Raw genomic sequence first — 57,671 nt, 5'->3', positions numbered from 1 at the left:
GAAAAGGCATATGAAATTGGATATGTTAAAGCTGGAGGTGCAGGAGTTTGTTTAAAATAGCGGTTTTAATATCTGGAGGGGGGAGTAACCTTCAGTCTATTATAGATAGTATTAATGCTGGATATTTAAATTGCAAAATAGAATATGTAATATCTGACAACAAAAACGCTTATGGAATTAAAAGAGCTGAAAATAATAATATAAAAACCTTAATTTTTAATAAAAAAGAATATGGAGAAAAATTATCTGATAAAATTTTAGAAGTTTTACATGGAAAAGTAGATTTAATAGTTCTTGCAGGATTTTTATCTATATTAAAAGGAGAGATTATTCAAAAATTTCAGCAGAGAATTATAAATATTCATCCTTCCTTAATTCCGAGTTTTTGTGGGAATGGAATGTATGGAATAAGAGTTCATGAAAAGGCTCTAGAGTATGGGGTTAAAGTATCAGGATGCACAGTGCATTTTGTAGATGAAGGAACTGATACTGGGAATATTATAATCCAAAGAGTTGTACCAGTGTATGCAGAGGACACTAGGGAAGAACTTCAAAAAAGAGTATTAGTGGAAGAACATAAGGCGCTTCCAGAAGCCATTAAATATATTAGTGAAGGTAAGATTGAAATAAAAGAGGGGAAAGTATTTTTAAAAAAACATACCCTTAACTAGTTATAAATTAATAAGGAGGGAAAGTTTATGAAAAGAGCTTTAATTAGTGTTTTTTATAAAGAAGGAATAGTAGAACTTGCTAAGTTTTTAGAACATAGAGGAGTTGAGATTGTATCAACAGGGGGAACCTTTAAACATTTAAAGGAAAATGGTATAAAGGTTATAGATGTTTCAGAGGTTACAGGGTTTAAAGAGATATTAGATGGTAGAGTTAAAACTCTTCATCCTAAAATACATGGGGGAATTTTAGCTATAAGAGAAAACAATAATCATATGGATACCATAAAGGAAACTGAAATTACACCAATAGATATGGTTATTGTAAATCTTTATCCTTTCTTTGAAAAGGTAAGAGAGGATTTAAACTTTGAAGAAAAAATTGAATTTATAGACATTGGAGGACCTACTATGCTTAGGTCTGCGGCTAAAAACTTTAGAGATGTAGTTGTAGTATCTGATACCAAGGATTATAAAAAGGTTATGGAAGAAATTGAACAAAATGAAGAGGTTTCCATGGAGACTAAAAGATACCTAGCTGGAAAGGTATTTAATTTAACCTCTGCATATGATGCTGCAATTAGTAACTTTTTATTAGAAGAAGAGTACCCAAATTATTTATCTTTATCTTATGAAAAAGCTATGGATTTAAGATATGGAGAAAATCCTCATCAAAGTGCAGCTCTATATAGAGATACAACAGGGGAAGGTTTAATAAATAATTACACTCAACTTAATGGAAAAGAATTATCCTATAATAATATAAAGGATATGGATATTGCTTTTAAAGTAGTTTCAGAATTTCAGGAAGGGGCTTGTTGTGCACTAAAACACAATACTCCTTGTGGAGTTGCTGTAGAAAGATGCGGGGATTCTGTAAAAGATATATATACAAAAGCTTTTCAATGTGATCCTGTTTCAATTTTTGGTGGTATAGTTGCTTTAAATAGAACTGTAGACAAAGCTTGTGCGGAGGAAATGGTTAAAATATTTTTAGAAATTGTAATGGCACCAGACTTTACAGAGGAAGCTTTAGAAGTATTAAAAAGTAAGAAGAACCTAAGAGTTATTAAATGTGATATAAAGAAAGAAAATAAAAATGAAATTGTAAAAGTAGATGGTGGAATATTAGTACAAAGCCCTGATAACAAATTAATTGAGGATATAAAAGTAGTTACAGAAAAAGCACCAACAGAAGAAGAAATGAAGGATTTAATCTTTGGTATGAAGGTTGTAAAATATGTTAAGTCCAATGCCATAGTAGTAGTTAAAGATGGTATGGCAAAGGGAATTGGAGGAGGCCAAGTTAATAGAATTTGGGCTACAATGGAGGCTTTAGACAGAGCAGGAGATGGAGTTGTACTTGCATCCGATGCATTCTTCCCATTTAGAGATTGTGTAGATGAAGCTAATAAATATAATATTAAAGCTATAATTCAACCAGGGGGTTCTCGTGGAGATGAGGAATCAATAAAAGCATGTAATGAGCATGAAATTTCCATGGTATTTACAGGTATAAGACATTTTAAACATTAAGGTGTAGAATGAAATTATACTAATAGTTTGGGGGAATTTATATGAAAATTTTATTAATAGGCTCTGGTGGAAGAGAACATGCTCTTTTATGGAAACTTGCACAAAGCAGTAAGATAGAAAAAATCTTTGTATCACCAGGAAACCCAGGCATGCTAAGTGAAGAAAAATGTGAACTTATAGATTTAAATAATAATGAAGAGATTAAAAACTTTGCAAAGAATAATAATATAGATTTTACTGTAGTAGGACCAGAAGCACCCCTTTGTGAAGGAATAGTGGATTTATTTAAAAATGAGGGACTTAAAATTTTTGGACCTTCAAAACTAGGTGCAAGGCTTGAGGGAAGCAAGGTATATGCAAAGGATTTCATGAAAAAGTACGGAATAAAAACTGCTGAATATGCAACCTTTACAAATAAGGATGAAGCTCTTAAATACATAGAAAAAGCAACCTATCCTCTAGTTATAAAGGCAGATGGATTAGCAGCAGGAAAAGGTGTTGTTATATGTGAAGACAAAAAAGAAGCAGAGCTAACTCTTGTAGATTTTATGGAAAAAGACATATTTAAAGGTGCAGCAAAGGAGATTGTAATAGAAGAGTTTTTAGAAGGTGTAGAAGCTTCAATTTTATCTATTACTGATGGAGAAACCATAATTCCATTTATATCATCAAAGGATCATAAGCAACTTTTAGATGGAAATAAGGGTCCAAATACAGGGGGCATGGGAGTTATAGCACCAAATCCTTATTGCACAAAAGCGGTTTTAGAAGATTTTAGGGAAAACATAATGATGCCTACTTTAAAAGGAATAAGAGAAGAATCCCTAGACTTTACAGGAGTAATTTTCTTTGGAATTATGATAACTAAAAAAGGGACGTATCTTTTAGAATACAATGTAAGAATGGGAGACCCTGAGACAGAATGTGTGCTTCCACTTATGGAAAGTGACCTTGTAGAACTAATAGAAGCTGCCTTAGAAAAACAACTTAAAAATAAAAAAATACTATGGAAAAATGCTAATGCATGCACTATAATAGCTGCATCAAAAGGATATCCAAAAGCCTATAAAAAAGGATTACCTATAAAAATAGAAAATAATTTAGAAGGAAAGATTTTTCATGCAGGAGTTAAGGGGTCAAAAGAAGAGCTTTTAACTAATGGGGGAAGAGTTTTAGCCTTAGTTGCAATGGGAGATACCATAGAGGAAGCTAGGAAAAAAGCATATAATGAGATTTCTAAAATAGACTTTGAAGGAATTTATTATAGAAATGATATAGGTAAAATATAAATATACAATAAATAACAATTTAAGATTAGACAAAAAACAGAGGTAAAGCTAATTAAGGTATTATCTCTGTTTTTCTTTATACTATATAAGCTTGAAAATAAGTGTATGTTTATTCCAAAAGGCTTATATCTGTTTTTCATATATTTAAAGTGATTAGATTGATAAAATATAAGAAGGGTTTTGTTACTTAATGAAGAATATATGAATAGACATAATAATTTGAATAATCTGAATAAGTTACCTAAGATGTGGTACTAATAAAATAAAAAAATAGATTGGGGGAGTAAAAATGAATGATAAAACATTATTGGAAAATGTTAGAAAAGATTTAGAAATGATTTGTAAAGAAAATTGTATTGGAAAGGTAAACAAACTTCAAATAAGCGTAGATGCAGATAGTCATGTAGATAAAGAAAATCTTAAAAAACATTTAACTACTAGTAATAAAACATTAGTTGGAGATTGGACTGAGATAATAATAGATAGAAAACAAAATTTAGAAGGTGAAACTGCTATTATTGAAAGTGTATCAGGGAAATTCTTAGAACAATAATTATGGTAAGGTGTTTAAATCATTAATAAATATTTACAACTAATAGAATATTTTAAAGAGATATTATACTATTAAAAAGTATAGGTATAATACATGGACTAATGGCATTTACTACGGATTCTTTTGTGGTAAAGCCTATTTTTTTTAGGGTAAGTTATCCCATGTCTATACAATCTAATACTCCTATGGCACACTATGAAAGTGATTCCTACAAAATCGAAGATTTGGACTCTCTGCTTTTCTTTAAATTGGGATAAAAGAGTAGATTATTTGTATTTGAGAATTCATAAGAATATTTATAGTAATGCTTCATATAAATTAATTGGGAGAATTATATTTTATATATAAATTTTATTATGTATCTTATGTAAAAAATTCATATAAAAACGAAATTAGTAGCTACATCAATAAACTTGGGGGAATTTTATTGCCATATAAAAATTATTACGAAGATGAAAATAATTGTAAAGATAAAAGGAGTTATAAATATTTAAATTGTGGTGGAGGTGGATGTCCTCTTACTAAGGAAAAAGATTATACTGTACAAATACTTTGCAAGGAAGCAATGAATTTAATGCGATACGAAAATAAGAAAAAATTAAATGCTATGTGGTTAGAGGTTACTGGGTGTTCGGGGAATATAATATCACTTCTAAATAGTGAGAATCCAGGACTTATTTATATATTAAAAAATATAGTTAATTTAACTTTTAATAATAGTCTTATGAGTTCTGAGGGAGAGAGGGCTTATGAAGAATTTTTAAGAACCTTAGATACTGAATTTATACTTTTAGTGGATGGGGCAGTATCCACAAAGGAAAATGGAATGTATAACATTATTGCAAATTACAAAGGAAAGCCTATTACTGCCTTGGAGGCAATAAAAATTGCAGGAGAGAAGGCGAAATATGTAATAACTGTAGGTACCTGTGCTTCTTATGGAGGAATTTCAGCTGCAAAACCTAATCCTTCAGAGAGCAAAAGTGTGGATAAGGTGATAAATAGAGATGTTATAAAACTTCCTGGATGTCCATGTCATCCAGATTGGGTAGTTGGAACCTTAGCCTATTTAACTGCTTTTGGTATGCCTAATTTAGATGAAGAAAGAAGACCACTTCTTTTTTATGGAGTTACTATTCATGATAGATGTTCAAGAAGAAGTCTTTTTAATAAGGGCATATTTGCAGAAAAATTTGGGAAAGAAGGTTGTATGTTTAAGCTAGGATGCAGGGGGCCTGTTACTAAAACAGATTGTCCTGTTAGAAAATGGAACGGATATGTAAATTGGCCTGTAGAGGACAATACAAATTGTATAGGATGTGCCCAAGCCTATTTTCCAGATGGCATGGAGCCTTTTGTTAGATACTAGTTTAAAAAAATTAATTAATGGAGGAATTTATGGGAAAGACAATTACTATAGACCCTGTAACTAGAATAAGTGGATTCCTTGAAATACAGGTTCAAGTGCAAGATAACACAATTATAGATGCCAAAACTAGTGGGCTTTTATTTAGAGGATTTGAAACTATGTTAGAAGGAAGAGCCCCTTTAGATTCTATTTTTTTTACAGAACGAATTTGTGGTATATGTTCTACAGCACATGCCATGGCATCTACTATGGCATTAGAAAATGTATTAGGAGTTACACCTACACTTAATGATTCTTATATAAGGGATATAATGCATGGCTTTGAATTTTTACAAAATCATATAAGACAATTTTATTATTATACAATACCAAGTTATGTGAAAATGCCAGATGTAAATCCCCTTCAACCACAAGAATATAAAGATTATAGATTACCTCAGAAATTAAATGCAAGGCTCATAGAAAGTTATGAAAAAAGTGTATTAATTAGTAGGTTAGCTCATGAAGGACTTGCAGTTTTAGGAGGTAAAATTCCTCATAGTCATGGAATATTTGTAGGTGGAGTTACTGTAAATATAGATCCTTATAAATTAACTAAAATTAAATCAATAATTTCTGAAATTTATAGTTTTATAGATAATCGTATGATAGAAGATGTAAATATATTAGCACAATACTATGCAGATTATTTTGAAAAGGGAAATTCATATGAAAATTTTATGAGTTATGGAGTTTTTAATAAATATGAAGATGAGGATATTACTTATGTAAAGCCATCAGTACTTATAAATGGAAAAAGATATGCTTTTAAGGAAGAAGAAATTACGCAAAATATACAACATGCTTGGTATATAAGTGATAATAACATGCAAAATCCTAGATTAGATGAAGAAGAAAAGGTTGATATAAATAAAAAGGATGCGTATACCTTTGTAAAGGCACCTAGATATAAAAATCTGCCTATGGAAGTAGGACCTTTAGCACGTCTAAAATTAACTTCTGAATATGATGGTGGAAATTCTTGTATGGATAGAAATATAGCAAGAGTTTTAGAAGCTAGGAAAATATCAAAAATAATGCTTAATTTAGCTAATAGAGTAGAATTAAAAAGGAATAATCAGAGCAAATATACTATACCAGAAGAGGGGTTTGGGGTAGGACTTATAGATACCACAAGAGGTTCCTTAGGTCATTGGATAAAAATAGAAAACAAAATCATAAAATACTATAATATAATAACTCCAACAGCTTGGAATATGTCTCCTTTAGATAATAATGGGGTTCATGGTGTAGGGGAAAAATCCCTAATTGGATCTAAAATAAGCAATATAAATGAACCTGTTGAAATAGGAAGAATAATTAGATCTTACGACCCTTGTATTTCATGTGCTACACATGTAACTGGGGATAAATTTGAGCCTATTAAAATTAAAGTATTAGTATAAAAAGGTGGAAAGCTATATGAAAGTTATTGCCATAGGAAACAGATTAATGCGGGATGATGCTATTGCTCTATCAGTGGGGGAAAAAATTGAAGAGGAACTAAAAAAACATAGAATAGAACTTATTTTTGGAGAAACTGACTTTATATATTGTATATCAAATATAAAAGAAGAAGATTTTATTGTTATTTTAGATTCTTCCTTTTATGGAGTAGAGCCAGGAGAGATTACTATAACTTCAATTAATAGCTCTAAGAAAAATACAAAAAGTTATACTCAACATAGCTTTTCTATAGTAGATCTAATAAGATTACATTACCCTAAAATTAAGGGATACATTATAACTATTGAAATAGCAGAGATAGAAATGAGTTTAGGTATAAGTGAAACTTTAAATGAAGAATTAGACACTATAAGTAAGAAGGTTTTAGAGGAAATTTTAAAACTAAAAATCTTATCATAATTAAAATGAAATTTTCATATATTTAAATAAATCATTTAGTTTATAGGGTGAGTAAATGAGAAGGGAAAGGGAACTAGAAGAAATTATATATAATTTCCAATGGAAAAATTGTTATTATGCTCAAAGAATTCTTTTAAGTGTAGACCATAAAGAGTGGAGTCGTTATAAAACTTTAATGAGAACAAATATGGAAAGGATTATAGAATTTTTAGATGAATTAGATGAGGGGGATTTTTTCAGGGAAAGTCCTAAGCAGTTTACATTGAATGAACTTGCGAAGTTTGATGGAGCAGAGGGGAGACCTGCATATATAGCTATAAATGGAGTTGTATATGATGTGAGTTTTAATCCAGCATGGGGTGGAGGAACTCATTTTGGAGTAAAAGCAGGACAAGATTTAACAACACAATTTATGTCTTGTCATGGAGGAGATATGACTATTTTAAATAAATTGCCTAAAGTGGGTGTATTAATAAAATAGTAAGGCTTGTTTATATGGGATGTTATAACCATCATATGAACAAAAATGCCTATACGATTTTAAAATAAAAATAAATGGGGGAATATGTAATGCATGATACTATGTTATTGGATAATATTAGAAAAAACTTAGAGCAAATTTGTAAGAAGAACTGTATTGAAAGGGTAAATAAGCTTAAAGTAAGTGTAAGTTTAGATAGTCATGTAAATTCAGAAAATCTCTACAAACATTTAAATAATACAAATAAAACTTTGGTTGGAGAGTGGAGTGAGATATTAATAGAGAAAAGAGAAAATCTAGAGAGTCAAACTGCTATTATAGAAAGCATACAAGGAGAATTTAAGGAATAACAAGGATGGTAAATTAGAAAATGAAAAACGTAGAAAAGAATTCTTTTAACAATGTATTTTTAAAAGATGTGCAAGGGAATTATATGGATGTTAAAAGCCCTATAGATTATGCTATAAATCTTATAAAAAAAGGAAGCATAATAGGAGTAAAGGGACTTGGAGGATTTCATCTTGTATGTAATGGAAGGGATTATAAAGCGGTTAAAAGACTTAGAACATTAAAAAACCGTCCACATAAGCCCTTTGCTATGATGGGAAGAGATATAGATATAGTAAAAGATGTTTGTAGTTTAACTAAGGAAGAAGAAAAAATTCTAATAAGCAATAAAAAACCTATAGTTATATTAAAAAATAGATCTCTTAGTAGTGAACTTATGGATATTATTGCGCCAAAACTAAGTACCTTAGGAATAATGCTACCCTATACCGAACTTCATAGAGCCTTATTTGGAGAAGACTTAGATTTATTAATTGTAACCAGTGGAAATATCAGTGGGGGACTTATTGAGCATAAAGACGTAGAGGCCATTGAAAGTTTAAAAAATATAGTGGATTATTTTTTAGTTCATGATATTAATATAGAGTTTCCTATAGATGATTCCTTAGTAAAGGTATTTATGAAAGATGTGTGTATTCTTAGAATAGGAAGGGAATATGCTCCAAAAGTATTTAAAAAGCCTGTAAAACATAGAATTCTAGCTTTAGGATCAGAAGAAAAAAATACTTTTTCACTTTCAAATCCACAAGAAGTTTATGTAAGTCAGCACCTTGGAGATTTAAAAAATCTTAAATCATATAATAACTATGTACAATTAATAGAATATTTTAAAGAGAGTTTTTATGCTAATCCTAAAATTATTGCTTATGATATGCATCCTAATTATGTAACACAGGATTATGTTTCTAAATTTAAAGGAATAAAAGTACCTATTCAACATCATCATGCTCATATGGCAAGTTGTCTTATGGAAAATTCTATTTATGAGAAGGTCATAGGTGTAATATACGACGGTACTGGATATGGACTAGATGGAGCAATATGGGGAGGAGAATTTTTTATAGGGGATATGATTTCTTTTAGAAGAATTGGGCATTTTAAGTATGTATCCATTCAAGGAGGAGATAAATCTATAAAAGAACCTTGGAGGATTGCTGCCTCATATTTATATAATATAGGATATGAAATAGAGGATGTTTTAGAGGGCATAGAAAAAGAAAAAATAGTTCTAATTAAGGAAGCTTTAAAAAATAATATAAATTGTTATAAGACTTCTAGTGTTGGGAGATTTTTTGATGCTATTGCCTCTCTACTAGGACTTAGAAATTATATCACATATGATGGACAGGCTGCTATAGAATTAGAAAGTTTAATAGGAGAATATAGGAATACAGAATATGAGTATTATAATTATTTTATTCATAGAGAAGATAAAATTTTTCAAATTCAATATGAAGAAATAATAAGAGGAATATTAAAAGATATGATCAAGGGAATTTCAAAGGAAAAAATAGCTCTTAAATTCCATAATACTATTTCAGAAATTACTATATTCTTAGTTTCAAAATTAAGAGAAGTTTATGGAATAAATAAGGTTATTTTAAGTGGAGGAGTTTTTCAAAATGATTACTTATTAAATTCTGTTTATAAAGGTTTAAATAAAAAAGGATTTGAAGTCTTTTTTAATAGGGAAATACCTATAAATGATGGTGGTATATCCTTTGGGCAAATAGCTATTGCAAATGCACAAATTAATAGTAGAGAGGGCAAAAATTAATTAAGATATGTTTTATAAAAAGGAGTAATAATATGTGTATTGCAGTACCGGGCAAAATTTTAGCTCTAGAAAATAACTATGCTACAGTTTTTATCATGGGCATTGAAACAAAAGTTAATATACAACTTATAGAAAATATTAAAGTAGGTGAATATGTATTGATTCACGGGGGATGTGCTATTGAAAAAATTAGAGAAGAATACTTTAATTATTTAAGTTCCTTTTATAAGGAGTTATTAGAAAAAGAAAATATAACAAAGGGGTAATAAAAGGTAAGCAATATGAATCTAAATTCAATTTTAGTAGAAAAAATAAAAGAATCAGATATTGAGAGAATAAATATAATGGAAGTCTGTGGTACACACACTTCTACAATAGAAAGTAATGGTATAAGAAAACTTTTATATCCTAAAGTAAGGTTAATTTCAGGGCCAGGATGTCCAGTTTGTGTTACATCTATTGCTTACATAGATAGTGCTATAGATATTGTAGATAAGCACAATGCTATATTATGTACTTTTGGAGATCTTATAAGGGTTAAAGGAAGTTCAAAGAGTTTAATGGATAAAAAAGAAGAGGGAAAAAACATAAAAATATTATACTCTCCTTTAGATGTAATTAAAATTGCTGAGGAATACAAAGATAGTGAGGTAGTTTTTTTAGCTGTTGGCTTTGAAACTACAGCCCCTATAATAGGATTAGTCATCAATGAATGTTATAAGAGAAAAATTAAAAATATCTCATTTTTATGTGAATTAAAGTCCATGGAACCCATTATTAGAATGATTTTAAATAAGAAAAATCACAATATAAATGGCATTATATGTCCAGGACATGTAGCTTCTATTGTGGGAAGTGAATATTTTAAATTTATAACAGAAGAATACAATATTCCTGCAGCTGTAGTAGGATTTGAAGCACTAGATATTTTAGGTGCTATAGATTTTTTAATAGATTGCAATCTTAAAGATGTAAGATTTAATAACTTATATAAGTCCTGTGTAACTCTCGAAGGAAATTTAAGGGCACAATCCATTATAAAAGAGATTTTCACAAGGGGAGAAACTTATTGGAGAGGTATTGGTAAAATAGAGAATTCAGGATTTTTTATCAAAGAAAAATATAGGAGTTATGATGCAGTAAAAAAGTTTAATCTTAGTATAGATTATAAAAACCTTAAGGAAACTTGCATTTGTAGTGAAATTATATTGGGAAATAAGGAACCAAATCAATGTAATATGTTTAAAAAATACTGTACTCCTGAAAATCCACTAGGGCCTTGTATGGTTTCAAGAGAAGGATCTTGTCTAATTTCTTATAAATATAGTTAGGCTATAAAGTAAGATAGATTTAATACTTTATAAATGGAGTGGTTATTATGGATAATAAAATTAAATTGCAACATGGTGATGGGGGAAAACTTACTAATGAATTAATAGAAAATTTATTTTATAAAAGCTTTGGAAATAATATACTATTAAAAGGTTTAGATTCAGGAATATTTCCCATAGAAAAAGGAAAAATGGCATTTACTACGGATTCTTTTGTGGTAAAGCCGATTTTTTTTAGAGGAGGGGATATTGGGAAATTAGCTATTTGTGGAACTATAAATGATTTAGTGGTTTCAGGAGCTAAACCTTTATATTTAAGTACTGCATTTATTATAGAAGAGGGTTTTTCCATGGAAAGTTTAAAAGAAATAGTAAACTCTATGGTGGATACTTGCAATAATACAGGAGTAAAAATAATTACAGGAGATACGAAGGTAGTACCAAAGGGCAGCGTAGATGGACTTTATATAAATACTTCTGGTATTGGCATAGTAGATGAAGAATTTAATATGGGTGGTATAGAAGAGGATGATGAAATTTTAATAACAGGTTCCATAGGAGATCATGGAACTTCTATAGCTATAGATAGATATGAACTTTCAGTACAGGGAAACCTTGAAAGTGATTGTGCTCCCTTAAATAAAGTTTTAGAAAACTTAGAAGAATATTTTCCTTATATTAAACTTATGAAAGATCCTACAAGAGGGGGATTAGGGACTATATTAAACGAAATTTCTAAATTTACTTCTTTAAGTATTCATATTTTTGAGGATAAAATTCCTATAAGAAGAGAGGTTAAAGGTGTTTGTGATATTTTAGGGCTAGATCCAATGTATATGGCTTGTGAGGGGAGAATGGTCATAGTTGTAAAAAAAGAATATGCAAAAAAAGTTTTAGAAAAACTAAGGATATTAGAGGAAGGGAAAGAGGCAGAAATCATAGGGAATTTTACTTTTGAAAAGACTAGAACTGTATATATGGAAAATTCCTTTGGAGGATTAAAAATAATCAATACCTTAGAAAATGCTATGATTCCAAGAATATGTTAAGTTTTAATTGATATTAAAAAGAATTTTGGTTAAAATATTAATTAAACGGGGTAATATAGGTGATGAAAGGAATTAGATATAACATGAAAAATACTATTAAAAAACCAAGGGTTGTAGTAAGTAGGTGCTTAGGTTTTAGTGCCTGCAGATATAATGGGGAAATGGAGAATTTTAAATTTCTGGAAAGCTTAAACCCTTTTGTGGAGTTTATAACTGTGTGTCCAGAAGTTGATATTGGACTTCCAACACCTAGAAATACCATAAGGCTAGTACAACATAAGGATAGTGAAGAAGTGCTTTTAATTCAACCATATACTAAGAAGGATCTTACAAAGTCTATGAATGAATTTTCCGAGGAGTTTTTAAAAAATCTACAGGACGTGGACGGATTTATATTAAAAAGCAGATCACCTTCCTGTGGTATAAAGGAGGTTAAAATTTATAATGGCATTGAAAAAGCTATGTGTATTAAAAAGGGAAAAGGAGTTTTTGGAGAAGCTGTTATAGATAACTTTCCTTATTTACCTATAGAAGATGAGGGTAGACTTAAGAATTATAATATAAGACAACATTTTTTGACAAAGATATTTTTAATGAGAGATTTTAGGGAGATAGAAAAGGAAAAATCTATAGAAGCTTTAATAGATTTTCATAGCAGAAATAAACTATTACTTATGTCTTATAATCAAAAAGGTTTAAAGAATTTAGGAAAGATTCTAGGAAACCAGAAAGAGCATGAAGTAGAAGAGACCTTTAATTTGTATAGGGAAACCTTAGGAGCTTCATTAATTAGGGCACCAAGATATACATCTAATATAAACGTACTTATGAAAGCTATGGGATATTTTAAAGATAAAATAAGTAGCACAGAGAAATCATTTATATTAGAGACTATTGAAAGATATAGGAATGGAAAGGTTCCATTTAGTGCACCACTATATTTAATTCGTTCCAATGCCATTAGATTTAACGAGGAAAACCTACTAAAACAGACTTTCTTTCAACCTTACCCTATAGAACTAGAAGAACTTACGGATTCGGGAAAGGGAGCAGTTAAGTAATGGGTAAGGGCTGTTACATTAAGAATAAATACTACAATATATTGTGCTAATTTTCAAATTAACATATTGTATATAAAATTCTTGTTGAAACAGCCCTTTAAATATTATTCAGCTTCTAGTTAGTTGAAACATTTTAAAAAAGTCTACTTATAAATGGAAGTAACAATTTAATACCGACTGCAAGGGACATTACTATGAAAATAGGTTTTATAAACTTTGCTCCATTTTCTATAGCAAGTTTTGTTCCGAGCTTTGCACCTATTATCATAAATACAGCTATGGGAATTGCATAGGTATAAATAATTTGTCCTTTTATAGCAAACATTATAAAGGCAGATATGTTACTAACAAAGTTTAAAAATTTTGCATTTCCAGTGGCTTTAGTAAAGTCATAACCAAAAATCTTTATAAAACCAAAAATTAAAAAAGAGCCTGTACCAGGTCCAAAAAAACCATCATAAAATCCTAGACTAAAAGCAAATATCATGCCATATACAATACTTTTTTTAGTTAAATCCATATGCTTATCTTCCATACCTAGACTCTTAGAAAATATAGTATATATTCCTATAAATAATACAAGTATAAGTACAATGCCTTGAAGAAAATTAGAAGGAATAAAGCCAACTACTATAACCCCAAGTACAGAGCCTAATAAAGTAAAGGGAATCAAGTATTTTATAAGGTTAAAATTAACTTTTTTGCTTTTTGCAAATTTTATAGAGCTAGTTAATGAGCCAGAAGTTGCACAGAATTTATTGGTTCCTAAGGTTAGATGTGGCGGAACACCTGCCATTAAAAAGGCTGGAACACTTATTAAGCCGCCTCCACCAGCAATAGAATCTACAAAGGAAGCTAGAAATCCAGCAATACATAAAAATATAAGTTTAAACATAAATTGCACCACCTAAATGTTAATTAAAATTAAAGTCTTTAGAGTCTCTTATTAATTATAATCTAAAAATATTTAAATAAAAAGATAGAATAATAAATTAATGTTTTATATATTGAAATTTATTATATAAAGTGATAACGTTATGGTATAAGAATGGTAATTATTTAAAGTGGGGGGAATTATAATGAATAAAGAATTTTTTATTAAAAACAGAAAAAGACTTGCAGAAAAATTAGAAGATAATTCTATAGTTGTATTATTTGCTGGAGATGCACCTTATAAATCAGCAGACTATAAATATTCTTGGGTACAAAATAGAAACTTCTATTATATAACTGGTTTTCCAAGAGAAAAAGCTATATTTATGTTATTAAAAATAGGTGGAAAGACTTATGAAAGCCTTTACATTGAGAGACAAGACCCAGTAATGGCAAGATGGGTAGGAGAGAGATTATCTGATGTAGAAGCTAAAGAATTAACAGGTATAGAAGATGTTAAATATTTAGATCAATTCCAAGATGGATTTGGAAGAGCTACAGGAAGATTAGAACTTGAAAATTTATATTTAGACCTTGAAAGACAAGAATATGGAATTAGAAAAACAGAATCACAAGAATTTGCAACAGAAATTTTAACAAGATACCCACATTTAAAAATCAATAATGTATTTAGCAAAATTGCAGATTTAAGATTAGTTAAAACTGAAGAGGAAATAGAATTAATTAAAAAAGCAATTGAAATCACAAAAGAAGGTATTTATAATATGTGGTCTCATGCAAAGCCAGGTATGATGGAATATGAACTTGAAGCTTTCTTTGATTATTCTTTAAAGAAAAATGGTGTTAAATTTACAGCATTCAATACTATAGTAGGTTCAGGACATAATGGAACAGTTCTTCACTATGAAGATAACTGTTGTAAGGCAGAGGATAATACCCTAGTTCTTTTAGACTTAGGTGCCCAACATAAACTTTATAATGGAGATATTTCTCGTACCTTCCCAATAAACGGAAAGTTTACAGAGAGACAAAAGGCAGTATACAATGCAGTTTTAAGAGCACAAAAAGCTATAGAAGCTGCAGTTAAACCAGGAGTTTTATGGAGAGATATTAACGAATTATCTAAAAAAGAACTTGCAAAAGGATGCATGGAACTTGGCTTAATTAAAGAAGAAAGTGAATTACAAAAATATTATTTCCATACTTTTGGTCACCATTTAGGATTAGATACTCACGATGTTGGAGATTACAACATTCCACTACAACCAGGAATGATTTTAACTAATGAGCCAGGACTTTATATAGAAGAAGAAAGCATTGGTATAAGAATTGAAGATGATCTACTTGTAACTGAAGATGGATGCATAAACCTATCTAAAGATATCATAAAAGAAGTAGATGAAATAGAAGAATTTATGGCAAAAGCAAAAGAAAATAAATGTCATAAATAAGCATATTAAAAACAGAAGCATTATTAAATGAATAATTTAATAGTGCTTTTGTTATTTTTAAAAATATACTGAAAATTTTTTAAAAAAAGTATTGACATTATAAAATTATGGTAATATACTATATTTATAGAATAAATTTAATGAATATTCTAAATATAAAAAAGGAGGTAGGAAGCATGTTAAACTTAATAATTTCTAGAGGCAATGTTAATTTTAGAAAAGTTAATAAAAAAATAAATTTAAGTGATAACCCTATCTCTGTATATAAGGATTTTAGAAAATAAAAGCAAAACTTTTATACATAGAGTTCTACTAAGTTTTCTTTAGAGGACATCTTTAAGGTCATGGGATATCATCCATGACCTTTTATGCGTATAAGGGCCCTTTAGGCGTTTAAGGTCATGGAATTTCCATGGCCTTTTATTTTGCATTTTTTTTCTTAAAAAGGAGGGAATAACCTTGAAACGAATTATAAAATACGTACTAAAATACAAACTACTGATAATTATACCTACTATAGCTATGCTTTTAAACATAGGCTTAGATTTAGTAACACCTTATCTTTCAAAGGAACTTGTAGATAAAGCCATATTAGGTGGCGATGGATCTTTAGTTACTCCCCTATTACTAGGAATATTAGGTATTACTATAGTAAGAGCAATTACTGGATATATAAAAGAATATTTATTTGATGTACTAGGAACAGATGTGCATAGGGATATAAAAGTTGAACTATTTAAGCATATTCAAATACTTCCTTTTAAATATTTTGATAATATCAATACTGGAGAGCTTATGTCTAGAATAGGAGAGGATGTTGAAAATATTTGGCAGACTCTATCTTTTGGACTAAGACTTTTTATAGAAAATGCTATATATTTTGTTTTTGGATCCATAGCACTTTTATATATAAATTATAAGCTTGCTTTAGCTTGTATATTAATTATGATTCCAATTGCCTTTGTAGCTGTAAGCCTTGAGAAGAAAGAAGGAAAAATTTATGATGACATTAGTGATCAAAATGCAGAACTTAATACTACGGCAGAAGAAAATATAGCAGGGGTTAGATTAGTTAAGGCCTTTGCCAGGGAAAAACATGAAATATTAAAGTTTTTAAATATGAATAAGACCTATTATAAATTAAATATGAAACAGGCAAAAGTTCTATCTAATCATCTTCCTCTTATGGAGTTTTTAACGAATTTATCTATTGTTATTATGATAACCTTAGGTGGATATTTTGTAATAAAAGGGGAACTTACTATTGGAGAATTAGTAGCTTTTAATGGATATATTTTTAGCATGATATGGTCAATGAGAATGCTTGGATGGCTTACAAATATGCTAGCTCAAAACAAAGCTTCAGCTAAAAAAATATTTAAAATATTAGATACAGAGCCTGAAATTAAAAATAAAGAAAACTGTATAACTCCAGCTAAAATAGGAGGAGAAATAGAGTTTAAAAATGTAGATTTTAAATATAACAATGAAGAAATATTAAATGATATTAACTTTAAAGTAGCACAAGGTAGCACCATAGCCATTATGGGAACTACAGGGTCAGGAAAAAGTTCCTTGGTTAACCTAATTGGAAGATACTATGATGTTTTAAAAGGTGAAGTTTTAATAGATGGTGTAGATGTAAGAGACTTAGATATTTACACTTTAAGAAATTCCATGGCAGTGGTTCCACAAGAGGTATTTTTATTTTCAGATACCATAGAGGAAAACTTAAAACTTGGTATGCCAGAAGGAAACTTAAAAGATATTAAAGAAGCTTGTAGCCTTGCCTGTGCAGAGGAATTTATAAATGAGCTTCCAAAGGGATATGAAACAATTATAGGGGAAAGAGGCATAGGGCTTTCAGGAGGACAAAAGCAAAGGTTATCCATAGCAAGAGCTTTAATTAAGAAAGCACCTATATTAATATTAGATGACTCTACCTCAGCTTTAGATATGGAGACAGAATTTCAACTTCTTAAAAATCTAAATGAGAGAAAAAAAGGAAGCACAACCTTTATAATAGCTCATAGAATTTCGGCGGTAAAAAATGCGGACATTATACTTTTCATGGATAATGGAAGAATTGCAGAAAGAGGAACCCATGAAGAACTATTAAAACTTAAAGGTAAATACTATGAAATTTATAAAGAACAATTTAAAGACTTTGTAGAAGATGTAGAAGGAAGAGAGGTGGTATAATGGCAATTAATGCAACAAGACAAGATGAAAAAATTAATTATCATTCTAAATCTTATATAATAAAAAGACTTTTAACTTATTTAAAACCATTTAAGAAAGAAGTAGCTGTAGTTACAGTTTTAATGATATTTGTTATGGTATGTTCACTTTTAAATCCTTATCTTTTAAAGGTAGCCATTGATACTCATATTGCAAATAAAGATGTAAAAGGACTTATAACTATTGCCATAATACTTACAGTATTAAATTTTTTAGCTATGATTGCATCCAAAAAGAGAATAAGTGATATGGCTAAAATAACTAATAAAATTTTAATAAATATTAGACATGAATTATATACCCATATTCAAAAGCTTTCATTTTCTTTCTTTGATAATAGACCAGTAGGAAAGGTATTAGCTCGTGTTATGGGAGATGTTAATTCATTGCAAGCACTTTTTAACACAAGTATTACAAACTTAGTTCCAGAACTTTTAAGTCTTATTTGTGTAACCATTGTAATGTTTTGGATGAATTATAAATTAGCACTTTGGGCTATTATAATTTTGCCTATATTATTTATAGGGCTTTTTTCCATAGAAGCAGTATCAACTAAAAGATGGGGTAAGTATAGACAAAAAAGATCTAACTTAAATGCCTTTACCCATGAAGACTTTTCAGGCATAAGAGTAGTACAAAGTTTTGCAGCAGAAGAAAAAAGAGGAGAAGTCTTCGAAGAAATGACAGGAGATATGCTAGGCTCCTTTGTAAGAGCTGTAAGATTAAATGATCTATTTTGGCCACTTGTAGAGCTTTCTTGGGGTGGAGGATCCATTTTAGTTTATTTTGCTGGTATTAGGTTAATCACAGGAGGACATATAGAAATAGGAACTTTAATTTCATTTACCCTTTATGTATCTATGTTTTGGAGACCTATAATGAACATTAGTGATTTCTATAATACCTTAATTACAAACCTTGCAGCAGGGGAGAGAATATTTGAAATTTTAGATTTAAATCCTCTAATAAAGTCAGAAATAGAAGCACCTAAAATGCCTAAGATTAAAGGAAATATAGAATTTAAAAATGTAGATTTTTCTTATGATGGTGAAACTAAGGTTTTAGACAATTTAAACTTTAAAGTAAGAGCAGGAGAGAGTATAGCCTTAGTAGGTGCTACAGGAGCAGGAAAGACTACAATTATAAACCTAATAAGTCGTTTTTATGATGCAACTTCAGGAAAAGTTTTAATAGATGGAATAGACGTAAAAGATGTGGACTTAGAGTCCTTAAGAAGTCAAATGGGTATAATGCTTCAAGACACCTTTTTATTTTCAAATAGTATAAAAGAAAATATTAAATATGGGAAGCTAGATGCCACTGATGAAGAGATAATAAAAGCAGCAAAAGCAGTTAATGCCCATGATTTTATAGAAAAATTAGAAAAAGCTTATGACACAGAAGTTAATGAGAGAGGATCAAGATTATCCGTAGGACAAAGGCAGCTTATCTCCTTTGCAAGAGCCCTTCTTGCAGATCCTAGAATTTTAATTCTAGATGAAGCAACCTCTAATATAGATACTTATACAGAGATGCTTGTCCAAGAGGGAATTAAAAAACTTTTAAAAGGAAGAACCTCCTTTGTAATAGCTCATAGATTATCAACCATAAGAGATTGTGACAGAATTATGGTTATAGAAGATGGAGGAATTAAGGAAGTAGGAACTCATGAAGAACTCCTTCAAAAGAAAGGAGTATACTACAACCTTTATATGACACAGTATAAGTTTTTAAAAGAGGGAGCATAATCCCTCTTTTTAGTAAATAACTAATAGTGAAAAGCGAATAGTGATGGATATTTTTCTCCGCTTTGCTATGAAAAATTTAATTAAATGGGGGAATATAATTTGCCTATATTCTGTGAAAGTGAAAGACTGTATTTAAGAGATGTTGAGCTAACAGATAGCTCATTATTAGTTAAATGGAAAAATGATGATCTGATAAGAAAAATGTCTATAGGATCAAATGCTATAAAAAGAAGTTCATAGAATTGATGCAGAGGTTTATAAGTTTAATGAAATAAGCTTTAAGTTATTACAATCAATTGGATTTAAGCATGAAGGTACTAGAAGAGAAGCATATTATGAAAATAAAAATTTTGCAGATGTACTTGTTTTAGGGTTACTAAAAGAAGATTTTTTAGAATAAAGAATAATTTATAAAAATAATAATAGCAAATAAAAATATTAATTTTAAGGAGTGAAATTTATGTATACAGGTGAAAAAGTTAGATTACGTGAATATAAAAAAGAAGATATTAAATTAGCTCAAAAATTTATAAATGATGTAGAAGTAAAGAAAATGATAAATCCAGGCATTCCTTATTTATATACTTATGAGGACGAAGAAAAATGGTTTGAAAAATTGTCTGCAGCAAATGAGACTTATGATTTTGCCATTGAAACCCTGGATGAAAGTAAGTATATAGGTGGATGTGGGATAAACAAACTTGATTGGAAAAACAGTGTAGTAACTATTGGTATATTTATAGGTGATAAGGAATACTGGAACAAAGGCTATGGAACAGATGCTTTAAATATTTTAATTAAATTTATCTTCCAGCAGATGAATATACACAAAATTAAACTAAATGTTTTTGAGTATAATAAACGAGCTATAAAATGTTATGAGAAATGTGGGTTTAAAATAGAAGGAGTATTACGAAAAGAGATATTTAGAGATGGGGAGTACTATGATGATATAGTTATGGGACTTTTGAGAGATGAGTACTATAAGAAATAAAGAGAAGAAATTTAAATCGGGAATTATATTTAAAAATTGAAAGTATATATTATGTTTATATAAGGAGCTAATATATGAGAAGTAAAGCTGATGTTTTAGAAGTGGCTAAGGCTCAATTATCCTTGGATTATAACTGTCTTATATCTGATTTTGATAAGAGAGAAAATGCAGTAGTTGAAAATAAGCTTATTGAAGGCAGACGAATATATGAAAGTGATGGATGCTTTTTTAAAGTACTTTGCTTTGGTGGCACAGCAATTATTAGTACAGAAGCAAAAATGATTTCTTGGTGTGAAGAAAAACTTTTAAAAAGAGATGCTGCATGGTTTTTCGAGTATCCAAAACTTCGAGAAATAGATAAGAAATTACAGGGGTTTGGACATGAAATTGCAGATGTTCATCATTATTATCTTCCAAAACTTAATAAAGTGGAAACAAATCCTACGATTAATATAAAATGGTATGAATATGCAGATATTTTACAATTTAAAGGTGATAATAGGTTTCAAGAAGCATTTGCCTTTGATAAAAATCATCCAGACATGCTTGCAGTTGCAGCTTTAGATGGAAGTAACATAATGGGTATGGCAGGAGCGAGTTCAGATGGCAAAACTATATGGCAAATAGGCATTGATGTTTTACCACAGTATAGGGGTAGGGGCATAGGAACAAATTTAGTTGCACTCTTAAAAAATGAAGTTTTGAGACGAGGAAAAGTACCATTTTACGGTACGGCAGAATCTCATATTTACTCTCAAAACATAGCTATAAATGCTGGTTTTTTCCCTGCCTGGGCTGAACTTTATTCAAAAAAGAGAAAAACCTATTAGAGAAATAGGATTCTTTAGCAATTAAACTGTTTTGAATATTAAAAAGATTGTAGATAAATTTTATTAGATAATTTTTGAAGAATTAGGGGTGTACAGGTATGGTAGAAGGAAAGAACATTTTAATAAGACAACTTGAATTAGAGGACGAGAACTATCTTTACAAATGGTGGAATAGTGGAGAAATCATGGCTCATTCAGGATTTTCATGTGGACTTATGGAGAGTAAAGAATCCATAAGATTAAAAATATTAAAGGATATAGAGAGTTCAGATATATATGTAAAAAGTAAAAGGTTTATAATTTGTAAAAAAGAAAATCTTAAACCAATAGGTGAACTTTGCTATAGTGATTGGGATTCAAGAAATCAAAAATGTGAGATAGGTATAAAGATTTGTGAGATAGATGAGCAAGGTAAGGGATATGGGGAAGACACTCTATATAATTTTTTAAAATATTTGTTTAGGCATTTAAACCTTAATAAAATAGAGTTAACAACTATGCACGATAACAATAGAGCTCAAAATCTTTATAAAAAATTAGGTTTTAAAGAAATAGGAATAATTAGAGAAGGATATTTTGATGGTAGCGTTGGAAAATTTGTAGATGTTATATATATGGATTTATTAAAAAAGGATTTTGAAAAGATTATTTTAAAATAAGGCTTGTTTTAAATGAGAGTTGACAATTAAGAATCATGAATTTGCTTATAGCAAAGGGGGAGAATTGTGGTAAAAGATTATGAAAAACAACTTATTGAATTTTGCAAAACCTTTGGATTAGGTATGGTCATAAAGCAACCAGTAGAAATTAAGGGTGGATTGTTACATAAGTTATACAAAGTTACTACAAATAAAGGAGAGTACGCAATTAAATGCTTGAATTCAATGATCATGAAACGAGAAAGTGCCTTAAAAAACATGAAAAATTCGGAAAAGATTTCAGCTATACTTAGCTTAGAGGTTCCAGCTATTTTGGCAAAAGAGATTAATGGTAATCATGTACATTTATTTAAAGAAGAATACTTTATGATTTTTAATTGGATAGATGGAAAATCCATGTTTCCACCTGATATAAGTGAAGAGCATTGTTATGTAATTGGTGATTTACTTGGAAAGATACATAGTCTAGACATTTCTGTTTTAGGGGTAGTCGTAGATGCGGAAGTAGAACAATTATTTGAGTGGAATAAATATCACAAAATGAGGACAAAAGAAAATACAATATGGTTTTCCGTATATGAAAAATCACTTGAAAACCTAATAAAATGGAATCTAAAAGCATTGAATGCAAAAGCTGTATTATCTAAAAATAAGGTGATTAGTCATAGAGACTTAGATCCCAAAAATGTGATGTGGCAGGGAAGTGATCCTTATTTGATCGATTGGGAAGCTGCAGGATATATAAATCCTTATCAAGAATTATTGGAAGTGTTAAACTATTGGGCTGATGATGGAAATGGTGGACTAGTTAAGAAGCACTTTGTGGCTCTCCTTAATGCATATAAAGAACATAAATGTATGGATGAAGTAAATTGGGATCTAGTACTAGATAGTGGATATGAAGGTATGCTTGGATGGTTGGAATATAATTTGAAAAGAGCACTGGGTATAGAATTAACCAGCGAAGATGAAATATGTATGGGCGAACAACAGGTAATTATAACAATAAGAGAACTATATCGATATGAAGAGAAAATAAAGCTACTAAAGGAGTGGCTGTAAGTGAAAGAGGAGATATAATGAATCATTGTGGAACAGAATATATAGAAACAGAGAGACTAATATTACGTAGGTTTACATTAGAAGATACAGACGCAATGTTTAGGAACTGGGCATCCAATAAAGAAGTAACTAAGTTTTTAATGTGGCCAGCACATGAGGATATTTCTGTAAGTAAAAAAGTATTGGAAGAGTGGATAGATAATTATTTTAAAAGTGATTTCTATCAGTGGGCAATTGTTTTAAAGAAAAATGGTTCTGAACCAATTGGAACAATTAGTGTGGTTTCACATGATGATGCTGTTGGCAAGGTACATATAGGATATTGTATTGGACAAGAATGGTGGAATAAGGGCATTACATCAGAAGCATTACATTATGTTATGGAATTTTTATTTGAAAAGGTTGATGTACAACGTATAGAATCAAGACATGACCCAAGAAATATGAATTCTGGTGCAGTTATGAAAAAGTGTGGTATGAAATACGAGGGGACTCTAAGGAATGCAGATTGGAATAATCAAGGAGTTTGTGATGCATGTTACTACTCTTTACTGAAAAGTGAGCGATAAATTCCAAATTTAGATTTAAGCTTAAATAAGCTTTAGGATTAATTATTTATAATAAAATTATTATTTTATGTTTATAAATTATTATGTATTGGGGGTAGTCTTTTGAAAATCATAAAATATAACAATGCTAAAGATTTTTTGGTAGATACGCAAAAGTTTCTTGAAGAGAATGAATGAGTAAATAATATAATTTTAGGGACTTGTCTTAAGTTAGCCAGTGATCCAGGGAATTTTGAAAAACAACCTTATTTTGCAGTAATAAGTAGTAAAGATGGAATTTAACTTGTTGCAATGATGACTCCACCATTGTCAATTGTACTTTATAGCAATAAAATAGACATTACAGAAGAAATAGAATGTATAGTTAAAGATCTTATTGCTGAAGAATGGTCTGTTGAGGGGGTTATTGCACCATTAAAACTTTCTCAGTTATTTGCAAGTATTTGGACTGAAAGCATTAGATGTAATTTAATAAAAGGTTTAGATATGAGAGTCTATGAGCTACAGAAAGTTAATGAAATCCATATAAGTAGTGGGAAATTTAGAATTGGAGAAAAAAGCGATTTGGAAATAATCTCAAAATGGATAAGAGATTTGGAAAATGATGAGGGTACTAATATAACTGAAGAAAAGTCTATAGAAATTGCGCAAGATAAAATAAAAAATAAACAATTATATATATGGTATGATAAAAAGCCTCTCTCAATGGCATGTACTGCAAGGGAAACAAAAAATGGTATAGTTGTAAATATGGTATACACCCCAAAAGAGTATAGGGGAAATGGTTATGCATCTTCGTGTGTTGCAACTTTAAGCCAACATTTACTAGATAAGGGTTACAAGTTTTGCTCCTTATTCACAGATTTATCTAATCCTACTTCAAATGGAATTTATACAAGAATAGGATACAAAATGGTTAATGATTTTCAAGGATATAGTTTCAAATAAATTTCAGAGAGAGAAAATATTATAAAAAGATGAATTTAAAGCCATTTATTCATTTCATAACCTAATATTTGAAAAAATATCATTTTTAAGGAAAACAGCTTGTTTAATATAGGGAGAATAAAAATGGAAAGTAACAAAATAAAATTAAGAATACCTAAACTTGAAGAACTAGAATATAGAAGAAAACTTTTATCAGATAGAGAAACAATGTCTTACAATATAGGATATGGAGAGAATGAGGGAACAGGATGTATAGAATTTAAGGAAAATCTTTGGAGGGATTGGTTTTCCCGATGGGTTAATAATATGCCAGAAAGATATTATGCATATATCATTAAAGTTGATGAAAATAGACCTATTGGTGAGGTTGCTCTACGATATGTCAGTGAAAAAAATTCTTACTGTGTTAATATAATAGTTGAAGCAAAATATAGGGGAAATGGATTTAGTGAACAAGCATTAAAATTGTTAGTTGATACTGCTTTTAGAGAGTTAAGAGCATATAAGGTCTTTGATGATTTTCCAAAATCAAGAATATCAGCAGAAAAAGTGTTTATGAAAGTTGGATTTAAAAGAGTTTCAGATAATATTGTTGAATTAACTAAACAGGACTACTTAAGCAAAACACATAATATGATCTAAATCAAAATTAAAAAAATTGTGAATTAAATTGAATATATCAGACATCAAAGAACAAAGATGCGCTTATGTAAATTTATATGGAGTTGCTGAATCTTGTGCATTAATCTATGTTTAAAATAATGCCACATGAAAAAAACAGGTATGAAAAACTCAAAATTGAGTTTGGTATTGTGCAAGATTGGGACATCAGTCTTGCTTTGCAATTTTATAATTTTGCGCAATAGTGGGATTTTGTGAAGTAAAGAATATTGTATTTGATAGTGTAAAGTGAAATATGAAAAAGTTAAGTTTAAAAATGTTTTGCCCGAAGGGCGTAGAATACTAAAATACTTTGTGATTTAAAGATGGATTAACGAATTTTGAGCATGACAAAAAATCCTTTTCAGAGAAGGAAAATTTTTGATATTGCTAATCACCACATTAATTTATCCACGTAGTGGCTCAGAAATATCGTATATTTACTTTATAACTAAATTAAGCAGAGTTTTCAGCTTGCATCTTTAATATTGTTTGTTGACCAAGATAAATAAGTAATTGCCACTTAGCAGGCATATTGCCCGCATTAGTTAAAATATCTATCTCATTTAGTGGCTTCCAGTAGTTATAAGGATGAGGACGTAGAAAGTTATAATAGGCAACCCAAAGGGAAACGCCATAAAGTGCACCATTCTCGCTTCCATAACCGCAGGTAACGCGATAAGAAGATTTGAAGGTGCGGTTAAGTCGTTCTACTACTTGCTTTACCCAACGAAATTCGGTGGATACAGCATCATCATTGGTGAGTCCGATAACTTGAGTAACATCAAAGTCCCATCCATTAACTATTTTGCACTGTTGACTTGCAAGAGGATAGGCACTATAGCCGTCTGCAATGAATTTTAAGGCTTTATTAGGGAATTTTTTAAACTTCTCAAAAGCCATACGCATAGTGAGGATACATGGACCTACAGCACGAGTATCAGATACTTGATAGCCTAAGATAGACTTCTTACAGGCATCCATGATAATCCAAACGTAATGTTTTATACCTTTTACCTTGATATAGGTTTCATCAGCTGAAAGAATATTAGATGGTTTGTAGTCAAATGTGTCAACAAAAGGCTTTATAACTGCGGCAGCAGTCATAGCATAATTAGCAACCATTGTATGTGAAATCTTTATGCCGTGTACTTCTTCCAAGGCATGTGCTGTCTGTCTAGTAGATAGCTTAAGATTAACGTGATAAGTAAGGCAAAGCCCCATAATGTGGGCATTAAACTTCTTATACTTAAAGTTAATTGCTCTAGAAGGAAGTTCATGTAAGTCCATTTTAAAGAAATCTATGGTGAACTCACGATAGATGTAGTGGAGCTTGTACTTGTGTTTATCAGCGTCACTTAAGTCTTTAGGCAGCTTGTCTAAGTTATTGCGGTAGTAAGAACACTTAGGATTAACACATTTATGTATTCTAAAATGCTTACGATCTTTCTTAGGTGTTAAAATATGTCCACAATAAGGGCAACGTAAAGCTAAAGGTCTATTATAGATATTTATTTCGTTAAATAACTCTCCACATACTTTACACTGATATTGACCTTTAGAACCATTATTTTTGTAAATGTATTTGTGCGGAGCACCACAACGAGGGCACACGGTAGATTCACCAACTTTTGCACTTTCAGACCTACGATTTACTGGCTTAACAGTTTTTCCGTACCTGTTCTTGTAATAAGCTAAAAGCAATTGATAATCAACAGGTTCTGAATTGAAGATTTTAGGAAGTTTATCCACCTTAAACTTCTGATATTCAGGACTATGTGAATCCTCAAAAACCAATTGTTTAAGAGGAATATATTTAGATATAAATAAAAAAAGTTCTAAAATAATTTTGTTTTGGTATTGAATATATAAAAGTAAATAAGTTATAATTGAATCCATAGCAATGACATCCTTTCATGTTATTTTGGGTTTTGGCGATTCAATTATAGCATAAAAAAGGGGGTCATTGTTTTTTTGTTTAAAAAAATTCTGTAACCCTTGATATATAAAGATAAAGTAAAAAATATAGTGTGAAAAACTTTACACTAACTTGTATTTTAAGGGGGTAAGATAAATGGAATTGATAGCACCATGTAAAAAATATTATTCATCTTATATTGAGGCTATAAAAGAATTTTCTGAGCATGAAGTTGATACTTATCAATTTTTAGATGCATCAAAATATGACATTTTTGAAAAAATTCAAAATTTTAAAACAGGCAAAAATTTACCTCTTAATTATGTTAAAGCAACATATTTATGGCTGGTAGAAGATGATGAGTTTATTGGAGAAGTATCAATCCGTCATGAATTAACTGATTCTTTGTTATGTTTCGGTGGTAACATAGGATATGGTATTCGATATTCAAAATGGAATAAAGGATATGGGACAATTATGCTTTCTTTGGCCTTGAAATATGCAAAAGAAGTTATTGGCCTAGAAAAAGTTTTAATTACATGTAATGATAATAATTTAGGTTCTGCTCGTGTTATCGAAAAAAATTTTGGAGTATTGCAAGATAAAATTATAAATGTGATTGATGGTGTTGAGAGAATAACAAGAAGATATTGGATTGAAATTAAATAATATAGAGTAGTAAATGTAAAATGTTCTATTATAATTAATAGCATTGTGGCAATCATTAAATTGCAATGGTAGATAAAAGCGTAATATAAGTGAGGAGGTATTGTTAATGAAAAAAATTGTTATTTCGTTGTTTGTAATATTGTTAGTATTTTCATTGGTAGGCTGTAATCAAAAATCAAATGATAAGGAGATGGTAAAGGATAATGAAGCTTCTATTAGTGATAAGTTAGTAACAAATATCGGGAATTCTGATAAATTTGATAAACAAGAGATAGAAAATGCGATGAAAGTTGTAAAATATAACTTTGATTTTCCAGCTTCTACTCTAACAAGGATATGCTACAACGAAGAAAAATCAGATAAACTTATTAAAACTTATTTAGAAAATGGTAGAGACTCGGTAAATGGAGCTAAACCTGAGAATGTGATTGTATTGTTAACTAATTTTGATGTTGATGATTCAGGTGATAATCCTGTTTTCAACGCAGGTTCAACTTATGAGGATTATCAATGGATACTAATAAGAAATAATAAAAATAGTAACTGGATAATTGATGATTCTGGGTATTAGAAAATAAATACCTAGGCTTTTAATATTATTATCCTTCTATTATTCATAATACAAATTAAATTCATGATTTTAAAGTTAAACAATAAGTCTATACTTACACATTTAAGTATAGACTTACATATTTTATAGCCTATTACATCTTAAAAATGTATATTCCCCCGCCAAACTGAGATATTTTATCTATAAATTTGGCAGTTCTGGTATTGCTTGTGTGACCTGCTAGAATCAATTCTGGAAAAGATTTTTTGTAAACTACCATTGTATGAATAGCAGCTTTATTTGCATTAGTTATAGAAACAGCGTCACCAACATCCCCATAAGTATAGTAATCTTCAAGAGGTCTATTTGAACCGTTAAAAAATTTATATTTGCTTGTGCGATCTAACCAATGCCATTTGAACATATTAGCTCCTCTCCATGTTGAGGAAACATTTACAGAGCTTTGACTATTTCCTTTCGAAAACCAATTGTTAGTATTATTAGCTGAGGATGATGTTCCAGGTGTCCCTTTCATGGATATCCCACCCTCATGTAAGCATTGTGATACAAAATTAGCGCAATCTGCACCTTGATAATATGCATATTTAATTGTGTTACTATAGTTATTCCAATTTGCATCTATATAAGCAACAACTTTATTTTTATAGGTTGATGTAGATTTAGGAGATATACTTCGAATATTTACACCTTTTTCATCTGGATAATCCTCTGTAGCTAGAGTAGGCAAATACGCTTCAATATACTTATCAATAACTAGCATATTTGAATTTTTATTATTTTTAATCGAATCATAATTGTCGATTAAAAATTGCAAGTTATATTTCCAATTATCAAGAGTTGTTTTTGTATCAGAATTAGCATTAACTAAATCAACTACATATACTTCTTCTAAAAGATTGTTATAAAATAATTCATCAAAATATAGTTTGTCTTCGTCTTCAAAACTTTTTATATTTCTAGATTTTTGCCTTAGATTATTATCTGCTTTTTTAAAATAGTTAAACGTTGATTCCCAATTGCTACCTTTTTCATAGTAATCGTAATTCAGAAAGTCTTGATATCCTTTTTCTTCCCATTTTTTTATTACCAGTTTGTCTACTTTTAGGCTTCCATCAATAAATTCAGTATATGAACCCCTATCTTCTAGAGTATTCCTTATTTCAACAATATCTTCATTAAATAGCTCAGTCGCAAAGGCCTTGTCAGTTATCATGGGAAGGCAAAGTAACAATGCAAGTAAAATCACAAAACTTTTCTTATTTATCATTACAAACACCCCTTTGGTATATTATTTTTAACAATAATAATATTGTTAAAAATAATATACCATATTCTGAACATTCGGTCTACTATTTTATACGATTTATGTATAATATTTATAAATAAGTAATTAATTACTTATTATGTTTTAAATAGACCTAAGCCAATATATAAAATAATTGTTGTGTTGTTTTTAATTTAATTATTTCTTTATTCACAGTATTATTTTGCAATAAATCATACTATTCCCTTTATAGCAGTGTATAATATTATTTATATAATGTCACATAGAAAAGATGTAAAACAACTTAATAAATAAGATTTTTAATATAGATTATGGAATTAAATATTAGCAAGTAATTATTAAGTAGAAAGGACCTGTGGAAATGAGTAGTAAAATACAAAGAATTAATATCTATGATGATGATAGATTTGATAAAGACATCTTAAGGCAACATGGTGCTTTTATTGTTGATGGAAAATATAAGTGCAGTTTTAAAATACTAAATAAAGATTCTGCTATTGTATCCTTTGATAAGGAAATTGATGTGTTTAAATTGATAGATGAATTTAGATTTTATTCAGAGCATATTATTTATTTTTATGATGAAAATATGAAATTAATAAAATCTTTACCACGCAAGGATATCTTTTATATAAGTTTAAAGGATATTCAACCCTCTCAGTTTTTTGTGGATATAGATAAGGTTAAGGCTATAGAATCTTTTATAGAAAGTGAAGAAGATATCTGTATTCCTTTAGCTAAAATAAATGATTATTTTATATCTATGGATGGTCATACTCGACTTTATTACGCCATCAAAAAGGGATATTCTAAGGTAAGGGCATATTTTACAGAGCCAGGAGACTATTTAGAGGGATTTGTAGAGGAGGCAAGGAAGAGAAAGGTTTATTCACCTTATGATTTAAAATTAGTATCTCATGAAGAATATAAAATAAAATGGAATAAGTTTTGTGATGATTTTTTTAAAGAGATGGAATAAAAAATGAGAGTCTAAGTAGATAATAAAAGGGGATGTATGATAAAAAAATCTATTTAAACGTAACAAATCATAGGAGGGCAAAAATCAAATAGCCAGCTGCAAATTATGGAGGTAACGAATGGAAATTAAAACAATTACATCACGTGATAGTGAATGGGAACAAGTTATAAGTTATGCTGAGGATTGCTCTTGGCGTGCTGGAAAAAATTTGTCTATATTAATGAAAAAAGAAATGTTTACAGAATGGGAAAAAGTGCTTGTTGCAATTGAAAAGGGTGAAATTGCAGGTTATTGTACTGTTTCAAAAACAGATTGTATTCCCAACGTAGAATATACACCTTATATTAGCTTTATGTTTGTTGGAGAAGCGTATAGAGGTCACAGACTAAGTCAAAAACTTATTCAAAATGCTATTAAATATCTAAAAGGCTTGGGATTCGAGAAAGTATATTTAGTAAGTGACCATATCAATCTATATGAAAAATATGGTTTCTGTGTAATTGATAGAAAAATTGCTCCTTGGGGAGAAGAAGAAAAAATATATATGCAGAAGTTGTAGATAGGATTTGATTTATTTCAGTTACAAATTCCAAATTTGCAGGGGGACAGTAATATAATTTTAGCTTAATCGTATTATGGGTATGAAGAGTGCTGCATAATAGTAAATTATAACGAAAGTAAAGGAGGGGGAACTATCGTGAGTATAATATCTATTAAAAGGGTTGAAAGCACAGATGTAAATGAACAGTTAGTAAAACAATTATCGCAGGTATTGACTTATTCTGAACCGGAAAATTTTGAGGATTGCGTTAAATGGTGGGAAAGTTGGTTTTCTGATAAAATTCCAGGTGATAAATTTACAATTATTGCTGAAGAACAAAATAATATTATAGGTGTTACAAGGTTTTGGAAAACTCCTTTTTGTAATAATAAATGGTTAATAGAGGGGCTGGAAGTAATTCCGCCTGAAAGGAGAAAGGGTGTAGGAAAATCTATTGTCATAAAAGGAATACATATATTACGAAATACAACTAAGGAGAATATATTTGTGCATATTTCAAATAAAAATATAGCATCAATAAAACTCCATGAAGGAATAGGTTTTAAAAAGATTAGCAATGGATCCATTAACAGTTATGGAGAATTTAGAAAAAATATGGATGAATACTTGCTTGAAACTCTCATGTAAATAAAAACATATAGTCTCTAATCTTCTATGATTATTCTATGTTTATGGATGGTCATACTCGGCTTTATTACGGAATTACAAAGGGATATTCTAAGGTAAGGGCAGATTTTACAGAGCCAGGAGACTATTTAGAGGGGTTATAAAAATAGATTGTTATCACTGGAAGGTGCAATTCAAGGTATTAAGAAAACAGACTTATCACAGGAACGAAAAGCAGACCTAAAAGATTTTTATAATTGGCATAAATGTAAATAGATAAATTTTTATTCAGGCGATTGAGAAGGGGATATATTGAATGGACAATGTAACAAAATTAGTAATAATTAGAGGTAATTCTGGAAGTGGCAAGAGTACATTGGGCAAGACTTTACAAAGAAAGTTTGGACGAGGCACAATGTTGATTTCCCAAGATGTGGTTAGACGAGATATGCTGTATGAAAAAGATGGACCTAACACAGAGGCTAGTAAATTAATAAATGAACTTGCACTACATGGTAAAAAGAATTGTAAGGTTGTAATTTTAGAAGGTATTTTAAATTCAAAATGGTATGAAAACTTATTTGAAAACTTGAAGGATGAGTTTAAAGACAATATTTTTGCATATTATTTTGACCTACCTTTTAAAGAAACATTAAAACGTCATAAACAAAAACCTAACTCAAATGAATTTGGAGAGAAAGAGATGAGAAGTTGGTGGAAAGAAAAGGATTTATTAGCAAGTATCCATGAGGTATGTCTTCACAAAGAATTAAGCTTAAATGAAATAGTGGATATGGTTTATCAGGATGTAATAAAATAAATAGTAGTTTATGGAGGAGAAGTATGACAGAAGTAGAAGAGAAATTTAAAGTTCTTTCTAAAATTGGGAAACAATTAAATGATAATAATATTACATGGGCAATAGGTGCCTCTCTTTTATTATATATAAAGGGAATTTCAAGTGAATTTCATGATATAGATATAATGGTTGCAGAAAGTGATGTGGAAGCATTAAAGAATATATTATTGCATTTAGGAGAACTACAGCCTAAAACTACAAATATTCAATACAAAAGTAAAGAATTTCTTGAGTTTAAAGTTGAGGATGTGGATATTGATGTAATGGCAGGGTTTGTAATAGTGAATAAGGGGAGAGATTTTTATTTTCCACTTCATAAAGGCGATATTATGGACTATGAAGAGATTAATGGTGTAAAAATCCCACTTCAATCAGTAAAGGAATGGCGTAATTATTATGAACTAATGGGGAGAACTGAAAAAGTAAAAATGATTGATGATAAATTTGTTAAGTAGGATAAAATCAATTTGCATATTTACAGTAAATTAAATTTAACTTAATGGTATTATAGCTAGTAAAAATATTAGATAATTATAAGATAATGTGAAATAAGAGGAGTTTTAAATTTATGAGAAGAATAAGAGATGTATTTTATATAAATGCAAATTTTAATGAAAATTATTTTTTATATTATGGAATGGAATTTAAAGAGTTTATTAGATGTAGTCCAATAGGGTTAGAAAATATTTTAGTAACTGATGGAGAGTATATTACTAATAATTATAATAGAAGTTGGTTCTTAGAGACTGCTAATGGAAAAGAAGAGATTTTTGAATTATCAAAAGAAGATATTTACGGGTTAGGTAATTTCCATTGGATAGATTATAGTAATGAAATAGATTTGAATAATTGTACACCTGAAGAAAAGGCAGAAGTATTATATTTATCGCATTTTTGTAAACCCTTAAAATCGCCGTTTTTTAACAGAATAAATAATAATTTTGTTTATCTTGCTCATGATGATGGATGGGTTTGTAAATTGTATTGTAGAGATATGGAGGTATTTAAAGATATAATAGCAAATAAAATTATAGATAGTTTTTCAACAAATAAAAGAAGAAAAATATATCCTATGGCTGAAGATATAAAGAATAAAATATTTGAATTAACCAGGAATGGGCTGTTAATAGACTTTTCCAATATATATAAAGATAATAAATGTATTAGTGTAGATTACTATACGATTGGTCATTATGCAGATATGGATGAAATGTATAATAATCTTGAGAGAAACAAGTATAGAGCAGATGTTAAGGGAACTATTGAACATAAAAATAAGACATGGAAAATCTATACTTGGGATAAGTAACATATTATAGAAATCCAGAAGTTAAGTGTATTATGTCTACAATTGAGGAATGAACTCAAATACTATTAGAAGTATTAGGAGATAAGGAGTTACCATTCATTGCAGCTTTTGATTGTTGTCATACACATCCAATGTTTACATTACCTATAGGATGTGAGATTGAACTAAATGCTACTGAAAAGAAAGTATCAATTATAGAGGAATGGTTAAAATAATTATAGTATATTGAGGGGGTGAGCATATTGGTAAAAATTAAATTGCAAGATTTAATAACAGTATTAAATAGGGATGTAGTAAAATATAATTCTTGTATTGAAATGAACTTTTGTATTGATAATGACACAGAATATGAAGATTGTTGGCTTGGAAAAATGCCAGATAGAGATGAACGTGGCAAAGAAATATATTGGTATGGATTAGTGCCAGATGGCTCACAAGCATATGATTATGCTAAATTAGAGGATATTGTAAATGCTAAAGTATTTCATGGCAAAAGTTTACGTGATGTTATTGAAAAAATAACTTGGTATTCATTAGATGGATGTAACATAGAGGAAAGATTACCAGATTACATTGAGTAATATGTCAAAAGGTCAACATTTTAGCTTCATTTTAGTAACATTTTTTATGATTCAGTGTATTTTTCGGAAAAATGTTACAACAGTAAAATATTATTGTAAAGGTATATTAGTATATAGCAATAAACAAAAAGGAGAGATTATGTATGTATGCCGAAAAGGAAAAAGTTATTAATGTATGGGACAAGGTTGCTTCTAACTTTGGAAAAACTGGACCTAAATATTGGGATGACTTTGGTAATAGGTTAATTGAACTTTCAAATATTCAAAAATCTGCAACAGTATTGGATGTTGGAATGGGGAGAGGGGCATCGCTTTTTCCTGCTATAAAAAAGGTGGGAAAATACGGACATGTTATAGGTATAGATAATTCAGAAGTTATGGTAAATGAAACTTATAAGGATATTTTAGATAGCAATATATGTAATGCAACAGTAAAGAAGATGAATGCTCAATCTTTGAATTTTAAAGAAGAGTATTTTGATAATGTTATTTGTGGATTTGGAATTGGATATCTTTTATGCAGTGAAAACAAATTAAGTGATATATTAAGCGTGTTAAAACATGGGGGACAAGCGGGATTTAGTATCTGGGGTGTACAAGAAGATCAAAAGTGGTTAACTGAAATAATACAAAAATATTTAAAAACAGATTTAAAGAATTCAAATAGTAAACAGGTGGACATTCTAAAGTTTGATAATGTAGGCGATGTAATAAAAATATTATATGATTCAGGATTTGAGAATATTAAAGTTCATGAAGAAGACTCAGAGGTTGTATATACAGACAAGGACGACTGGTGGGAAGAAATGCTTAATAATGCGGTAAGGGGTATATTTGATGAAATTGAAAAATTAGGTTCAGAAGTATATGCACAGTTTAAGGCAGAGATATTTAACGGACTTGAAAAGTTTAAAAGAGGGGATGGACTTCATTTTAATATGCCGGTAATATATGCATTTGGAGATAAAAAGTAAAAAAATACAATCACTACGTTCTATATTTTTAATATTGTTTTAAAATTTAGCCTTAAATTAAATTAGTTTACTGACTTTAAAAAATATTAGAGCAAAGCAATATATTGTTTGCATAAATATATATGGTTTTAAGTTATGCTTTAAGATTTTTAATGAGTATCGAAAAATGAGTTATTTGCCAGAATATTTAGGTTATAATGTTTAAAGACTTAAATTATATAACTGCTAATAAAATATATACTTCTCACTATAATTTGTAGTGGACAACTTTATTGAAAGAGATTCAGAAAGAAGAAATAAACTTAAATAGGTAGGTTTAGAATTTAAGGTACTAAGTATTTAATAAATTACAATTATTGGTTAAACAATAATTGTAATTTTGAAATGAGGTGTTAAATTGGAGGAATATGGAGATAGGCAAGAATTAATTTTAGAGATTTCAAAGCGTGCAAAATTATTCGTCGAGGAATTCAATGATATTAATGAAAAGGATAAAGATAAGCTAATTGAAGGAGTTGACAGAACACCTACTCAAATGATTGCTTATCAATTAGGATGGATGAATCTTATTCTGCATTGGGAGAAGCAAGAAAAAGAAGGGCAAATTGTTATGACGCCAACTCCAGACTATAAGTGGAATAATCTTGGTGGTTTATATGAAAATTTTTACAAACAATACGATGGATATACTCTAAAAGACTTATGTACTATGTTCACAAAGGCAGAACAACAAATTATTGAATTGATTAATAGTTATACAGATATAGAATTGTTTCAACAAGGGGGAAGAAAGTGGTCGTCATCAACTCCCTCCAATTGGCCAATATGGAAGTGGATTCACATCAATACTGTTGCACCGTTCAAGTCTTTTAGAACAAAAATACGAAAGTGGAAAAAGTTGAACCAAGGGTAAAAATTCCAACTACAAAATCCAAGTGTATTACATAAAGAAGAAAAAATAAAGGGGGAGACACTATGTACAATTCAAAAGAAGTAAGTGAATTTTATAATAATTATGGCATAAAGGAATGGGAAAGATTGGATTTATCTGCTTACGATAGAATAAACTATTATTTGCATATGCATTTTTTAAAAGAACATATAGGAGAAGGAAAAAATGTATTAGATGCAGGGTGTGGTGCAGGAAGGTTTAGTATTGAAATTGCTAAAAGTGGAAGTAAGGTTACATTATTAGATATTTCAAAGGAACAATTAAACATAGCTAAAGAAAAATTAGGAGAATTGAATTTACTTTCAAATGTAGAGGATTTTATTTTGGCAGATTTAAGCAATCTATCAATGATTGAAGATAATAAATTTGATACAGTAGTATGTTATGGAGCACCTTTAAATTACTTAATGGAAAATACAGAAAAGGCAATAAGTGAATTAGTTAGAGTTACTAAAAAAGGTGGAAATATAGTTATTAGTGTTAACAGTAAGTGGGGAGTTATAAGAACTCAATTGGGAAGAGAAGATTTTGATTTTACATCTTTCTTTGGGCAACCGGAATATTGGGCTATAGATAAGATGGTTAATACAGGAGATCTATTAAAACATGAAAAAGTAAATCAACCACCAAGACATTTTTTTGAGTCTCAAGAACTTGAAAATTTAATGAAAGATGCAGGAATTGTAAATATAACTTTAGGGGGAAGCCCATGTATTACCAGTGGATTTAGAAAAGCAGCGGAACTTTTGGAGAAAGATAAAGTAGCTATAGATACAATATTAAGATTAGAAGAAAAAGCATATTGTATAAAGAGTATGGTAGATAATGGTGAGTTTTTATTAGCTAAAGGTGTAAAACTATAAAGAGTAAAATTTATCTTATTTATTAAGAGTGAAATAATTGAGTATATAATATTCTATCATTGTGATGAGGTTATACAACATATAAATGAATATAGAGTAAATCATATTTAATATAAAGGGGATTTTATTATGGAATATAAAAATATAAAAGCTATATTGTTTGATTCGGGAAGAACATTAAATGTGCCTAGGACAGGTCATTGGTTTATAACTCCAAATTTTTTTAATATAGTTAATAAGGGAAACTTTGAAATTAATGAGAATGAGCTTGAACTTGCCATGGAAAAGGCATGTAATCATATTAATAAAATTCTAACTGTAATCACTGAAGAAGAGGAGTTTTTAATGTTTAAGGAGTTTTATGAAATTGTATTAAATGAAATAAAATATCCTTATATAAGTAAAAATATTATTAATGATTTGGCTAAGGACAATGTTTATAATGATGAAAAGTTTTTGTTTTTTGATGATGTACAACCTTCCTTAGAAAAGCTAAGTGATAGATATATATTAGGGGTAGTATCTGACACATGGCCATCTTTAGAAAGAGTTTTTATAAACAAAGATTTACGTAAATATTTTAAAACCTTTGTTATGTCTTCAATTCACGGTTCTTATAAATCAGAAAAAAAGCTATTTAGACTAGCTCTTGATGAAATAAAATTAAATCCTAAGGAAGTAATTTTCGTTGATGATAGCGAATCTAACTTACTTGCAGCAGAGGAATTTGGATTAGTTCCAATATTAATTGATAGGTACGGACAAGATGATCTTAAAAGTAAGTACCCAATAATTAGATCTTTAGAAGAATTATTATAGATTAATATTTTAAAATAAGATTTCAAATAAAGCTCTGTTTAAGAATAATATTGAAATTGGAAAAGTACCATATTCATAATGCCTTACAAATCTCATACTTCCTATTTTGATACAAAAATAAAGGAGGGATGAGATTTGTAAGGCGATTTTTTATATAATGACTGGAAGTATTTATAGTTAATTCTAATGTTATGTATAATGAGCTAAAATACAACTATAAATATATAGGGGTTAAGGTAATGGGAATATGAATAGAAAAACATATAAGTATCTATGGTATAATGAATATAGTAATATAAACTTTTATTATAACACTATAATTGGAGGAATAAAAGATGAAAAATGAAATACAAGCAGTTTTTATTGATAGAGATGGAACTATTGGAGGAGATAAAGAAATAAAATATCCAGGTAAACTCAAATTATTTCCTTTTACTAAAGAAGCTATAAAACTTTTGAAAGATATGAATATAAATGTTTTTGCGTTTACAAATCAACCAGGTGTAGGAAGAGGAGAAGCAAAACTAGATGATTTTAAGAAAGAACTTTTTAATTTTGGATTTAAAAAGTCTTATATATGTACTCATACTGTAGAAGAAAATTGTTCTTGTAGAAAACCAAAGCCAGAACTATTGATTAGAGCAGTTGATGAATATAAAATGGATATTTCAAAGTGTATAGTAATAGGGGATAGATGGAGTGATATGTTGGCAGCTGAAAATGCTGGAGCAAAGAAGATATTAGTAAGAACTGGTGCAGGGGAAGATTCTTTAAATAAATACAGATATAAATGGGCTAATGTAACTCCTGATTATGTAGCAAAAAATCTTTTAGAAGCTGTAATATGGATAATGCTATAGTTTTCTAAAAGTACTTTACAAGTGGATAAATAGTAAAATCATGAAAAAACATATATATAAGGCTAGATTTTCTTTATATATATGTTGTTTATTATTTACATATAATCTCCAATAGTAATTTTTTTAATTAAACTAACAGAGGGTTTTATGATGGATTATAAAAATAAAAATGATACAAGAATTTTTAACAGCTTACGTTTATTTTTTTATACCGTTCTTATCAAATGTTTTTCTTAACGCTATTTCTGTAAATGGTATAACTAAAAGTAATATTAGTATTTGAATGTAAATCAATGCAACCATAAGTTCATTATAAATACTTAAACTTTGTAAAGTAAGTGCTAAAAGAAATGATATAATTGCAGTAGTGATTCCACTTTTCATCCATATTTTGCCTGAATACTTATGAGCAAATTCCCATGTATCTTTATTTTTTGTTGACATTGGCGTTCTATACCCAATTAAGGAGTTTATTTCTTTAGGCGTTTTTTTTGCTAATAAAAATCCAAAAACTATCATAGTTAGAGATATTATTGCTGTCATAATTAAAGAAAAAATTAACATACTGTACTCCTCCCCATATAATATAAATGATATTCACATATATAACTTAAAGTTTATATTTTATTAAAGTTTAATTGTACACTAATTATAACATTTATTTAAATGTAATCATATAGCACTCTTTCTAATGGAATAATCTCCAATTATACATTTAGCGTATTGAAGTCATCTAATTTCTTTTAATAAAGCCATACTTTAATAAAAATAATTGAAGAAATCAACATAGGAAGAGAGAATTTTAAAATAGCAAAACCATTTTTATAAAATTTATAACTATATTAATAAATGCATTAAATAAATGCTAAATAAGATAAAACAATAGTAAATAGGAGTATTTTAAGAATAAACTGAAAAATTCATATAAAACAAGAAACATCAAACAAAAATCATTAATAAAAATGTGGTATTATACAAAAAAACACCTATAAAAAATGATTTTGGGAGATGAAAAGCATGGACAAAGAGGGAAAATTAGTTAGTATATCACAATTAGTAAAAAACATGTCGAAAATTACTTCTATATCATTGATAGTTAGTATGGTAGCTGCAATTTTAGTTTTAGGTATATCCTATAGAACAAATAGTTTAAACTCTGAAAGGGTAAAATTAAATAGTTATAGTCAGCAATTAAAAGATGGTTCTGATTATTTAACAAATCAAGTTAGATACTATTCAATTACGGGAGATGAAAAATATCTAGATAATTATAATAAGGAACTAAAGGAAACCAAAAGAAGAGATAAATCATTAGAAGGAATAAATAATATTGGTATAAATAAAGAAGAAAAATCTACAATAGAAGGAGCTTTAAATAAGTCTAACAAATTAGCAGAAATAGAAATTAAAGCAATAGAATATGTTAAAAATGGTGAAAAAGATAGGGCAAGGCAAATGGTTTTTAGTGAGGAGTACTTTACCAGTAAGTCAGAAATAGATAATTTAACAGTGAAATTTGCTGATATGATAGCAGTAAGAACAAGTAATTCATCTAAAATATCTCAATTAATATTAACTCTTTCTATAATAGTTTTAATAATAATTTTAATAGTAATTTTGAAAATAAACTTACATTATAATAAAGAAATAAAAATAAAGGTAGTTGAACCTATAGAAATAATAAAGGATAAATTTATCTTATTATCACAGGGAAATCTTAATATTGAAATTCCTCTAGAAGAAAATGATACGGAACTAGGTCAGTTGGTCTATTCAGTAAAAAAGACACAAGGTTTTTTAAAGGAGTATATAGAGGATATTGATTCTATACTAGGGAAAATATCACAAAAAGATATGACAGTTAGTATAGAAAAAGAGTATATTGGCGATTTTGTTAATATTAAAAATAGTTTAGAAAATATAATAATATATTTAAATAGTACTTTTTTAGAAATAAGAGAAGCTATTGGACAAGTTAATGGCGGTTCGGAACAAGTATCTGCTACAGCACAAAGTTTATCTCAAGGTGCTACAGAACAAGCAAGTGTAATTGAAGAACTTTTAGCATCAATGCATGAAATAAACGAACAGGTTCATACAACAGCGCAACGTGCAAAGGACACAAAGGATATTACTGAGGAACTAGCTGGAAATATAGAAAAGAGTAATGAGCAAATGGTGGACATGGTGAAAGCCATGAATGAAATTGAAAAAACATCATCAGATATTAGTAATATTATTAAAACTATTGATGCCATAGCAGAACAAACTAATTTACTAGCACTTAATGCAGCTATAGAATCTGCAAGGGCAGGGGAAGCTGGACGTGGTTTTGCAGTAGTTGCAGATGAAGTGAGAAAACTTGCAGAACAAAGTTCTGAGGCAGTAAAGCAAACAGCGAGTCTTATTGAATCAGAGATAAATGCTGTAAATAAAGGAAAAAATATAGCGGATGATACTGCTAAGTCTTTAGAAAAAGTAGTTAAAAATATAAATAGAGCAACTGAAATAGTAGATGAAATAAAATCTGATACCTTAGAACAATCACAATCTATAGATCAAGTAAACACTGGAATAGATCAAATATCAGATGTTGTACAATCAAATTCAGCAATAGCAGAGGAAAGTGCTGCAGCGAGTGAAGAGTTAACAGCACAGTCAGAAACTTTAAATACCATGGTACAGGAATTTAAGTTAAGATAAATAAGATTCAAAAATAAATCCAGTAGAGAAGCATTACTGCTTACTACTGGATTTAGTTTATCAGAAAACATTTTTTTATTCTATACGTAAATTCCTTGATGATTACATTAAAAATAGTAGCTTTCTTAATTAAACTATTTCTTCAAGAAGTTTTGAAAAGTATTTTACATGTTCTTTTTCTTCTTCGATTATAATATTAAATATTTCCTTAACTTCGTCAGATAAAATTCCTTTGTACATATTAGTATAAAGTTCCACTGTAAGTTCTTCAGATTTAAGTGCACGTTCTATAGCTGATTTTAAATTTTTAAAAGCATCTTCAGGCTCTTCATTTTTATCAAAGACTTTATTTTCAACTAATTTTCTTAAATATTCACTTACTTCAGAATCATAAAGGTAATCTGAACTTAATTCATCTTCATTTTTACTAGAATATTCATTGAAAAGTTTTTGAAATTTTTCCTTATGCATAAGTTCTTGTCCAGCTGCCATGGTTAAAAAGTCTTTAACTTTTCCTGTAGTATGCTTAGCTCCATTTAGATAAAAATTACGTCCTTCCTCTTCAGTTAAAATTGCAACCTTAAGCATTTCAAGTATACTAAAATTATTTGACATATATTCTCCATCCCTTCTGCTAATTCCCTATTAAATAAATCATACATTACAAAACCATATTTATCAATAGTTATAGGCTTATGATTTAGAATTCATAGCCGAAAGTGTAGAAAATCTATACTTCTCCAACTTCTACTAAAAATCTATATAAAAAAGCAGCTACATGCTTTTGAGCATAAGGAACCACATTATTACTAGCATCTCTCATATCATTAGGATTTTTAGAGGTGGCTTTATTTTTCATACTATAGGCATTAAAGGCACAGTCTCTAAGTAGTAATTCACAATACTTTTCAAAGTCTTTTATATTATTAAATTTATCATAAGTATTTCCTGCAGAATTTACGGAAAAATCTTTCCTATGGTCATCTACAAATCTTTCATATTTAGCATGATTACTAAGTATAGCCACTAAATTTGCAGCATGATGAGGCACATTTAAATCCTCTAAATAATGAACTGCTCGCCCAAGTTCTTCTATGGCATAAGGTTTATTTATAGTATAAAACTTTTTAGCATTCATGGCATGTTCTTTAAACTTAATTAGAGCAGTGTTATCCCTTTGCCCTATATAATTTTTTTCGGTATACGGATCATAAAAATGCGAAGAATAAGGTGCATAAAAAGGAGATTTTTCATCAACATCAGGCATATCCGTAAATTCTAAAAGAGTGTCACCATATATAAATAGTTTATCAGCAATTTCTGAGCCCATATCATTTTCAAGGATCTTTAAAGCATTAGCCGCTAAATATTGATGGGTGTGATCTATACCACCACTTTTAAATCTATCACCATTTTTCTTATCTTCCTTTAATTTAAGGTATGACTCTTCTTCACCATGAAGTACTATTCCATCTCCAAAGACTTCATCAGACCCCTTTGCAATACTATAAATTTTATTTTTTAACTCTCTTTTATGTAAATGTTCCTTAGCTATAGCTGAACTACTAGCAAAAGAAAATAACATAAAAGCAGTTAAAGTGGATGATAAAAGTTTTTTCATTATAATCTCCTCCCTTCGATATTATAGGCATTTTATATAAAAACAATACTTTAATTGTGAGATTATTCTTAAAACAATGCAATATACAAACGATTAACCTTTCATATTTTATATAAAATAAGGATAAAAGTCTATAATTGTGAAGGAAATTTAACAAAAGATTTCATAGATGGAAATGGGGGTTAATTTACATGATTTAAAAATAGATTGTATGGCAGTAATTAGTAGAAAGTTGTAAGGTAACCATGTTAATATATATGATTTAAAAATATATCATAGGAAAGGTGGTTTTATAAAATAGAATATGATATTAGATATACTATAAAGTTTTATAATATAATAATAGATAAGTTAAATAGAGAAAAGGCTACTTTAAACTATATAATATTTCACTAGTGTTTAATTTTTAGAAAATATTTTCATTGACATTTGTATTATAATCATTCTTTATAGTAAAATTCTTAAATTAAGCTAATATAGAATAATATTCCTATAACAAAGGGCAGACTTGCCCGCATAGTGATAGCTTGTATGGAAGTATATGGTTTTATAGTTGCAGTTAGCCACCTAACCACTTCTCCCAAGAAAACAAGATATTATCTATTAATTTTGTAATTGAATGTTTTATTAATCTCTTTATTTTTAATAAGCCGTAGGCTGTTTTGGCTACGTCTTGTATTAGTTTTATTATAATGAATGTTATTATTGCCGAAACAATTTGCATCATAACTGCATTAAGGCTATGTCCTATGAATCTTTTAATTTTTAAATTTTGCTTAATCCATTTGAAGAATAGCTCGATATCCCAACGTTTTTTATATAACCATGCTATATCTTCACTAGTATATTGTAATATGTTAGTTACAAAGGTTAGTATTTGACCTTCAGAATCAACTACAGTGATAACCCTATACTGATTTTTTGTCATATTAATATCTTCTGTACCAAGATAGCAAATAATATCTTCAATGATATTTATAGAATCATCTAGTAGAGTAACGTCAGAGTAAGTTATTTCAAGCTTACTTACTTCAGTTATAGCAGCATTATCTTTTAATCGGGTAATAAAGCGTATTCCTTTATTGCTAAACTCATCAAACTTTTTATAGTCAACATAGCCTTTGTCAAAGACATATATACAGTTGTTTTCTGTAATAAGTTCTTTCATCTTAGTTCTATCATGTGGTTTAGCATTAGACACAATTATAAGCTCAGGAACTCCTTTGCTTAAGTTGAATTTTGTATGAAGCTTTATTCCTGCTTTTGTAGAGCGAAATTCTGCCCACTGAAAATAAGTCTTGGCCATACTTATAGTTGAAGAATCTATTAGTTTTATGGTTCCAAACTTTTTAAGTTTCTCATTTACAGGTAATTGTTTTAAAGCAGTATCAATTAGTTCGTTTAATATTGGAATGTAAACATTATAATCCATATAGTTATTATAATTAGACAACGTTCCCAAGCTAACGCTTTTTATTGACTCCTTTAGCTTAGAATCAGATTGCATAAAATCATCAACATCCCTTAAGCTATCTAGCTTCGCTAAATGAAAGTAAAGGTGAGTTTTCAAATGATTTGATGCTATATTATAGTCAACATCTAACTTATACGTAGATTTTTTCAAAGTGTTCCAGTTAACAATATCTAATAATTTTTCAAAAATAGTGATATAATTATTCATAGATAGTCAGCAACTCCTTTGCGATATGATTGTGGTAATTATATTAAAGCAAAGGTGCTGACTATTTTCATTTATATATTGCTGGTACACATAGAAATTTATTACAAGTTATTATTGTCAATAGGATTTTCAATCCATTAATTAAACACTAGTGATAATATTTATAGCTTGAAGAGCCTTTTATTTATTTCATAATTTAAGTTTAATTAAGCTTATTTAAATATATTTATGAGTTATTTTAAGTGATAAAAACACAGAAGAAATAGAGGATTTACATGTTAACTTTATTTATCACTTGTTTTTAAGGTATCAAATATATTTATTTTTTCAAAGGTATTATTTTTTCTTTTAACAGGACAAAAATTTCCGGTCTTAACTGCTTCTATAAAGTCTTTTTCATCTCTAATATTTCCATTAAATAGGGTTGCATATGAACCTATCTTTTCTGTAACATGAGCGTCACCTGCTCCAAAGCAGCCTAAATTAAGTTCTGTAGCTAAGGCATAGGCATAAAGATTAGCATGAGGGCTTGTACTTCCATTAAAGACTTCAACTCCAGATAGAAGATTATGTACATTTCTTATATTATCACCAAGGCCTCTATTATTATTTCTATAAGGATGAGCACTAATAGCAACTCCTCCTACTTTTTGAACTTCCTCTAAGAGTTCTTTAGCATGAATTTTTTTATCTGGCAAGTTTTCAAGACCAAATACTAAAATATCACCTTCAAAGGTTAAAAATTCAGCACCTACAATTACTAAAATACCATCCTTTTTAAAGGAAGGAGCTATTTCTCGTCTTAATTCATTACTTTCATGGTCAGTTATACATATACCTTGGAGGCCTATTTCTTTAGCTGTAGCTATAGCCTCATCTAAGGAAATAAAACTATCAGGAGAATATTTACTCTCATGCAAATGAGTATCTATTAACATTTATATCACCTCGAATTTATAATCTAAGTATAAACAAAGTTCTTAGCTTCAGAGGGAGTATTTTCCCACTGAAGATTATTAGTAGAATTCTTAGGAGTTTACTCCTTAGAAGTCCTTATCCTTTAGAGGAAATCCTTATCCAGGGGCATAGCCACTCTTTTCTTCCACTTTGAATAAGGTTGAAGTATTATAGCAGATAGCTATGGAATAAATTATAATACTATATAATTTAGAAATCCTTAACTATAGATTTAATCAATAATAAAAGAGTTATCTATTAATTAAATCAATGTGTATTCTTTTATAACAAATTATATGTTAAAATTGACATTGCTACAAAACTTGACATAATATTTGGTTATAATTAAAAATTATGCTATAGTAGGGGGATTTATATGAAAAAAGCTAATAAATTTTTAGCACTCATGCTTTCAATGCTTTTACCTTTAAGCTTTAGTGCATGTGGTGAAAAGAAAGAGGATAAGAAAGAAGAAGCTAAAACAGAAACTAAACAAGAGAAAAAGGTAGAGGGAAGTTTAAAACTTGTAACAACATCTGAGGACTATAAACCATTATTTGATAGGTTTACTAAGGAAACAGGAATAAAAATAGAGTTTTTATCCATGTCTTCAGGGGAAGTTATATCTAGAACTAAGGCTGAAGGTGGAAAGCCTATGGGAGATGTTTGGTTTGGTGGAGGCGTAGATGCCTTTATGCAAGCTAAGGAGGAAGGGCTTTTAGAAAAATATGATTTTGAAGAAGCAGATAAAATTGTAGAACCATACAAGGATAAAGAAAATTATTGGTTTACAAAAGGCTTAACTGTAGTAGGATTTATAGTTAATAATGATGTTTTAAAAGAAAAGAATCTTAAGGCTCCAAAGAGCTGGGAAGATTTAAAAGACCCTAAATATAAGGGAGAAATTTTAATGTCTAATCCTGCAGTATCAGGTACAAACTATGCAGTAGTAAATGCACTTCTTCAAAATAAGGGAGAAGAAAAGGGTTGGAAGTACTTTGAAGAACTAAATAAAAATATTCCTTTCTATTCAAAGAGGGGAAAAGATCCTAACCAAAAAACCATAGCAGGAGAAGTTGCTATAGGTATAACATATATAGATAAAAACTTAGAAAATATGAAGAATGAAAAGAATGTAGAAATAATATATCCAGAAGACGGTATTCCATGGATGCCAGATGGTGTTGCCATATTTAAAAATGCAAAAAATATGGATGCAGCAAAGGAATTTATTTCTTGGGTTTTTAAAGATGAAAACTTAAAAGAAATTGCTAAAATTGATAATAAAGATACAGTAAAATTAATTAAACCTAGTATAGAAGGTTTAGAGTTAACTTTCCCAAAAGAAAAATTAATGAAGGAAGACTTATCTTTATTTGGCAAGGACAGAAAAGCTGTTTTAGATAAATGGGCTAAGATGGTAGGACAAAAATAATGAATAGTAAATATAAAAAGGTATCTAAATTGGATACCTTTTTTGATAATTTTTTAGAAAAAAACCTTTTGTTTTTAGTTCTAATAACAGTATTATTATTTGTTCTTTGGCCTGTGTTTTGTGTAATTAAAGAAAGCTTCATAGTTGAGGGAAAGTTTACTTTGAGTCTATACGAAAGTTTATTTAGAGATAATAAGAAATTAATCTATAATACTTTGTTTGTAGGAGTTTTATCTACTATACTTTCAACCAGTATATCTATATGCATATCCATATATGCAAGCTTTTCTAATAAAAAAATAAGAAATATATTAATTATAATTTTAATGATAACTATGATTTCACCACCCTTTGTATCTTCCTTAGCCTATATAAATTTATTTGGAAGAAGAGGGTTTATAACTCATTATGTCTTAGGTTTAACCTTAAACCCTTATGGATGGCAGGGAATAGTTTTAATGCAGGCAGTATCTAATGTGTCCTTAAATTCTCTTTTATTAATAGGCATAATAAATGGGGTAGATAAAAATCTGCTTATGGCATCTAGGGATTTAGGCTCTAGTACTTCCTATGCCATAAGAAAGGTTCTTATTCCAATAATGATGCCAGGAATAATGGTTGCTTCCTTATTATCTTTTATAAGCTCCATTGCAGATTTTGGAACACCAATGATAATTGGAGGGGCTTTTAATGTTTTAGCTACAGAAGTGTATATGAGGGTTATAGCTGGGGCTGATATTGCCATGGCATCATCCATAAGTTCACTTATTTTAATACCAGCTTTAATTGTTTTTATAATTTATAGAATATATATGAAAAAAAATAAGTTAAAATCTGAAGCAAGCGTAAAGTTATCTTCACAAAATATTGAGTTTAAAATCCGAGGAGTTTTAGGAAATATAATATCCATAGTAACCTTTTTATTTGTAGTTATTATGATTCTTCAATATGGAACTATATTTTTATCCTCTCTGTCTAAATATAGTAGAGGTAAAATTCAGTTTACTCTAGAACATTTTTACAATCTAAAAAACTATGGCTTAGATAGTTTTACAAGAAGTATAATTTACTCCTTTATAACAGGGATTTTAGGAAGTTTCCTAGGAATTATCATAGCTTATTATACAGAGAGAAGAAATATAAAAGGCATGAAGACTATAGACTTTATATCAACTTTGCCTTATATAATACCAGGATTTTTCTTTGGTATTGGGTATATTTTAGCCTTTAATAAATATCCATTAGAACTTACAGGAACCATGACTATTGTGGTTTTAAACTGTATATTTAAGCAACTTCCAATGACTACTAAAACAAGTAGTGCAGTTATTTCTCAAATTAATAGAGAAATTGAAAATGCAGCTAGAGATTTAGGAGCTAAAAATATTTATGTTATAAAAGATATAATACTTCCAAATGTTAAAACAGCTTTTTTAATTGGATTTATAAATAACTTTACAGCAACTATGACCACTGTAGGAGCTATTATTTTCTTAGTTTATCCAGGACAAAAGGTTGCAACCTTAGAGATGTTTGATGCCATACAAACAGGAAATTACGGGGTAGGCTCTGCCATTGCAAGTATTATAATCTTAAGCACGCTTATTATAAATTTAATTTTCTCTAAACTAGTTTTAAAGGGGAGGGAGTTTAACAATGTATCTTCAACTAAAAGATTTAGTTAAGGAATTTGAGGAAAAAAAGGCAGTAGATAATTTAAGTTTAAGTATAGAAAAAGGAGAAATTCTATGCCTACTAGGCCCTTCAGGATGTGGAAAAACCACAGTTTTAAAAATTATAGGAGGATTTTTAAAAGCGGATAATGGAAAAGTTATTATAGAAGGAGAAGATATAAGTGTCTTGCCTCCAGAAAAAAGACCGGTATCCACAGTATTTCAGTCCTATGCACTTTTTCCTCATTTGAATGTAATAGAAAACGTAATTTATGGGCTAAAATTTCAAGGTTACAATAAAAAAGAGGCTTTAAAAAAAGGGGAAGAGTATTTAAAAATAGTAGGTTTAGAAGCTTACGAAAATAAGAAAATCCATGAGTTAAGCGGAGGACAACAACAAAGAGTAGCCCTTGCAAGAGCTCTTATAATAAATCCTAAGGTCTTACTTTTAGATGAACCTTTAAGTAATCTAGATGCAAAACTTAGAATAAAAGTTAGAGAAGAAATTAAAGAAGTACAGAGAAAATTTAACATTACCATGGTTTTTGTAACCCATGACCAAGAAGAAGCCCTAAGTATGGGAGATAAAATTGCAGTTATGAATAATGGGAAAATTGAACAGCTAGGAACAGCAGAAGATATTTATTTAAACCCTAAGAATTCCTTTGTCTTAGACTTTATAGGAAGTTCAAATATTATAAAAGAGAAAAATGGAAAAACAAAATTTATAAGACCAGAGCACATAAGCATCCATAGAGAAAAAGGAGATTTAAAAGGAGAAATAATTTTAAAAACCTTCATGGGTTCTTATTATCTTTATGTTGTAAGAGTTGGAGAAGATAACATAAAAGTAAAAGATACAAACTTACATAATGAAAGCTTTAAAGAAGGAGAAGAAGTATATCTAAACATTTTAAAAGAAGGATTTATAGAAGTTTAAAAGTAATAGAGTGAAGTGAAATTAATATGACTTTAATTTAATAACTTTAGTTAGGCAATTTTAAAATCTAAATTAACTATTGTAGATAAAATATGCTTGTTAGCATATTTTATCCAAACTGAATAATAACACTTATCCAATTTAAATTTATGCATTTTTTAAAACTTCTTAAGCAATTTTTAGTTCTGATAAAATATCTTCTAGTTTAGTATTTTGTTTTAATTTTTCGTATATAAAGCATACAAGTGCTTTTGCCGTGAGGCTGTTTAGATACTTCTGGGTTTCACCTATAGTATTAAAATCTTTGTATTTGTAACTAACTCTAAATAATTCTAAAAAATTATAGATTAGGAATACTATAAGAAAATATCGTTCTATAGATAAAATGCTACGCATTCTATATTTATCAAAGGCTAAATTGCTTTTTAAATACTTATATGAAGTTTCTATACTCCATCTGTGTGAATAATATTTAATTATAGTTTCTGCATTTAATAAAATGTCGGTAGACAGCAAATATACTGGATTCTTGAATCCATCATCGGTAACTTCATAGCAAATAAGTACTTTAGCATAAGGGAATTTAGCAATATTACCTTCATAGGTATATACCCTATAGTCCTTACCTTCAACTGTAACGAGGTCTAAGGTGTTAGGACTAATAAATTTTTCAAATTCTGATAATTGTAGCGAAATTCCTAATGGAGATATTTTTCTGTTAGATTTAATTGCTCCTATTAGGTGGTAGCCCTTTGCTAAAGAAGCTTCTATTAATTTGTTATTTGTATACCATGAATCCATAAGACAATATATTTTTTCACACTTAGATGGAGTTTTAAAAGAAGTTATAAAATCTTTTGCAATATCAACCTTAGATTTAAAATTTTTCTTTAAATCTTCGCAAAATTCCTTTTTATAGTAAGGTTTATATTGTAAAGGAATGGATTTGTCATTTACAACAAAATTTGAAGTAACCACACAATGTGACCAAATATTTTTGCCTTCCGTATGAGAGTAATTATAAGATAGTCCTTGTATTTTCTTCGCAGATTCCTTGGAATTTACAGTATCATCTATAATCAAGAATCCTACGGATTTAGGTTTAATATTATGTTCAAGGAAAAAGTTTAAATAATTGATTCGATTGTTGTTTAAAAGACTATCGTCCCATTTAGAATGGCTTAAAAACCTGTAAATACAACTTTTGTCTTTTGAAGACAATACATTTTTAGCAATTTCAGATAAAGTTTTAGTGCCAGGTAAATTAATTAATCCATTGGCAATAGTGGTTAAATGATTAAATTGAGGCTTAGACATTCCATAGTTTACATCATTTAAGTAATTGTAAAGTTCATCATTAATGGATACAATATTAGTACTTGGCATACTTCTTACCTCCCGTGTTTGTATTTGTGTGGTAACTTTTATATAACACGGCAAGAGAAAGTATGCCATATTTATTTTTTGGTAGTATTACCAATTTAGATTTTTATTTTGCATAACTAAAGTTAATAAATAAAAAAACACTAACTAATAATTTTACTGGATTTAGTTAGTGTTTTTAAATTTAGGGCTATCCTAGATTAAATCTTCATATGAAAGTCCTCTTTACAATATGCGTAATTGTAAGCAGTGTTTACTATCTTAGATTAAATGTTCATATGAAGTCAGCTCATCACTGATTCACTGCTCTAAGAATTTCTATTAGTTATTCCGTAAATATTACTAAAGTTTTAAAACTCGCTATGCTCAAATATTAAAATTAATTTCTCTTAACAGTTAAGTTTTTAGCCAAAATATTATATAATATAGTAGATTCTTAAACATAATAAGAAGTAGATGAGATTGATAACAGAATGTAAAACATAATATAAATACATAGGAGTGAAAACATGAGAAAAGGTAAGAATTATGAATTTACTATAGAAGGAACAGAATTTCCAGGCATGGGGGTCTGTAATGTAGAGGGTGTTAAAGTTTTAGTTAAGGGAACATTTCCCGGGCAAAAAGTTATTGCCACAGTTAAAAAGAAAAATAGTGAGAGAATAGAAGCAAAATTAGTACAGGTTTTAGAAGATGTAGATTATAAAATAGAACCTAAGTGCCCTGTTACAGAGCTTTGTGGAGGGTGTACATCACAACATATTCCCTATAAAAAACAATTAGAATTAAAAAACGAACAGATTTTAAAACTATTTGAGAATGCAGGACTTTCAGGATTTGAATACCTAGGCGTAGAAGAAAGCCCTTCAATATTTGCATATAGAAATAAAATGGAGTTTAACTTTGGAGATATGGAAAAGGGCGGAGAATTAACCCTTGGGATGCACGTTAAAAGTAAAGGATACTCCATAGTAAACACCAGTTGCTGTGAAATAGTAGATGAAGACTTTAGAATAATACATAGCACAGCAATAGAATACTTTAGAAAAAAAGCACTAACTTACTATAAAATAATGAAAAGAGAAGGTTACTTAAGAAATCTTGTTATAAGAAAGGGAATAAATACAGGAGAAATCCTAGTAAACTTAGTTACCACATCCCAAATGGATATTGACCTAAGCGAATTTTTAAACCTTCTTCAAGGACTTCAATATAAAGGTAAACTAACAGGAGTAATCCATACTATAAACGATTCCCTAAGCGATGTAGTTCAAGCAGATAGAGTAGAAATTTTATACGGAAGAGAATATATATACGAAGAACTTTTAGGCTTAAAATTTAAAATAAACCCTTTTGCCTTCTTCCAAACCAACACAAAAGGAGCAGAAAAACTATACAGCATAGTACGCGACTTTATGGGAAATACAGAAGACAAAGTAGTATTCGACCTATACTGCGGCACAGGAACCATAGGCCAAATAGTAGCACCAAAAGCTAAAAAAGTAGTAGGCATAGAGCTAATAGAAGAAGCAGTAGAAGCAGCAAAAGAAAATGCAAAACTAAACAACCTAGAAAACTGCACTTTTATAGCAGGAGACGTAGCAAAAGTCATAGGAAACCTAAAAGAAAAACCAGACACCATAATCCTAGACCCTCCAAGACCAGGAGTGCATCCTGTAGCACTAAAATATGTAACAGAATTTGATCCTAAAAACATAATCTACGTATCCTGTAACCCAAAAACCTTGGTAGAAGACTTAAAGTATTTTGTGGGAAAAGGATATAAGATAGAGAGAGTTAAGGGGATGGATATGTTTGCGAATACTGGGCATTGTGAAAGCATTGTGTCTTTGCATAAGTAAATGGACGTTTATACGTTTAATATAATAAAGTAGAAGAAGCCTACAAATATAGGGAAGACTATATTTGTAGGCTTTTAGTTATATTTAAAGAAGGAGAAAAGATTAGGGAAACAATAGAGAATAAAGGTAAGCGTCAAAGTTTTAGCACCTTTAATAATTCCAACAATAGTATTAAAATATCCTAGTAAGGCAATATTACCTAAGTCTTAGACTATATTCATTTTATTACATTAACATGAAAAAATTATGATATAATATTCAATAGGAATTTATATAAGGTATTTACTATTTAAAGACCTTTCTTGGGAGTGACACTGTTAATAAAAGAACACTTAGGGTAATAATTAGTATATTAGAATTAATTGGAAATAAAAAGCAAAGGAGACAGAACAGTGGGAGTTCATAATGATTTAACTTTTTTTACAAATGAACCAGAACGAAATCTCTATGATCGATTTAATAATATTCTGCAATCAAATACGCAGTTTTACGATATGATTGTAGGATATTTTAGAACTAGTGGATTTTATTTAATGTATCCATCAATGAAAGATGTTGAAAAGGTTAGAGTATTAGTTGGTTTAAATGTAGATGGAAAAACAGTTCAGATAATTGAAAAAGCTAAAGAAGAGCAAATGTCTTTTGAAATGTCATATAAAGAAGTAAGGGATGAATTTTCAGATGATGTAGTTGAAGAAATGCAAAATTCAGAAGACAGTTATCGAGTAGAGCAGGGGGTTAAAACTTTCATTAAATGGCTTCAAACTGGAAAACTAGAAATGAGGGTATATCCTGAGGCACCCATACATGCGAAAGTATATATTATGAGGAAAGATATGGAAAAGATCCCAGACCAATATGGAACGGTTATTACAGGTTCAAGTAATTTTTCAAAAGCAGGACTTGTAAATAACCTTAAATTTAATGTTGAACTAAAGGATAGTCGAGATGTTGAATTTGCATTAAATAAGTTTGAAGAATTATGGAAGAGTTCTATAGATATTTCTGATGAATATATAGAAACGGTAAATAAAAAAACATGGATTAGAGAAGATATTACACCATATGAGTTATTTTTGAAAACACTTTATGAGTATTTTAAAGAAGAAATTAATGAAGATAAAAATGAAACATGGGAGGAAATACTTCCAGATGGGTTTATGAAGCTTCAATATCAAACGGATGCAATAGTCCAGGCTAAAAAGATACTCAAAGCTTATAATGGGGTCTTTATAGCTGATGTAGTTGGATTGGGTAAAACCTTTATATGTGCTATGCTAGCACAAAGGTTAAAAGGAAGAAAGTTAATTATATGTCCACCAGTGTTAAAAGAATACTGGGAAAGAACATTACAACAATTTGAAGTATCTGCTAAAGTTGAGTCATTAGGAAAGTTAGATAGTATTCTTGAAGATGAGGATTTAATGAAAAATGTGAAGTATGTTTTTATTGATGAAGCACATAGGTTTAGAAATCAAAAAACTGAAAGTTTCCAGAAACTTCATGAGATTTGCTATAATAAGAAAGTTATTTTAATTACCGCTACACCTCAAAATAACTATTCTAGTGATATAGCTAATCAAATTTATTTGTTTCAGCCTAAGAATAACAGTACTATTATACCCAATAATAAAAATATTGAAACTTTTTTTAATCGCTTAGATAGTAAATTAAAAAAATTAGATAAAGGTACCGAGGAGTATTCAGAAACATTAAAAGCTAATTCAGAAATTATTAGAGATCAGGTGCTTAGAAATGTAATGATTAGAAGAACTCGTAATGAAATTATGGAATGCTATAAAGAAGATTTAGAAAAACAAGGATTAAAATTTCCAGAATTGGGTGATCCAGAAAAGATTGTTTATACTTACGATGAGGATATAGAAGTTGTATTTAATCATACAATAGAAAGTATTAAAAATCTTACATATGCAAGATATAAACCACTTACTTATTTAGAAAATGTACCAAAAGAAGTAGCTTCACTATTAGTATCTCAAAGAAATATGTCAGGATTTATGAAATCGATTTTAGTAAAAAGACTAGAAAGTAGTTTTGAAGCATTTAAAAAAACTTTACATAGATTTATAAAATCCTATGAAAAATTTTTTAAAATGTGCTTAGACGGTGAATTGTATATTAGTAAAAAAGTTGATGTATATGATCTTTTGGACAATGGTGATGATGAAAAGCTTATAGGACTAGTTGAAGAAGATATTGTTCAATATTATCCTATAAAAGCTTTTAAGAAAGAATTTATCCCTTCCATAAAATATGATTTGAATATACTGAGAGAACTTGAAAGCCAATGGGAAGAAATTATAGAAGACCCTAAAAAAGAACAGTTTTTGCTAGAGTTAAAAATAAATGAAAAAATAAAAGATAAAAAAGTTATTATTTTTACAGAATCAAAAGAAACAGCAGAATATGTGGGAGAATATTTAGAAAAGTATTATCCGGAAAAAGTATTAGTCTTTAGTGGACAAGGTTCTCGATCTGTAAGGCAAGAAATAGAAGCAAATTATAATCCTAATTTTGCATATGAAAAGAAAAATGATATTCAATTTTTAGTAACTACAGACGTACTTGCAGAAGGGATTAACCTTCATAGGAGCAACATTATTATTAATTATGATTTGCCATGGAATCCAACAAAAATTATGCAAAGGGTTGGGCGTATTAATAGGGTAGGAACAGAACATGATAAAATTTATGTTTTCAACTTTTTTCCAACTGCTCAAGCAAATGCTGAGCTACCATTAGAAGAAAACATTATACTAAAAATACAAGCATTTCATGATACATTAGGAGAGGACTTTAAGTATTTATCTGAGGATGAGGAAGTATCATCTCATAATCTTTATAAAAAACTAAATAGCACGGATATACTTGAAGCAGAGGAAAATGATGATGCATATGAATTAAAATATTTAAAAATTATTAGAGAAGTTAGAGATAATAATGAAAAGCTTTATGAAAAGATTAAAAAGTTACCTCAAAAATCAAAAAGTGGAATAATACTAAATGATATTTCAGAAGATAAAACAGTTACATTTTTAAAAAAAGGTGCATTAAAAAAGTTTTTTATGGCAGATGTTAAAGATTCAGAAGAAATTTCTTTCTTACGAGCAATGAAATATTTAGAAGTGGAGCCTAATGAGAAAAAAGTTAAAACACCAAAAATTTATTTTGAACATCTGGAATTAAATAAATTAGGATTTGAAATAGCTCTTACAGAAGAGGAAGAGATTATTACAGAAAAAACTTCTAAGGTAGGTAATGATGCAAAAGTAATAAAACTTCTAAGAGCTATTTCTAGGTGTAAAGCATTTACAGATGAGCAAGATACCTTAATAAAGAAACTTAGAAACATATGGGAAGAAGGGAATGTTCCAGCAGGTATTTCAAAAGATATTATTAAACAAACAAAGGGTATGGATGATCCAGTAAAGATTTTCTATGAAATACAAGAAATTATCCCAAAGAAGTATTTTGAAGAAAGAAAAGGAAAGAAAAAAGTAAACTTATCTGGAAATATGAAGGTTATACTTTCATCATACCTAAAAAAGGGGGAGACAGAATAGATGAACATTGCTAAAATAAATATTTTGCAAGAGACATTTGAAAATAAATTTGATATTCAGCGTTTCAAAAAATTTACAAGAGAATTTTTTAATGAGCTAGAGATGCTGAAAGAAGTTAGGCACACAGGTATATGGAAAGAATATACCGATCATATAGAGGCTTATTATACTGTTTCTAAATATACAGATAATGAAGACAATAACTTGATTGTAATGGCGGTAGAATTAAAAAGAAATACAAGTATAGATAGAGCAAGAAGTATGCAGAGAAATTTTATTTCTAAAATTTTAGACGACAATGGCATGGAGGCTGCTATTGTAGCATTTTATAGTGAAGATGAGCCAAGTTGGAGATTATCTTTTGTAAGATTGGATTATTCTTTCACAGAAAAGGGTATTAGTTTAGATTTAACACCAGCTAGAAGGTATTCATATTTAGTAGGTGAAAACGAACCAAACCATACAGTTCAGGAACCGGATTAACCCCTTTATTTTGGACAAACTCTATTAAATTCTCGCTATTACTTCAATTTTCATGCCATCATAAGTTATAGGCTTAATTCATTTACTATGTATTTTTATACACTATAACTTAACTGTCA

The 57,671-nt window shown here is 29.1% G+C and carries 58 protein-coding genes and 1 pseudogene (1 of these 59 running past the window's edge); 50 read left to right on the top strand and 9 right to left on the bottom strand.

The window, feature by feature from the left end; genetic code table 11:
- From purM to FNZ64_RS00220, 15 genes are all read left to right on the top strand, one after another.
- Nucleotides 1-60 carry the 3' portion of a phosphoribosylformylglycinamidine cyclo-ligase gene (gene purM / locus FNZ64_RS00290; protein ID WP_142412888.1) on the top strand. It extends 936 nt beyond the left edge of the window, so 60 of the gene's 996 nt are visible here — the last part of the coding sequence; the start codon falls outside the window, past its left edge; its stop codon occupies nt 58-60.
- Complete coding sequence (gene purN / locus FNZ64_RS00285; protein WP_142412887.1) at nt 48-671, top strand: phosphoribosylglycinamide formyltransferase; 624 nt, start codon at nt 48-50, stop codon at nt 669-671. Before purM ends, purN begins: the two co-directional genes overlap by 13 nt.
- Nucleotides 672-698: 27 nt before the next feature.
- On the top strand, nt 699-2,204 hold the full coding sequence (gene purH, locus FNZ64_RS00280; RefSeq protein ID WP_142412886.1) for a bifunctional phosphoribosylaminoimidazolecarboxamide formyltransferase/IMP cyclohydrolase: 1,506 nt from the start codon (nt 699-701) through the stop codon (nt 2,202-2,204).
- A 41-nt stretch (nt 2,205-2,245) separates the two neighbouring features.
- Nucleotides 2,246-3,493 carry a phosphoribosylamine--glycine ligase gene (gene purD, locus FNZ64_RS00275; protein WP_142412885.1) on the top strand — a complete coding sequence of 416 codons (1,248 nt, stop codon included), beginning with the start codon at nt 2,246-2,248 and terminating at the stop codon, nt 3,491-3,493.
- Between the two features lie 289 nt (nt 3,494-3,782).
- Entirely contained in the window at nt 3,783-4,046 is a 264-nt protein-coding gene (locus FNZ64_RS00270) for a hypothetical protein (protein WP_142412884.1), read from the top strand.
- Nucleotides 4,047-4,611: 565 nt separating this feature from the next.
- Nucleotides 4,612-5,415 (top strand): hydrogenase small subunit, encoded by an 804-nt coding sequence (locus tag FNZ64_RS00265; protein ID WP_142413761.1) that lies wholly within the window; start codon nt 4,612-4,614, stop codon nt 5,413-5,415.
- A 29-nt stretch (nt 5,416-5,444) separates the two neighbouring features.
- Nucleotides 5,445-6,860: a nickel-dependent hydrogenase large subunit gene (locus FNZ64_RS00260; protein WP_142412883.1), complete on the top strand. Its 1,416-nt coding sequence runs from the start codon at nt 5,445-5,447 to the stop codon at nt 6,858-6,860.
- A 16-nt stretch (nt 6,861-6,876) separates the two neighbouring features.
- Nucleotides 6,877-7,320, top strand: coding sequence for a hydrogenase maturation protease (locus tag FNZ64_RS00255; RefSeq protein ID WP_142412882.1), 444 nt, complete (start codon nt 6,877-6,879; stop codon nt 7,318-7,320).
- A 55-nt stretch (nt 7,321-7,375) separates the two neighbouring features.
- The gene (locus FNZ64_RS00250; protein ID WP_142412881.1) at nt 7,376-7,801 is read left to right on the top strand and encodes a cytochrome b5 domain-containing protein; all 426 of its coding nucleotides are present in this window, start codon (nt 7,376-7,378) and stop codon (nt 7,799-7,801) included.
- A gap of 89 nt (nt 7,802-7,890) precedes the next feature.
- Nucleotides 7,891-8,151 carry a hypothetical protein gene (locus FNZ64_RS00245; RefSeq protein ID WP_142412880.1) on the top strand — a complete coding sequence of 87 codons (261 nt, stop codon included), beginning with the start codon at nt 7,891-7,893 and terminating at the stop codon, nt 8,149-8,151.
- Nucleotides 8,152-8,171: 20 nt separating this feature from the next.
- Nucleotides 8,172-9,926 (top strand): carbamoyltransferase HypF, encoded by a 1,755-nt coding sequence (gene hypF / locus FNZ64_RS00240; RefSeq protein ID WP_142412879.1) that lies wholly within the window; start codon nt 8,172-8,174, stop codon nt 9,924-9,926.
- 32 nt (nt 9,927-9,958) lie between these two features.
- Nucleotides 9,959-10,192: a HypC/HybG/HupF family hydrogenase formation chaperone gene (locus FNZ64_RS00235; RefSeq protein ID WP_142412878.1), complete on the top strand. Its 234-nt coding sequence runs from the start codon at nt 9,959-9,961 to the stop codon at nt 10,190-10,192.
- 15 nt (nt 10,193-10,207) lie between these two features.
- Nucleotides 10,208-11,257: a hydrogenase formation protein HypD gene (gene hypD, locus FNZ64_RS00230; RefSeq protein ID WP_142412877.1), complete on the top strand. Its 1,050-nt coding sequence runs from the start codon at nt 10,208-10,210 to the stop codon at nt 11,255-11,257.
- Nucleotides 11,258-11,304: 47 nt separating this feature from the next.
- Nucleotides 11,305-12,306: a hydrogenase expression/formation protein HypE gene (gene hypE / locus FNZ64_RS00225; RefSeq protein WP_142412876.1), complete on the top strand. Its 1,002-nt coding sequence runs from the start codon at nt 11,305-11,307 to the stop codon at nt 12,304-12,306.
- Nucleotides 12,307-12,368: 62 nt separating this feature from the next.
- Nucleotides 12,369-13,367 carry a YbgA family protein gene (locus FNZ64_RS00220; protein ID WP_243129189.1) on the top strand — a complete coding sequence of 333 codons (999 nt, stop codon included), beginning with the start codon at nt 12,369-12,371 and terminating at the stop codon, nt 13,365-13,367.
- A 133-nt stretch (nt 13,368-13,500) separates the two neighbouring features.
- Here FNZ64_RS00220 and FNZ64_RS00215 read toward each other — a convergent pair whose 3' ends face one another.
- Nucleotides 13,501-14,262, bottom strand: coding sequence for a TSUP family transporter (locus FNZ64_RS00215; RefSeq protein WP_142412875.1), 762 nt, complete (start codon nt 14,260-14,262; stop codon nt 13,501-13,503).
- A gap of 184 nt (nt 14,263-14,446) precedes the next feature.
- Between FNZ64_RS00215 and FNZ64_RS00210 the strand changes: the two genes are divergently transcribed.
- The 12 genes from FNZ64_RS00210 (at nt 14,447) to FNZ64_RS00160 (ending at nt 25,405) form a co-directional block, all read left to right on the top strand.
- Complete coding sequence (locus FNZ64_RS00210) at nt 14,447-15,712, top strand: aminopeptidase P family protein (protein WP_142412874.1); 1,266 nt, start codon at nt 14,447-14,449, stop codon at nt 15,710-15,712.
- Nucleotides 15,713-16,171: 459 nt separating this feature from the next.
- Nucleotides 16,172-17,914: an ABC transporter ATP-binding protein gene (locus FNZ64_RS00205; protein ID WP_142412873.1), complete on the top strand. Its 1,743-nt coding sequence runs from the start codon at nt 16,172-16,174 to the stop codon at nt 17,912-17,914.
- Nucleotides 17,914-19,701 carry an ABC transporter ATP-binding protein gene (locus tag FNZ64_RS00200; RefSeq protein ID WP_142412872.1) on the top strand — a complete coding sequence of 596 codons (1,788 nt, stop codon included), beginning with the start codon at nt 17,914-17,916 and terminating at the stop codon, nt 19,699-19,701. Before FNZ64_RS00205 ends, FNZ64_RS00200 begins: the two co-directional genes overlap by 1 nt.
- 99 nt (nt 19,702-19,800) lie before the next feature.
- Nucleotides 19,801-19,941: a hypothetical protein gene (locus FNZ64_RS14560; protein WP_185903627.1), complete on the top strand. Its 141-nt coding sequence runs from the start codon at nt 19,801-19,803 to the stop codon at nt 19,939-19,941.
- Between the two features lies 1 nt (nt 19,942).
- On the top strand, nt 19,943-20,101 hold the full coding sequence (locus FNZ64_RS15090) for a GNAT family N-acetyltransferase (protein WP_142413759.1): 159 nt from the start codon (nt 19,943-19,945) through the stop codon (nt 20,099-20,101).
- Nucleotides 20,102-20,161: 60 nt separating this feature from the next.
- Nucleotides 20,162-20,695 (top strand): GNAT family N-acetyltransferase, encoded by a 534-nt coding sequence (locus FNZ64_RS00190; RefSeq protein WP_142412871.1) that lies wholly within the window; start codon nt 20,162-20,164, stop codon nt 20,693-20,695.
- Between the two features lie 74 nt (nt 20,696-20,769).
- The gene (locus FNZ64_RS00185) at nt 20,770-21,525 is read left to right on the top strand and encodes a GNAT family N-acetyltransferase (RefSeq protein ID WP_142412870.1); all 756 of its coding nucleotides are present in this window, start codon (nt 20,770-20,772) and stop codon (nt 21,523-21,525) included.
- A 98-nt stretch (nt 21,526-21,623) separates the two neighbouring features.
- Entirely contained in the window at nt 21,624-22,184 is a 561-nt protein-coding gene (locus FNZ64_RS00180; RefSeq protein ID WP_142412869.1) for a GNAT family N-acetyltransferase, read from the top strand.
- A gap of 66 nt (nt 22,185-22,250) precedes the next feature.
- Nucleotides 22,251-23,246 carry a phosphotransferase gene (locus tag FNZ64_RS00175; protein ID WP_142412868.1) on the top strand — a complete coding sequence of 332 codons (996 nt, stop codon included), beginning with the start codon at nt 22,251-22,253 and terminating at the stop codon, nt 23,244-23,246.
- A 17-nt stretch (nt 23,247-23,263) separates the two neighbouring features.
- On the top strand, nt 23,264-23,815 hold the full coding sequence (locus tag FNZ64_RS00170) for a GNAT family N-acetyltransferase (protein ID WP_142413758.1): 552 nt from the start codon (nt 23,264-23,266) through the stop codon (nt 23,813-23,815).
- Nucleotides 23,816-24,121: 306 nt separating this feature from the next.
- Nucleotides 24,122-24,763: a GNAT family N-acetyltransferase gene (locus FNZ64_RS00165; protein WP_185903626.1), complete on the top strand. Its 642-nt coding sequence runs from the start codon at nt 24,122-24,124 to the stop codon at nt 24,761-24,763.
- A gap of 123 nt (nt 24,764-24,886) precedes the next feature.
- A complete protein-coding gene (locus FNZ64_RS00160) occupies nt 24,887-25,405 on the top strand; it encodes a GNAT family N-acetyltransferase (protein ID WP_142412866.1) in 519 nt (172 codons plus the stop codon).
- A 474-nt stretch (nt 25,406-25,879) separates the two neighbouring features.
- Here the strand turns inward: FNZ64_RS00160 and FNZ64_RS00155 are convergent, their stop codons facing one another.
- Nucleotides 25,880-27,322 (bottom strand): DDE-type integrase/transposase/recombinase, encoded by a 1,443-nt coding sequence (locus tag FNZ64_RS00155; RefSeq protein ID WP_142412865.1) that lies wholly within the window; start codon nt 27,320-27,322, stop codon nt 25,880-25,882.
- Nucleotides 27,323-27,497: 175 nt separating this feature from the next.
- Here FNZ64_RS00155 and FNZ64_RS00150 point away from each other — a divergent pair, with 175 nt between their 5' ends.
- The gene (locus FNZ64_RS00150) at nt 27,498-28,010 is read left to right on the top strand and encodes a GNAT family N-acetyltransferase (RefSeq protein ID WP_142412864.1); all 513 of its coding nucleotides are present in this window, start codon (nt 27,498-27,500) and stop codon (nt 28,008-28,010) included.
- Between the two features lie 127 nt (nt 28,011-28,137).
- Nucleotides 28,138-28,581: a DUF4829 domain-containing protein gene (locus tag FNZ64_RS00145; RefSeq protein ID WP_243129164.1), complete on the top strand. Its 444-nt coding sequence runs from the start codon at nt 28,138-28,140 to the stop codon at nt 28,579-28,581.
- 133 nt (nt 28,582-28,714) lie between these two features.
- Here FNZ64_RS00145 and FNZ64_RS00140 read toward each other — a convergent pair whose 3' ends face one another.
- A complete protein-coding gene (locus FNZ64_RS00140) occupies nt 28,715-29,848 on the bottom strand; it encodes an amidase domain-containing protein (protein WP_142412862.1) in 1,134 nt (377 codons plus the stop codon).
- A 379-nt stretch (nt 29,849-30,227) separates the two neighbouring features.
- Here FNZ64_RS00140 and FNZ64_RS00135 point away from each other — a divergent pair, with 379 nt between their 5' ends.
- The 14 genes and pseudogenes from FNZ64_RS00135 to FNZ64_RS00070 all read left to right on the top strand — a co-directional run bounded on the left by FNZ64_RS00135 (nt 30,228) and on the right by FNZ64_RS00070 (nt 39,230).
- Nucleotides 30,228-30,845, top strand: coding sequence for a hypothetical protein (locus FNZ64_RS00135; protein WP_142412861.1), 618 nt, complete (start codon nt 30,228-30,230; stop codon nt 30,843-30,845).
- Between the two features lie 118 nt (nt 30,846-30,963).
- Nucleotides 30,964-31,404 carry a GNAT family N-acetyltransferase gene (locus FNZ64_RS00130; protein ID WP_142412860.1) on the top strand — a complete coding sequence of 147 codons (441 nt, stop codon included), beginning with the start codon at nt 30,964-30,966 and terminating at the stop codon, nt 31,402-31,404.
- Nucleotides 31,405-31,542: 138 nt separating this feature from the next.
- On the top strand, nt 31,543-32,034 hold the full coding sequence (locus FNZ64_RS00125; protein ID WP_185903625.1) for a GNAT family N-acetyltransferase: 492 nt from the start codon (nt 31,543-31,545) through the stop codon (nt 32,032-32,034).
- Between the two features lie 144 nt (nt 32,035-32,178).
- Nucleotides 32,179-32,289: pseudogene (locus FNZ64_RS00120) on the top strand (TfoX/Sxy family DNA transformation protein); the annotation flags it as partial.
- Between the two features lie 40 nt (nt 32,290-32,329).
- Nucleotides 32,330-32,833, top strand: coding sequence for a kinase (locus tag FNZ64_RS00115; protein WP_142412857.1), 504 nt, complete (start codon nt 32,330-32,332; stop codon nt 32,831-32,833).
- A 23-nt stretch (nt 32,834-32,856) separates the two neighbouring features.
- Nucleotides 32,857-33,327, top strand: a complete 471-nt coding sequence (locus tag FNZ64_RS00110; RefSeq protein ID WP_142412856.1) for a nucleotidyltransferase domain-containing protein — start codon at nt 32,857-32,859, stop codon at nt 33,325-33,327.
- Nucleotides 33,328-33,440: 113 nt separating this feature from the next.
- Nucleotides 33,441-34,181 carry a hypothetical protein gene (locus FNZ64_RS00105; protein WP_142412855.1) on the top strand — a complete coding sequence of 247 codons (741 nt, stop codon included), beginning with the start codon at nt 33,441-33,443 and terminating at the stop codon, nt 34,179-34,181.
- A 59-nt stretch (nt 34,182-34,240) separates the two neighbouring features.
- Nucleotides 34,241-34,396, top strand: a complete 156-nt coding sequence (locus tag FNZ64_RS00100; protein WP_207705506.1) for a hypothetical protein — start codon at nt 34,241-34,243, stop codon at nt 34,394-34,396.
- 27 nt (nt 34,397-34,423) lie between these two features.
- Nucleotides 34,424-34,762, top strand: a complete 339-nt coding sequence (locus FNZ64_RS00095) for a hypothetical protein (RefSeq protein WP_142412854.1) — start codon at nt 34,424-34,426, stop codon at nt 34,760-34,762.
- Between the two features lie 143 nt (nt 34,763-34,905).
- A complete protein-coding gene (locus tag FNZ64_RS00090) occupies nt 34,906-35,736 on the top strand; it encodes a class I SAM-dependent methyltransferase (protein WP_142412853.1) in 831 nt (276 codons plus the stop codon).
- Nucleotides 35,737-36,133: 397 nt separating this feature from the next.
- On the top strand, nt 36,134-36,649 hold the full coding sequence (locus FNZ64_RS00085) for a ClbS/DfsB family four-helix bundle protein (RefSeq protein WP_142412852.1): 516 nt from the start codon (nt 36,134-36,136) through the stop codon (nt 36,647-36,649).
- A 62-nt stretch (nt 36,650-36,711) separates the two neighbouring features.
- Entirely contained in the window at nt 36,712-37,551 is an 840-nt protein-coding gene (locus FNZ64_RS00080; protein WP_142412851.1) for a class I SAM-dependent methyltransferase, read from the top strand.
- A 129-nt stretch (nt 37,552-37,680) separates the two neighbouring features.
- The gene (locus FNZ64_RS00075; protein WP_142412850.1) at nt 37,681-38,370 is read left to right on the top strand and encodes an HAD-IA family hydrolase; all 690 of its coding nucleotides are present in this window, start codon (nt 37,681-37,683) and stop codon (nt 38,368-38,370) included.
- Nucleotides 38,371-38,705: 335 nt separating this feature from the next.
- The gene (locus tag FNZ64_RS00070; RefSeq protein ID WP_142412849.1) at nt 38,706-39,230 is read left to right on the top strand and encodes an HAD-IIIA family hydrolase; all 525 of its coding nucleotides are present in this window, start codon (nt 38,706-38,708) and stop codon (nt 39,228-39,230) included.
- A 198-nt stretch (nt 39,231-39,428) separates the two neighbouring features.
- On the opposite strand, the gene FNZ64_RS00065 is transcribed toward FNZ64_RS00070, so the two are convergent.
- Nucleotides 39,429-39,794, bottom strand: a complete 366-nt coding sequence (locus tag FNZ64_RS00065) for an SdpI family protein (protein ID WP_142412848.1) — start codon at nt 39,792-39,794, stop codon at nt 39,429-39,431.
- Between the two features lie 453 nt (nt 39,795-40,247).
- Here FNZ64_RS00065 and FNZ64_RS00060 point away from each other — a divergent pair, with 453 nt between their 5' ends.
- Entirely contained in the window at nt 40,248-41,933 is a 1,686-nt protein-coding gene (locus FNZ64_RS00060; RefSeq protein WP_243129163.1) for a methyl-accepting chemotaxis protein, read from the top strand.
- A 129-nt stretch (nt 41,934-42,062) separates the two neighbouring features.
- On the opposite strand, the gene FNZ64_RS00055 is transcribed toward FNZ64_RS00060, so the two are convergent.
- The 4 genes from FNZ64_RS00055 to FNZ64_RS00040 all read right to left on the bottom strand — a co-directional run bounded on the left by FNZ64_RS00055 (nt 42,063) and on the right by FNZ64_RS00040 (nt 46,173).
- Nucleotides 42,063-42,548 (bottom strand): ferritin family protein, encoded by a 486-nt coding sequence (locus FNZ64_RS00055; RefSeq protein WP_142412847.1) that lies wholly within the window; start codon nt 42,546-42,548, stop codon nt 42,063-42,065.
- A gap of 115 nt (nt 42,549-42,663) precedes the next feature.
- On the bottom strand, nt 42,664-43,554 hold the full coding sequence (locus FNZ64_RS00050; RefSeq protein ID WP_142412846.1) for a phospholipase C/P1 nuclease family protein: 891 nt from the start codon (nt 43,552-43,554) through the stop codon (nt 42,664-42,666).
- A 559-nt stretch (nt 43,555-44,113) separates the two neighbouring features.
- On the bottom strand, nt 44,114-45,235 hold the full coding sequence (locus FNZ64_RS00045; protein WP_142412845.1) for an IS4 family transposase: 1,122 nt from the start codon (nt 45,233-45,235) through the stop codon (nt 44,114-44,116).
- A gap of 284 nt (nt 45,236-45,519) precedes the next feature.
- A complete protein-coding gene (locus FNZ64_RS00040) occupies nt 45,520-46,173 on the bottom strand; it encodes a PHP domain-containing protein (protein ID WP_142412844.1) in 654 nt (217 codons plus the stop codon).
- A gap of 395 nt (nt 46,174-46,568) precedes the next feature.
- Here FNZ64_RS00040 and FNZ64_RS00035 point away from each other — a divergent pair, with 395 nt between their 5' ends.
- The 3 genes from FNZ64_RS00035 to FNZ64_RS00025 are packed head-to-tail and all read left to right on the top strand — an operon-like array spanning nt 46,569 to nt 50,240.
- Complete coding sequence (locus FNZ64_RS00035; RefSeq protein WP_142412843.1) at nt 46,569-47,627, top strand: ABC transporter substrate-binding protein; 1,059 nt, start codon at nt 46,569-46,571, stop codon at nt 47,625-47,627.
- On the top strand, nt 47,627-49,312 hold the full coding sequence (locus FNZ64_RS00030) for an ABC transporter permease (protein ID WP_142412842.1): 1,686 nt from the start codon (nt 47,627-47,629) through the stop codon (nt 49,310-49,312). The genes FNZ64_RS00035 and FNZ64_RS00030 overlap by 1 nt, the downstream gene beginning before the upstream one ends.
- Nucleotides 49,284-50,240, top strand: a complete 957-nt coding sequence (locus FNZ64_RS00025) for an ABC transporter ATP-binding protein (RefSeq protein WP_142412841.1) — start codon at nt 49,284-49,286, stop codon at nt 50,238-50,240. Before FNZ64_RS00030 ends, FNZ64_RS00025 begins: the two co-directional genes overlap by 29 nt.
- 168 nt (nt 50,241-50,408) lie before the next feature.
- Here the strand turns inward: FNZ64_RS00025 and FNZ64_RS00020 are convergent, their stop codons facing one another.
- Nucleotides 50,409-51,626, bottom strand: coding sequence for an IS701 family transposase (locus FNZ64_RS00020; protein WP_185903624.1), 1,218 nt, complete (start codon nt 51,624-51,626; stop codon nt 50,409-50,411).
- 506 nt (nt 51,627-52,132) lie between these two features.
- Here FNZ64_RS00020 and rlmD point away from each other — a divergent pair.
- The 3 genes from rlmD (at nt 52,133) to FNZ64_RS00005 (ending at nt 57,552) form a co-directional block, all read left to right on the top strand.
- The gene (gene rlmD, locus FNZ64_RS00015) at nt 52,133-53,485 is read left to right on the top strand and encodes a 23S rRNA (uracil(1939)-C(5))-methyltransferase RlmD (protein WP_142412839.1); all 1,353 of its coding nucleotides are present in this window, start codon (nt 52,133-52,135) and stop codon (nt 53,483-53,485) included.
- A gap of 392 nt (nt 53,486-53,877) precedes the next feature.
- Nucleotides 53,878-57,069: a helicase-related protein gene (locus FNZ64_RS00010; RefSeq protein ID WP_142412838.1), complete on the top strand. Its 3,192-nt coding sequence runs from the start codon at nt 53,878-53,880 to the stop codon at nt 57,067-57,069.
- Nucleotides 57,070-57,552, top strand: coding sequence for a hypothetical protein (locus tag FNZ64_RS00005; protein ID WP_142412837.1), 483 nt, complete (start codon nt 57,070-57,072; stop codon nt 57,550-57,552).
- The last annotated feature ends 119 nt before the right edge of the window (nt 57,553-57,671 follow it).

Source organism: Hathewaya massiliensis, assembly GCF_902143515.1.
Taxonomy (GTDB): domain Bacteria; phylum Bacillota; class Clostridia; order Clostridiales; family Clostridiaceae; genus Hathewaya; species Hathewaya massiliensis.
This window is presented reverse-complemented; position numbering and strand designations above follow the sequence as displayed.

Bases quoted from the DNA above. Each gene is read 5' to 3' on its own strand.
- FNZ64_RS00055 (WP_142412847.1), bottom strand. From the start codon at position 42,548: ATGTCAAATAATTTTAGTATACTTGAAATGCTTAAGGTTGCAATTTTA.
- FNZ64_RS00030 (WP_142412842.1), top strand. From the start codon at position 47,627: ATGAATAGTAAATATAAAAAGGTATCTAAATTGGATACCTTTTTTGAT.
- FNZ64_RS00110 (WP_142412856.1), top strand. From the start codon at position 32,857: ATGACAGAAGTAGAAGAGAAATTTAAAGTTCTTTCTAAAATTGGGAAA.
- FNZ64_RS00245 (WP_142412880.1), top strand. From the start codon at position 7,891: ATGCATGATACTATGTTATTGGATAATATTAGAAAAAACTTAGAGCAA.
- FNZ64_RS00070 (WP_142412849.1), top strand. From the start codon at position 38,706: ATGAAAAATGAAATACAAGCAGTTTTTATTGATAGAGATGGAACTATT.
- FNZ64_RS00090 (WP_142412853.1), top strand. From the start codon at position 34,906: ATGTATGCCGAAAAGGAAAAAGTTATTAATGTATGGGACAAGGTTGCT.
- hypE (WP_142412876.1), top strand. From the start codon at position 11,305: ATGGATAATAAAATTAAATTGCAACATGGTGATGGGGGAAAACTTACT.
- FNZ64_RS00020 (WP_185903624.1), bottom strand. From the start codon at position 51,626: ATGCCAAGTACTAATATTGTATCCATTAATGATGAACTTTACAATTAC.
- FNZ64_RS00255 (WP_142412882.1), top strand. From the start codon at position 6,877: ATGAAAGTTATTGCCATAGGAAACAGATTAATGCGGGATGATGCTATT.
- FNZ64_RS00180 (WP_142412869.1), top strand. From the start codon at position 21,624: ATGGTAGAAGGAAAGAACATTTTAATAAGACAACTTGAATTAGAGGAC.
- FNZ64_RS00190 (WP_142412871.1), top strand. From the start codon at position 20,162: ATGTATACAGGTGAAAAAGTTAGATTACGTGAATATAAAAAAGAAGAT.
- FNZ64_RS00170 (WP_142413758.1), top strand. From the start codon at position 23,264: ATGAATCATTGTGGAACAGAATATATAGAAACAGAGAGACTAATATTA.
- FNZ64_RS00040 (WP_142412844.1), bottom strand. From the start codon at position 46,173: ATGTTAATAGATACTCATTTGCATGAGAGTAAATATTCTCCTGATAGT.
- FNZ64_RS00050 (WP_142412846.1), bottom strand. From the start codon at position 43,554: ATGAAAAAACTTTTATCATCCACTTTAACTGCTTTTATGTTATTTTCT.
- FNZ64_RS00260 (WP_142412883.1), top strand. From the start codon at position 5,445: ATGGGAAAGACAATTACTATAGACCCTGTAACTAGAATAAGTGGATTC.
- FNZ64_RS00065 (WP_142412848.1), bottom strand. From the start codon at position 39,794: ATGTTAATTTTTTCTTTAATTATGACAGCAATAATATCTCTAACTATG.
- purH (WP_142412886.1), top strand. From the start codon at position 699: ATGAAAAGAGCTTTAATTAGTGTTTTTTATAAAGAAGGAATAGTAGAA.
- FNZ64_RS00105 (WP_142412855.1), top strand. From the start codon at position 33,441: ATGAGAAGAATAAGAGATGTATTTTATATAAATGCAAATTTTAATGAA.
- FNZ64_RS00155 (WP_142412865.1), bottom strand. From the start codon at position 27,322: ATGGATTCAATTATAACTTATTTACTTTTATATATTCAATACCAAAAC.
- FNZ64_RS00045 (WP_142412845.1), bottom strand. From the start codon at position 45,235: ATGAATAATTATATCACTATTTTTGAAAAATTATTAGATATTGTTAAC.
- FNZ64_RS00060 (WP_243129163.1), top strand. From the start codon at position 40,248: ATGGACAAAGAGGGAAAATTAGTTAGTATATCACAATTAGTAAAAAAC.
- FNZ64_RS00080 (WP_142412851.1), top strand. From the start codon at position 36,712: ATGTACAATTCAAAAGAAGTAAGTGAATTTTATAATAATTATGGCATA.
- FNZ64_RS00215 (WP_142412875.1), bottom strand. From the start codon at position 14,262: ATGTTTAAACTTATATTTTTATGTATTGCTGGATTTCTAGCTTCCTTT.
- FNZ64_RS00075 (WP_142412850.1), top strand. From the start codon at position 37,681: ATGGAATATAAAAATATAAAAGCTATATTGTTTGATTCGGGAAGAACA.
- FNZ64_RS00035 (WP_142412843.1), top strand. From the start codon at position 46,569: ATGAAAAAAGCTAATAAATTTTTAGCACTCATGCTTTCAATGCTTTTA.
- FNZ64_RS00160 (WP_142412866.1), top strand. From the start codon at position 24,887: ATGGAAAGTAACAAAATAAAATTAAGAATACCTAAACTTGAAGAACTA.
- FNZ64_RS00270 (WP_142412884.1), top strand. From the start codon at position 3,783: ATGAATGATAAAACATTATTGGAAAATGTTAGAAAAGATTTAGAAATG.
- hypD (WP_142412877.1), top strand. From the start codon at position 10,208: ATGAATCTAAATTCAATTTTAGTAGAAAAAATAAAAGAATCAGATATT.
- FNZ64_RS00150 (WP_142412864.1), top strand. From the start codon at position 27,498: ATGGAATTGATAGCACCATGTAAAAAATATTATTCATCTTATATTGAG.
- FNZ64_RS00130 (WP_142412860.1), top strand. From the start codon at position 30,964: ATGGAAATTAAAACAATTACATCACGTGATAGTGAATGGGAACAAGTT.
- rlmD (WP_142412839.1), top strand. From the start codon at position 52,133: ATGAGAAAAGGTAAGAATTATGAATTTACTATAGAAGGAACAGAATTT.
- FNZ64_RS00210 (WP_142412874.1), top strand. From the start codon at position 14,447: ATGAATAAAGAATTTTTTATTAAAAACAGAAAAAGACTTGCAGAAAAA.
- FNZ64_RS00220 (WP_243129189.1), top strand. From the start codon at position 12,369: ATGAAAGGAATTAGATATAACATGAAAAATACTATTAAAAAACCAAGG.
- hypF (WP_142412879.1), top strand. From the start codon at position 8,172: ATGAAAAACGTAGAAAAGAATTCTTTTAACAATGTATTTTTAAAAGAT.
- FNZ64_RS00235 (WP_142412878.1), top strand. From the start codon at position 9,959: ATGTGTATTGCAGTACCGGGCAAAATTTTAGCTCTAGAAAATAACTAT.
- FNZ64_RS00250 (WP_142412881.1), top strand. From the start codon at position 7,376: ATGAGAAGGGAAAGGGAACTAGAAGAAATTATATATAATTTCCAATGG.
- FNZ64_RS00200 (WP_142412872.1), top strand. From the start codon at position 17,914: ATGGCAATTAATGCAACAAGACAAGATGAAAAAATTAATTATCATTCT.
- FNZ64_RS00115 (WP_142412857.1), top strand. From the start codon at position 32,330: ATGGACAATGTAACAAAATTAGTAATAATTAGAGGTAATTCTGGAAGT.
- FNZ64_RS00025 (WP_142412841.1), top strand. From the start codon at position 49,284: ATGTATCTTCAACTAAAAGATTTAGTTAAGGAATTTGAGGAAAAAAAG.
- FNZ64_RS00135 (WP_142412861.1), top strand. From the start codon at position 30,228: ATGAGTAGTAAAATACAAAGAATTAATATCTATGATGATGATAGATTT.
- FNZ64_RS00005 (WP_142412837.1), top strand. From the start codon at position 57,070: ATGAACATTGCTAAAATAAATATTTTGCAAGAGACATTTGAAAATAAA.
- FNZ64_RS00185 (WP_142412870.1), top strand. From the start codon at position 20,770: ATGAGAAGTAAAGCTGATGTTTTAGAAGTGGCTAAGGCTCAATTATCC.
- FNZ64_RS00265 (WP_142413761.1), top strand. From the start codon at position 4,612: ATGAATTTAATGCGATACGAAAATAAGAAAAAATTAAATGCTATGTGG.
- FNZ64_RS00140 (WP_142412862.1), bottom strand. From the start codon at position 29,848: ATGATAAATAAGAAAAGTTTTGTGATTTTACTTGCATTGTTACTTTGC.
- purD (WP_142412885.1), top strand. From the start codon at position 2,246: ATGAAAATTTTATTAATAGGCTCTGGTGGAAGAGAACATGCTCTTTTA.